This is a genomic window from Pseudomonas sp. GL_103, from assembly GCF_057835175.1.
This window is the reverse complement of sequence record NZ_CM174420.1, coordinates 3249191-3306861: the sequence shown is the minus strand read 5'-3', so window position 1 is coordinate 3306861 and position 57671 is coordinate 3249191. Positions and strand designations below refer to the sequence as shown.

Annotated in this window: 39 protein-coding genes and 1 pseudogene (2 of these 40 running past the window's edge); 19 read left to right on the top strand and 21 right to left on the bottom strand. The window is 57.7% G+C overall.

Going from position 1 to position 57671, the window contains the following annotated elements; all coding sequences use genetic code 11:
- Positions 1 to 600 carry the 5' portion of a DNA-binding protein gene (locus AC3IP0_RS14910; RefSeq protein WP_489315930.1) on the bottom strand. It extends 411 nt beyond the left edge of the window, so 600 of the gene's 1011 nt are visible here — the first part of the coding sequence; it begins with the start codon at positions 598 to 600; its stop codon lies off the left edge, out of view.
- A 178-nt stretch (positions 601 to 778) separates the two neighbouring features.
- Here AC3IP0_RS14910 and AC3IP0_RS14905 point away from each other — a divergent pair, with 178 nt between their 5' ends.
- From AC3IP0_RS14905 to ahpF, 3 genes are all read left to right on the top strand, one after another.
- Positions 779 to 1717 (top strand): site-specific integrase, encoded by a 939-nt coding sequence (locus AC3IP0_RS14905; RefSeq protein WP_489325118.1) that lies wholly within the window; start codon positions 779 to 781, stop codon positions 1715 to 1717.
- 138 nt (positions 1718 to 1855) lie between these two features.
- Complete coding sequence (gene ahpC, locus AC3IP0_RS14900) at positions 1856 to 2419, top strand: alkyl hydroperoxide reductase subunit C (protein WP_007975937.1); 564 nt, start codon at positions 1856 to 1858, stop codon at positions 2417 to 2419.
- 127 nt (positions 2420 to 2546) lie between these two features.
- Positions 2547 to 4109 carry an alkyl hydroperoxide reductase subunit F gene (gene ahpF / locus AC3IP0_RS14895; protein ID WP_489325116.1) on the top strand — a complete coding sequence of 521 codons (1563 nt, stop codon included), beginning with the start codon at positions 2547 to 2549 and terminating at the stop codon, positions 4107 to 4109.
- Between the two features lie 133 nt (positions 4110 to 4242).
- Here ahpF and gloA read toward each other — a convergent pair whose 3' ends face one another.
- The gene (gloA, locus tag AC3IP0_RS14890) at positions 4243 to 4764 is read right to left on the bottom strand and encodes a lactoylglutathione lyase (RefSeq protein ID WP_489325114.1); all 522 of its coding nucleotides are present in this window, start codon (positions 4762 to 4764) and stop codon (positions 4243 to 4245) included.
- 144 nt (positions 4765 to 4908) lie between these two features.
- On the opposite strand from gloA, the gene AC3IP0_RS14885 reads away from it, so the two are divergent.
- Positions 4909 to 5427, top strand: a complete 519-nt coding sequence (locus AC3IP0_RS14885) for a DUF4946 domain-containing protein (protein ID WP_489315926.1) — start codon at positions 4909 to 4911, stop codon at positions 5425 to 5427.
- A gap of 162 nt (positions 5428 to 5589) precedes the next feature.
- Here AC3IP0_RS14885 and AC3IP0_RS14880 read toward each other — a convergent pair whose 3' ends face one another.
- From AC3IP0_RS14880 to AC3IP0_RS14870, 3 genes are all read right to left on the bottom strand, one after another.
- Positions 5590 to 5952 carry a histone-like nucleoid-structuring protein, MvaT/MvaU family gene (locus AC3IP0_RS14880; protein ID WP_008065377.1) on the bottom strand — a complete coding sequence of 121 codons (363 nt, stop codon included), beginning with the start codon at positions 5950 to 5952 and terminating at the stop codon, positions 5590 to 5592.
- A 234-nt stretch (positions 5953 to 6186) separates the two neighbouring features.
- Complete coding sequence (locus AC3IP0_RS14875; protein WP_489315925.1) at positions 6187 to 7719, bottom strand: EAL domain-containing protein; 1533 nt, start codon at positions 7717 to 7719, stop codon at positions 6187 to 6189.
- Positions 7720 to 7831: 112 nt separating this feature from the next.
- Positions 7832 to 8704 (bottom strand): LysR family transcriptional regulator, encoded by an 873-nt coding sequence (locus tag AC3IP0_RS14870; RefSeq protein ID WP_489315924.1) that lies wholly within the window; start codon positions 8702 to 8704, stop codon positions 7832 to 7834.
- Positions 8705 to 8782: 78 nt separating this feature from the next.
- On the opposite strand from AC3IP0_RS14870, the gene AC3IP0_RS14865 reads away from it, so the two are divergent.
- Together AC3IP0_RS14865 and hppD are read left to right on the top strand one after the other, a co-directional pair.
- A complete protein-coding gene (locus AC3IP0_RS14865) occupies positions 8783 to 9727 on the top strand; it encodes a DMT family transporter (protein WP_489315923.1) in 945 nt (314 codons plus the stop codon).
- Positions 9728 to 9978: 251 nt separating this feature from the next.
- Positions 9979 to 11055 (top strand): 4-hydroxyphenylpyruvate dioxygenase, encoded by a 1077-nt coding sequence (gene hppD / locus AC3IP0_RS14860; protein WP_489315922.1) that lies wholly within the window; start codon positions 9979 to 9981, stop codon positions 11053 to 11055.
- A gap of 118 nt (positions 11056 to 11173) precedes the next feature.
- Here hppD and rarD read toward each other — a convergent pair whose 3' ends face one another.
- The 3 genes from rarD to AC3IP0_RS14845 form a co-directional block, all read right to left on the bottom strand.
- Positions 11174 to 12055: an EamA family transporter RarD gene (rarD, locus tag AC3IP0_RS14855; protein WP_489315921.1), complete on the bottom strand. Its 882-nt coding sequence runs from the start codon at positions 12053 to 12055 to the stop codon at positions 11174 to 11176.
- Positions 12056 to 12254: 199 nt separating this feature from the next.
- The gene (locus AC3IP0_RS14850; RefSeq protein ID WP_489315920.1) at positions 12255 to 13268 is read right to left on the bottom strand and encodes an aldo/keto reductase; all 1014 of its coding nucleotides are present in this window, start codon (positions 13266 to 13268) and stop codon (positions 12255 to 12257) included.
- Between the two features lie 195 nt (positions 13269 to 13463).
- Positions 13464 to 14774, bottom strand: coding sequence for an MFS transporter (locus AC3IP0_RS14845; RefSeq protein WP_489315919.1), 1311 nt, complete (start codon positions 14772 to 14774; stop codon positions 13464 to 13466).
- A gap of 170 nt (positions 14775 to 14944) precedes the next feature.
- Here AC3IP0_RS14845 and AC3IP0_RS14840 point away from each other — a divergent pair, with 170 nt between their 5' ends.
- Both AC3IP0_RS14840 and AC3IP0_RS14835 read left to right on the top strand, forming a co-directional pair.
- Positions 14945 to 16066 carry a sugar diacid recognition domain-containing protein gene (locus tag AC3IP0_RS14840; RefSeq protein ID WP_489315918.1) on the top strand — a complete coding sequence of 374 codons (1122 nt, stop codon included), beginning with the start codon at positions 14945 to 14947 and terminating at the stop codon, positions 16064 to 16066.
- A 228-nt stretch (positions 16067 to 16294) separates the two neighbouring features.
- On the top strand, positions 16295 to 17431 hold the full coding sequence (locus AC3IP0_RS14835; protein ID WP_489325113.1) for a glycerate kinase: 1137 nt from the start codon (positions 16295 to 16297) through the stop codon (positions 17429 to 17431).
- 44 nt (positions 17432 to 17475) lie between these two features.
- Here AC3IP0_RS14835 and AC3IP0_RS14830 read toward each other — a convergent pair.
- Positions 17476 to 17556 (bottom strand): annotated as a pseudogene (locus AC3IP0_RS14830) (DUF6124 family protein); the annotation flags it as partial.
- 76 nt (positions 17557 to 17632) lie between these two features.
- Here AC3IP0_RS14830 and AC3IP0_RS14825 point away from each other — a divergent pair.
- The 4 genes from AC3IP0_RS14825 to AC3IP0_RS14810 all read left to right on the top strand — a co-directional run bounded on the left by AC3IP0_RS14825 (position 17633) and on the right by AC3IP0_RS14810 (position 25173).
- Complete coding sequence (locus AC3IP0_RS14825) at positions 17633 to 18820, top strand: pyridoxal phosphate-dependent aminotransferase (RefSeq protein ID WP_489315916.1); 1188 nt, start codon at positions 17633 to 17635, stop codon at positions 18818 to 18820.
- Between the two features lie 259 nt (positions 18821 to 19079).
- Positions 19080 to 21107: a hypothetical protein gene (locus AC3IP0_RS14820; protein WP_489325111.1), complete on the top strand. Its 2028-nt coding sequence runs from the start codon at positions 19080 to 19082 to the stop codon at positions 21105 to 21107.
- Positions 21108 to 21346: 239 nt separating this feature from the next.
- Positions 21347 to 23554, top strand: a complete 2208-nt coding sequence (locus AC3IP0_RS14815; protein WP_489325109.1) for an autotransporter outer membrane beta-barrel domain-containing protein — start codon at positions 21347 to 21349, stop codon at positions 23552 to 23554.
- 125 nt (positions 23555 to 23679) lie between these two features.
- Entirely contained in the window at positions 23680 to 25173 is a 1494-nt protein-coding gene (locus tag AC3IP0_RS14810) for a hypothetical protein (protein ID WP_489325107.1), read from the top strand.
- Between the two features lie 43 nt (positions 25174 to 25216).
- On the opposite strand, the gene AC3IP0_RS14805 is transcribed toward AC3IP0_RS14810, so the two are convergent.
- From AC3IP0_RS14805 to AC3IP0_RS14780, 6 genes are all read right to left on the bottom strand, one after another.
- Positions 25217 to 26194 (bottom strand): fimbrial protein, encoded by a 978-nt coding sequence (locus tag AC3IP0_RS14805; RefSeq protein WP_489325106.1) that lies wholly within the window; start codon positions 26192 to 26194, stop codon positions 25217 to 25219.
- Between the two features lie 190 nt (positions 26195 to 26384).
- Positions 26385 to 28898: a fimbria/pilus outer membrane usher protein gene (locus AC3IP0_RS14800; RefSeq protein WP_489325104.1), complete on the bottom strand. Its 2514-nt coding sequence runs from the start codon at positions 28896 to 28898 to the stop codon at positions 26385 to 26387.
- A gap of 18 nt (positions 28899 to 28916) precedes the next feature.
- Positions 28917 to 29672 (bottom strand): fimbrial biogenesis chaperone, encoded by a 756-nt coding sequence (locus AC3IP0_RS14795; protein WP_489325102.1) that lies wholly within the window; start codon positions 29670 to 29672, stop codon positions 28917 to 28919.
- A gap of 99 nt (positions 29673 to 29771) precedes the next feature.
- Positions 29772 to 30320, bottom strand: a complete 549-nt coding sequence (locus AC3IP0_RS14790) for a fimbrial protein (RefSeq protein WP_489325100.1) — start codon at positions 30318 to 30320, stop codon at positions 29772 to 29774.
- Between the two features lie 316 nt (positions 30321 to 30636).
- Positions 30637 to 35628, bottom strand: a complete 4992-nt coding sequence (locus AC3IP0_RS14785; protein ID WP_489325098.1) for an RHS repeat-associated core domain-containing protein — start codon at positions 35626 to 35628, stop codon at positions 30637 to 30639.
- A gap of 35 nt (positions 35629 to 35663) precedes the next feature.
- Complete coding sequence (locus AC3IP0_RS14780) at positions 35664 to 36158, bottom strand: hypothetical protein (RefSeq protein ID WP_489325096.1); 495 nt, start codon at positions 36156 to 36158, stop codon at positions 35664 to 35666.
- A gap of 375 nt (positions 36159 to 36533) precedes the next feature.
- Between AC3IP0_RS14780 and AC3IP0_RS14775 the strand changes: the two genes are divergently transcribed.
- The 6 genes from AC3IP0_RS14775 to AC3IP0_RS14750 all read left to right on the top strand — a co-directional run bounded on the left by AC3IP0_RS14775 (position 36534) and on the right by AC3IP0_RS14750 (position 51037).
- Positions 36534 to 38351: a hypothetical protein gene (locus tag AC3IP0_RS14775; protein WP_489325095.1), complete on the top strand. Its 1818-nt coding sequence runs from the start codon at positions 36534 to 36536 to the stop codon at positions 38349 to 38351.
- 51 nt (positions 38352 to 38402) lie between these two features.
- Positions 38403 to 40754 (top strand): hypothetical protein, encoded by a 2352-nt coding sequence (locus AC3IP0_RS14770; protein ID WP_489325094.1) that lies wholly within the window; start codon positions 38403 to 38405, stop codon positions 40752 to 40754.
- Positions 40755 to 40825: 71 nt separating this feature from the next.
- On the top strand, positions 40826 to 43258 hold the full coding sequence (locus AC3IP0_RS14765; protein ID WP_489325092.1) for a hypothetical protein: 2433 nt from the start codon (positions 40826 to 40828) through the stop codon (positions 43256 to 43258).
- 32 nt (positions 43259 to 43290) lie between these two features.
- Complete coding sequence (locus AC3IP0_RS14760) at positions 43291 to 46191, top strand: hypothetical protein (protein WP_489325090.1); 2901 nt, start codon at positions 43291 to 43293, stop codon at positions 46189 to 46191.
- 146 nt (positions 46192 to 46337) lie between these two features.
- Positions 46338 to 50417: an RHS repeat domain-containing protein gene (locus AC3IP0_RS14755; RefSeq protein ID WP_489325089.1), complete on the top strand. Its 4080-nt coding sequence runs from the start codon at positions 46338 to 46340 to the stop codon at positions 50415 to 50417.
- 32 nt (positions 50418 to 50449) lie between these two features.
- Positions 50450 to 51037, top strand: a complete 588-nt coding sequence (locus tag AC3IP0_RS14750) for a hypothetical protein (RefSeq protein WP_489325087.1) — start codon at positions 50450 to 50452, stop codon at positions 51035 to 51037.
- Between the two features lie 126 nt (positions 51038 to 51163).
- Here AC3IP0_RS14750 and AC3IP0_RS14745 read toward each other — a convergent pair whose 3' ends face one another.
- Both AC3IP0_RS14745 and AC3IP0_RS14740 read right to left on the bottom strand, forming a co-directional pair.
- The gene (locus tag AC3IP0_RS14745; protein ID WP_489315906.1) at positions 51164 to 51910 is read right to left on the bottom strand and encodes a response regulator; all 747 of its coding nucleotides are present in this window, start codon (positions 51908 to 51910) and stop codon (positions 51164 to 51166) included.
- Positions 51911 to 51962: 52 nt separating this feature from the next.
- The gene (locus AC3IP0_RS14740) at positions 51963 to 52247 is read right to left on the bottom strand and encodes a helix-turn-helix transcriptional regulator (protein WP_489315905.1); all 285 of its coding nucleotides are present in this window, start codon (positions 52245 to 52247) and stop codon (positions 51963 to 51965) included.
- 547 nt (positions 52248 to 52794) lie between these two features.
- Here AC3IP0_RS14740 and AC3IP0_RS14735 point away from each other — a divergent pair.
- A complete protein-coding gene (locus tag AC3IP0_RS14735) occupies positions 52795 to 54978 on the top strand; it encodes a fibronectin type III domain-containing protein (RefSeq protein ID WP_489325085.1) in 2184 nt (727 codons plus the stop codon).
- Positions 54979 to 54999: 21 nt separating this feature from the next.
- Here the strand turns inward: AC3IP0_RS14735 and AC3IP0_RS14730 are convergent, their stop codons facing one another.
- From AC3IP0_RS14730 to AC3IP0_RS14715, 4 genes are all read right to left on the bottom strand, one after another.
- A complete protein-coding gene (locus tag AC3IP0_RS14730; protein WP_489315903.1) occupies positions 55000 to 55608 on the bottom strand; it encodes a LysE family translocator in 609 nt (202 codons plus the stop codon).
- Between the two features lie 52 nt (positions 55609 to 55660).
- A complete protein-coding gene (locus AC3IP0_RS14725; RefSeq protein WP_489315902.1) occupies positions 55661 to 56500 on the bottom strand; it encodes an AraC family transcriptional regulator in 840 nt (279 codons plus the stop codon).
- Positions 56501 to 56576: 76 nt separating this feature from the next.
- Positions 56577 to 57218, bottom strand: coding sequence for a DUF1345 domain-containing protein (locus AC3IP0_RS14720; protein ID WP_489325084.1), 642 nt, complete (start codon positions 57216 to 57218; stop codon positions 56577 to 56579).
- Between the two features lie 179 nt (positions 57219 to 57397).
- Positions 57398 to 57671, bottom strand: partial view of a multidrug efflux RND transporter permease subunit gene (locus tag AC3IP0_RS14715; protein WP_489325082.1) — the 3' end only. Its footprint extends 2825 nt past the window's final position; 274 of the gene's 3099 nt are visible here — the last part of the coding sequence; its start codon lies off the right edge, out of view; it ends in the stop codon at positions 57398 to 57400.

The following is a 57671-nucleotide window of genomic DNA, read 5'->3' as shown; positions in this document are numbered from 1 at the left end:
ATGGCGACTCATTTCCTGTTCGCGCTGTTCCTTGACCGCATTGCGGTAGTGCTCCAGCGCGTCGCGGGTGTGCAGGTGTTTTTCCTCAAGGGAGCGGATCTGCTCGTCCTTGTCTTTCAAGCGCAATTCGAAATCGGCCAGCGCCTGGTTCAAGCCGGCGTTGCGGGTTTGCTCCGTTTGCAATATGGCGCGGGTTTCTTGCAGGGCCTCGGATTCCTGAGTCAGCGCCAGGCTTTGAAATTCGTATTGCTGGTTCAGTTCGCTGTTGGCCTCTTGCGCTTCGCCGAGTTGATTATCCAGCGCCTTGCGTTGTTCCTCGTACTGCGTACGCGCCTGGTCGATGGGTTCTTGCGCCTGCTCCTTGAGTCTTTGTGCGAGCCGTGTCACCAGCGCCATCAGTTCGTCGTCAATCGGTTCCGTCGGCGCTTCGACAGGTTCGACCCTGTCATCGAGTTCCTTGAGGTAGCGATGGATCGTGGTTTTCGAGCCGGTATTGCCCATCTCGATGCGTACTGCATCGATGCTGGGGTTTTCGCCGCGGGCGAGGATCGCCAACCGAGCGGCTTGAACCACCGCTTTATTTACACCGCCGCGTGCCATGAGATCTCCCGGGTTTTAATGATGTGGTACGTACCACGTAAATACACATTGTACCATTCAATCCATAAAGTTAAATACTGAATGCTATTAACACGGGATATACTGGTATTACCCCGTGTGATACACCCAATACCGGTTTTTGACCCGTCAAAGCGGTATGAATTCAAGAGTTGACCCCATGACCGAGCTGGATCGTTACCTGCAAGCCGCGACTCGCGACAACACCCGTCGCAGCTATCGCGCAGCGATCGAACACTTCGAAGTCACATGGGGCGGTTTTCTGCCGGCCACCGGCGACAGCGTGGCACGCTACCTGGTGGCCCATGCCGGTGTGTTGTCGATCAATACGCTGAAACTGCGTTTGTCGGCATTGGCGCAGTGGCACAACAGCCAGGGTTTTGCCGATCCCACCAAGGCGCCAGTGGTGCGCAAGGTGTTCAAGGGCATTCGTGCGCTGCACCCGGCCCAGGAAAAACAAGCCGAACCCTTGCAGCTTCAACATCTGGAGCAGGTAGTCAGTTGTCTGGAGCAAGAAGTGCAAGTCGCCAGGGCCACAGGCGACCGACCGGGTTTGCTGCGGGCCAGGCGCGACATGGCCTTGATCCTGTTGGGCTTCTGGCGCGGCTTTCGCAGTGATGAGTTGTGCCGGCTTCAGGTGGAACATGTGCAAGCCAGCGCCGGTTCCGGCATCAGCCTCTATCTGCCGCGCAGCAAGAGTGATCGCGACAACCTCGGCAAGACCTATCAGACACCGGCTTTGCAACGCTTATGTCCAGTGCAGGCTTATATCGACTGGATTACCGAGGCGGCATTGGTGCGTGGGCCGGTGTTCCGTGGCATCGACCGCTGGGGGCATCTGGGCGAGGAGGGATTGCACGCCAACAGCGTGATTCCGTTATTGCGTCAGGCGTTGGCGCGGGCAGGTATCGCCGGCGAGCTTTACACCAGTCACTCCTTGCGTCGCGGTTTTGCCACCTGGGCGCATCAGAGTGGCTGGGATTTGAAGTCGTTGATGAGCTATGTGGGCTGGAAGGACATGAAGTCGGCCATGCGTTACATCGAAGCCAGTCCGTTCCTCGGCATGGCGCGCATCACCGAAAAGCCGGTGTCACCCTAGATACCGTTTTCTTCTATTAATACCGCTGGCTAATAGCCAAAGCCAATCAGCAGCATCAGGTTTGCCAATGAGCCAACCGTCCGTCGAGTGGGTAAAGTTCTCTCCATCAACTTCTTAACCCCTGACGGAGAGTCAACGATGCCTATCATCAACAGCCAAGTTAAACCGTTCAAAGCTGATGCATTCAAAAATGGCGACTTCGTAAAAGTCTCGGACGCTGACCTGAAAGGCAAGTGGTCTGTGGTGTTCTTCTACCCGGCCGACTTCACCTTCGTCTGCCCGACCGAGCTGGAAGACCTGGCTGACAACTACGACGCATTCCAGAAACTGGGCGTCGAGATCTACAGCGTTTCCACCGACACTCACTTCGCCCACGCTGCCTGGCACAACACTTCGCCAGCCATCGGCAAGATCCAGTACACCATGATCGGCGACCCGACCCACGCCATCTCCCGCAACTTCGACGTGCTGATCGAAGAAGCTGGCCTGGCTGACCGTGGCACCTTCGTGATCAACCCGGAAGGCCAGATCAAGATCGTAGAACTGAACGACGGCGGTGTAGGCCGTGATGCTTCCGAGCTGCTGCGCAAGATCAAGGCTGCCCAGTACGTCGCTGCTCACCCAGGCCAGGTTTGCCCGGCCAAGTGGAAAGAAGGCGAGGCCACTCTGGCGCCGTCCCTGGACCTGGTCGGCAAGATCTAAGTCTGTGACGCGCTTCATCAGGGCGGACTTCCGCACCTTCTAAGCAAGCTGCACCGCCCAATAAAAACGCCCGGGCGAGATTCGCTCGGGCGTTTTTTTGTCTCAAGAATTCAAGGAAATCGCCCGTATGTTGGACACCAATCTTAAAGCCCAGTTGAAATCGTACCTGGAACGGGTCACCCAGCCGATCGAGATCGTTGCTTCCCTCGACGACGGTGCGAAATCCCGGGAAATGCTCGAACTGCTGAAAGATGTTGCCAGTCTTTCCAGCCAGATTACTTTGCTCGATAACGGCGACGATGCACGCAAACCGTCGTTCTCGATCAACCGCCCGGGCGCCGATATCAGCCTGCGTTTCGCCGGCATCCCGATGGGCCACGAATTCACGTCCTTGGTGCTGGCCTTGCTGCAAGTCGGCGGCCACCCTTCGAAAGCCAGCGCTGAAGTGATCGAACAGATCCGCTCGCTCAAGGGCGAGTTCAGCTTCGAGACTTACTTCTCGCTGTCCTGCCAGAACTGCCCGGACGTAGTCCAGGCGCTGAACCTGATGGCGGTACTGAACCCGAACATTCGCCACGTCGCCATCGACGGCGCGCTGTTCCAGGCCGAAGTCGATGAGCGCCAGATCATGGCGGTCCCAAGCATTTACCTCAACGGTGTGAACTTCGGCCAGGGCCGCATGGGCCTGGAAGAAATCCTCGCCAAAATCGACACCAGCGGCATCGAACGCCAGGCCGAGAAGATCAGCGCCAAGGATGCCTTTGACGTGCTGGTGGTCGGCGGTGGCCCGGCCGGTGCTTCGGCGGCAATCTATGCAGCGCGTAAAGGTATCCGCACCGGTGTCGCGGCCGAACGTTTTGGTGGGCAGGTGCTGGACACTATGGCCATCGAGAACTTTATCTCGGTGCAGGAAACCGAAGGGCCGAAGCTGGCCGTGGCCCTGGAAGAGCACGTCAAGCAGTACGACGTGGATATCATGAATCTGCAACGCGCAGACAAATTGATCACTGGCAAAGAAGGTCAGTTGCACGAAGTCCACTTCGCCAGCGGCGCGAAGCTCAAGGCCAGGACCGTGATCCTCGCAACCGGTGCGCGGTGGCGTGAAATGAACGTGCCGGGCGAACAGCAATACCGCAACAAGGGCGTGGCGTACTGCCCGCACTGCGACGGCCCGCTGTTCAAGGGCAAGCGTGTGGCGGTGATTGGTGGCGGCAACTCCGGCGTCGAAGCGGCCATCGACCTGGCCGGTATCGTGTCCCATGTTACGCTGCTGGAGTTCGATGTGCAGTTGCGAGCCGATGCGGTGTTGCAACGCAAGTTGCACAGCCTGCCGAACGTCACCGTGATCACCAGTGCGCAAACCACTGAAGTCACCGGCGACGGCCAGAAGGTCAACGGCCTGCGCTACAAGGATCGTCAGAGCAACGAGTTGCACAGTGTGGAACTGGAAGGGATCTTTGTGCAGATCGGTCTGCTGCCCAACACCGATTGGCTCAAAGGCACCATCGAGTTGTCGCCCCGTGGCGAGATCATCGTCGACGCTCGCGGTGAAACGTCGGTGCCGGGTGTTTTTGCCGCCGGTGACGTGACGACCGTGCCGTACAAGCAGATCGTGATCGCCGTGGGCGAGGGCGCGAAGGCTTCCCTCAGTGCTTTCGATCACTTGATCCGGTCTTCCGCTCCGGCATAAACCCTGGCGCTGAAAACACAAAACCCCATGAGTGATCATGGGGTTTTTTATGGATCAAAAGATCGCAGCCTGCGGCAGCTCCTACACCAATCTCTGTAGGAGCTGCCGCAGGCTGCGATCTTTTGATTTTGCTTTATAGCGGAGCCGGCTGAATGATCTCGACCCAGTAGGCGTCCGGGTCCTTGATGAACGCCAGGCTCTTCATGCGGCCATCGCTCAAGCGTTTCTGGAAATCGCAGCCCAGTGCTTCAAAGCGCTCGCAGGCGGCGACGATGTCCGGCACCGAGATGCAGATGTGGCCGAAACCGCGGGGGTCGGTGTTGCCGTTGTGGTAGGCGAAATCCGCATCGTGCTCGGTGCCGTGGTTGTGGGTCAGCTCCAGGATGCCGGGGATCGATTTCATCCACTCGGTGCGCGCCGCGGCGTCGGCCGGGATCTGGTTCTTGTCTACCAGCGCCAGGAAATACAGGCTGAACTCGGCTTCCGGGAAATCGCGTTTTTCCACCAGGGTAAAACCCAGGATGCGTGTGTAGAAGTCCAGGGACTTGGTGATGTCCTTGACCCGCAGCATGGTGTGGTTGAAGACGAATTTCTGTGTAGCGGCGTCCGGTTGAGCGGTGACGCCGGGGAAGGTGTTCAATTCGTGCAGGCTCATGGGCCCTCCGGGAAATATGTGGGCTAACGAATGACGACAATGATACGCAAGGGTTCGGACATCACCAAACCCAAACAGTCGGCTATTGCCTGACAGCCGGCATGGGCCCAGACTTTATGGCTTGATCCTTGAGTGCCCATTGCAATGATTCGATTTCGTAACCTGCTGTTCATCCTGCTAAGCGTGTTTTCGCTGGCTGGCGTTGCTCGCGCCGATGCGCCAGTAGTGACCTGGCCACAAGGCTGGCAGGTCGAAGAAGTGCCTGAATCGGCGCCGGGGGTCAGCCGCCAGCGGGCGGTGAAAAATGATCAGGATGGATCGCCGCTCATGGTGATGGAACTGACCATGAGCCCGGTGCAAAGTGATCACCAGGTAAACCTCGAGGGCGTATTGCTGGAGATGCGCAAGTCGGTTCAAAAAGACTTCTTTCAGGGCGGGTATCAAAGTGTCTGCACGCGCATTCATTCGACTACGTTGAGTCGATTGGTCGCGCTGGAAACAACCTGCACCATCACGCAAAACGGCAGGCATGTGCTTTCGCAAACATTGGTGGCCGCGGTGGATGCCGATAAGGCCTATGTTCTTTCCTACGCAGGGCAGGCCGAGGCTTATAAGGCGAGCCAGGATGAAATAGACGCTGCCCGTAACAGCTTGAAACTTTAGTAAGCGACAGTGCTTTTCGATGCATGAAGAAAATTTTAGATATCCAAATGGATTAAGCAGAAAGTTGGTGGCAGTCAGGTAATTGTGCGGTGTCCGCCTTCGGGTTTTAGATGGCCCATGAAAAAGCCCTGCATGAGCAGGGCTTTTTTGTCGCCGCGAGAGTTAGCCGCGCAGCCAGGAATCAACGGTGGCTGCACCGTACTGTTCTTTCCAGGCTTTCAGGCCGCGGTGGTTGCCGCCCTTGGTTTCAATCAGCTCGCCGGTGTGCGGGTTCTGATAAACCTTGACCACGCGGGCGCGGCGGGTTTTAGGTGCTGCCTGCTGCAGGCCGGATTTTGCCGGGTTAGGGTCGAGAATGGCGATGATGTCGCGCAGGCTCTTGCCATAGGTTTTCATCAAACCCTGGAGCTTCTCTTCGAATTCGATTTCTTTCTTGAGCCCGGCATCGTTCTTCAGGGATTCCAACTGCTTGAGCTGTTCTTGAAGGGCCTTTTCGGCTGCACGAAATTCAGCGAGTCTGGACAATATCTTTACTCCAATAGTGTGTTTGGCTGATACCAACCGCAAACAAAGCTATAAGCCAAGAGCCTTGAAGCGACTCGGTGATAGTGGCTCACCTGCCAATTTAGCGCAGGCATGAAAAATTGTAGTAGTTAATTGACCAAGAGTAAATCCTGTCTTTTTCTTCATGTAACGTCAGTAGTGTTTTGATTCAAATTGGTGCGGCTAATCGTTTGTTTTGGCGATTAAATTTGCGAGTTAATGGTCTCTTAATGCACTAATGAATTCCGCGCCGGGCATGGGTTTGCCGAACAGATAACCTTGCAGGAAGTTGACCTGGTGAGCGCTCAGGTAATCACTCTGCTCGCGGGTTTCGACACCTTCGGCCACCAGTGCAAGGTCGAGTTTGACCGCCAGTTCGATGATGCTGTCGAGGATGTGGCTCGACAGTGTGTCGACGCCGATCATGGCGACAAAACTCTGGTCGATTTTCAGAAAATCGACATTGAATTGCCGCAGGTAGCCAAGGCTTGAGTGGCCCGTGCCGAAGTCGTCGATGGCGATTTTCACGTCCAGTTCGCGAAGTTGCTCGAACAGTTGCAGGGTAATGGCCGTGGGCTCGATCAGTTCACGCTCGGTCAGTTCCAGTACCAGATGGATCGACCCCGGCTCGAACGCATCGAGAAACTCGCGGCAATCCTTGACCAGTTCCAGGTCCTGGCAATGGCTGGCGGTGATGTTGATGCCAATGTGAAGCGGCTTGTTGAAGCTGGCCGATTGCGGTGCGAGCAGGGCGGCGGTTTGTCGCATCAGCGAGCGGGTCATCGGTACGATCAGCCCGGAGTGCTCGGCAAACGGAATGAACAGATCCGGACGCACCAGGCCTTCCTTCGGATGTTGCCAGCGCATCAGCACTTCAGCGCCGGACCAGCTTTTGTTGTCGCCATGCACCACGGGCTGGAAATACGGAATGAACTCTTTAGCCTCCAGTGCCCGCTGCATTTCAAAGGTGGGTGACGATGAGCGCTTTTGCAGGAAGTGACCAATTGCCCCGGCAATCACACCGAAGAAAATCAGCAGGCTGAACAGCGGCGGATATTCGCTGCTCATGTATCGCCAGGTTTCGCCTTTGGGGAAACCCGCTTCCACGGCAAAAGCATAGTGCCCGGAGGTCAAGCGACTTTGCGCAACGGGCAACTCAGGCGCGGCGCCGGTATGAAACTTGCCGTCGGCGGACAACCAGTCCGGGCCAACTTGCAGCAACAGCAAGGTCTTGCGACCGATCAGGCGCAGGATATTGCTCAAGTGATAACCATCGAGGGTCGTCAGCGCGCCTTTTTTTCCTTCGCTCAGGCGGTACACCAGCAAGGCGGTGTTGGGCGTTACCGGATTGCCGTTCATGAGCCATAAGGCGCCCTGGGTGTAGTCACCGGGGTTGACCGTCTCCTGGTAGTCGCCAAACAGAGAGCTGCAATAGAGGTTGTTGTCCCACACCAGATTGGTGGAACGCACGAAGGGGCGGCGGGTGACCTGCTCGCGCAGCGCCAGTTTGACGTCAGCGCAACTTTGGCCCGCCAGCGGCAGCAATTCACGGGCGGCCTGGGCGGTGTTGTCGAGCATCAGGTCGAACTGGCGAATCGCTTCTTCGGCGGTTTGTTCGGTCTCTTGTTTAAGCGCACGCCCAGCTTGCATGTAAAGAATGGCGGCCCCCAGCAGCACCGGGAGCAAGCCACTGATCAGGGTGACGGCAATTCTTGTGCGGCGACTGCGGGTTTTGGCTTTCAGTGGCATTCGCGAGTCCTGTCACGAAGAAGTAAGGCTCTCGGATACTGGCAGGGCAATACGCCTCCCAAAAAGAGTTCGGGTATGGGCCATGATAGTTGGCCGTTGGCGGTTATGCCGCTCAACGCAAGTCAAGGCTTTCGGCCAGCTTGATAAAGGCCAGTGTCGCAGGTGATGCCTGGCGTCGATCGAGCACCGCCAGGCCGACCTGGCGCAACACCACCGGCGACAGCGGTTTTTTCACCCAGCGGCGGTCAATCTGATCGGGCAATGAACCTTCGGCAACCACCGTCACTGCATCGCCACGAGCGACGACATCCAGGGTGCTGATCAACTGCGAGCAGCGATAACGGATATTGGGCGTCAGTCGGGCCACCGTGAACAGGCGTGAAACCAGATCCGAAGAACCGGCCTCGGTCAGCACGAACGGGAAATCGCACAGGTCCTTCAGGCTCAGGCTGTCGTGAACTGCCAGCGGGTGGGCGGCGGGCAGCAGTGCGACCATCTGGTCTTCGATCAGCGCGACCGTGTCGAAACGTTCCTCGGGTAACACCACAAAGCCGATGTCGATCCGTCGTTCCTCCAGCCACTGGAGCACCTGGCGGTCGGGGCCTTCGTCGATATGCACCTCGATGCCGGGATGGGCGGCGCGGTACTGTTGCAGAATCAACGGCAGTAATTTGATCGATGAGGTCGGGCCGAAGGAGCCGATGCGCAGCGTGCCGCGTTTCATGCCCCTTGCATCGGCCGCTTCCTGGCGCAGCGTGTTGGCCAGGCCTAGCATCGCCCGGGCGCGCAGCAACAACTGCTGGCCAATGTCGCTCAGTTCGACCCGGGATTGATGGCGGCGCAACAGTTCGACACCCAACTCCAGTTCCAGGGACTTCAACGCATGGGACACCGCCGATTGGGAAATGCCCAGGCGATTGGCTGCCGCGGTGAAACCGTGGAGTTCGGCCACCAGGGAGAAAATCTCCAGTTGAGTGAGGGTCATGAGTGTTTACTCATTTTACGATGACTGGGTATTAGCTGAATGATACGGCATCTCTCCAACATCCGGCCCTGGAATCTCATGACGATCTGCGAGCAAAGCCTGTCAAAACCCTCGGATCTGCCGGTGTATCTGAAGCTGGCGGCGGTCACCATGGTGTGGGGTGGCACCTTCGTCGCCGGGCGCTATCTGGCCGGCGACCTCAGCCCGCTGCTGGCTGCCAGCCTGCGGTTTCTGCTGGCCAGCGTGGCGTTGCTGCTGTTTATACGCATGGCGCGGACGCCGCTGGCCAGGCCCAGCCCCCGGCAATGGTTGCAACTGTCATTGCTTGGCTTCTTCGGGATCTTCTTTTACAACCTGTGCTTCTTTTATGGTCTGCATTACATCAGCGCTTCACGGGCGTCCTTGATCGTGGCGCTGAATCCGGCGGTGATCGGCCTGGCTTCCTGGCTGCTGTTCAAGGAGCGTTTGAACCGGGCCAAAGTCGTCGGCATTGCGATCTGCATGGCGGGTGCGAGCATGGTGATCGTCAGTCGCGACCCGCAACTACTGGCCGGCGATGCCGACGCCTGGCTTGGCGACTTGTTGATTTTCGGCTGCGTCCTCGGCTGGGGTGTCTACTCGCTGTGCTCCAAAGAGCTGAACCACAGCCTGGGACCGGTGCAAACCGTGACCTGGTCGATCCTGCTGGGCACCGTCATGCTCTGGATCACCTGCATCGTGCGCGGTGAGGTCAGTGTCGCCGCGATCGCCCAGCTCGGTGCGCAGCAATGGTTGAGCCTTTTGTACCTGGGCGTGCTGGGATCGGCGCTGGCGTACATCGGCTACTACGACGGCATTCGCAAAATCGGCGCGACCCGTTCCGGGGTGTTCATTGCCTTGAACCCGTTGACGGCGGTGATCCTTGGCGCGCTGCTGCTGGATGAGCCGCTGACGCTGGCCATGTGCCTGGGTGGCGGGCTGATACTGGCGGGGATTTTCCTCTGCAACAAACCCCTTGCGCGGGCATGGAAAAAGGGGATTTGATACAGAAGGCGGACAAACTGATTTACGCTGTGTAGAATCGGGTTACGCATACAATAATAATCGTCTTCTGGCAGCAGAAGCCTCGCCCGCAAGAGCCTTGGGTCGATAATGAAGATATTCGGGTTTCAACTGATCTACGGTGACTTTCTCGCCCGCAGTGTGCGGGGCATCTCCTGTGCGCCACCCACCGGTCTCAGCATTGCTTACAACTAACCTTTGTTAATTGATAAAAAAATGATGAGGCGCCGACCATGGCAGATTTATACGAAAACCCAATGGGCCTGATGGGCTTTGAATTCATCGAACTCGCATCGCCGACCCCGAACACCCTGGAGCCGATCTTCGAGATCATGGGCTTCACCAAGGTGGCGACCCACCGTTCCAAGGACGTGCACCTGTATCGCCAGGGCGCGATCAACCTGATCCTCAACAACGAACCTCACAGCGTGGCCTCGTACTTCGCGGCTGAGCACGGTCCGTCGGTGTGCGGCATGGCGTTTCGCGTCAAGGATTCGCAAAAAGCCTACAAGCGTGCCCTGGAACTCGGCGCCCAGCCGATCCACATCGAAACCGGCCCGATGGAACTGAACCTGCCGGCGATCAAAGGCATCGGTGGCGCGCCGCTGTACCTGATCGACCGTTTCGGCGAAGGCAGCTCGATCTATGACATCGACTTCGTGTTCATCGAAGGCGTCGACCGCCATCCGGTCGGTGCCGGCCTGAAGATCATCGATCACCTGACCCACAACGTGTATCGCGGTCGCATGGCCTACTGGGCCAACTTCTACGAGAAGCTGTTCAACTTCCGCGAAATCCGCTACTTCGACATCAAGGGCGAATACACCGGCCTGACCTCCAAGGCGATGACCGCGCCGGACGGCATGATCCGTATCCCGTTGAACGAAGAATCGTCCAAGGGCGCCGGGCAGATCGAAGAGTTCCTGATGCAGTTCAACGGCGAGGGCATCCAGCACGTTGCGTTCCTGTCCGAAGACCTGATCAAGACCTGGGATCACCTGAAAAAAATCGGCATGCGCTTCATGACCGCGCCGCCGGAGACCTACTACGAAATGCTCGAAGGCCGTTTGCCGAACCACGGCGAGCCGGTGGACCAACTGCAGGCGCGGGGCATTTTGCTGGACGGATCGTCCGAGTCGGGCGACAAGCGTCTGCTGCTGCAGATCTTCTCGGAAACCCTGATGGGGCCGGTGTTCTTCGAGTTCATCCAGCGCAAGGGCGACGACGGTTTCGGCGAAGGCAACTTCAAGGCGCTGTTCGAATCCATTGAGCGTGACCAGGTTCGTCGTGGTGTGTTGTCCACGGACTGATCCAATGTAAAAAACCGGTCGTTGGCCGGTTTTTTTTGATCAAAAGATCGCAGCCTTCGGCAGCTCCTACATGGTTTGCATTCCCTGTAGGAGCTGCCGAAGGCTGCGATCTTTTGCATTAACGTCTGCGCTGGCGTACCAGATGCTTGAACCCTTCAAACACCAGCACCAGCACAGCCATCCAGATCGGGATATATGTCAGCCACTCACCGGACTTGATGCTTTCCCCCAACAGCAACGCCACGCCCAGCAGCAACACCGGTTCGACGTAGCTCAACAAGCCGAACAGGCTGAACGGCAGCAGGCGACTGGCAATGATGTAGATCACCAATGCCGACGCACTGATCACGCCGAGCATCGGGATCAACAGCGACAACCATGGATGCTGTTCAAACACACCGAACCCCTGCGCGCCGCTTTGAACAAACCAGAACGCCACCGGCAGGGTCAATGCCATGTCCAGCCACAAGCCGCCGAGGTTGTCCGCCGCCAGCCGTTTGCGCAGGATGAAGTAGGTTGGATAGCCAATGCAGACCAGCAAGGTCGCCCAGGAAAAACCACCGACCTGATACACCTCGTTGACCACCCCGAGGCAGGCGAACACCACGGCAACTTTTTGCAGGTAGGACAGGCGTTCGCCGTAGGCCAGGCGGCCGGTCAGGACCATGGTCAGCGGCAACAGGAAATAGCCGAGGGATACGTCGAGGCTGTAGCCGTTCAACGGCGCCCACATGAACAGCCACAACTGCACGCCGAGCAGGGCAGAGGAGGCGACCAGCGCGCCCATCAGTTTCGGATTGGCCTTGGCGCGCCGAACGATCTCCAGCACTCGCTTCCATTCCCCGGACACCACCATGAACACGGTCATGCACGGGACGGTCAGCAGCATGCGCCAACCGAAGATTTCCACGCCGCTCAAGGGGGTGAGCAGCGACGTGTAGTAATACATGACGGCAAACAGCACCGAGGCTGAAACCGATAGAGCGATACCTTTAGACAAGCTGTCCTCGCGTGATTTTGAGTGAGAGTGAAACGGGCGCAGAGGATACGTGGTTTTTCAGACGAATATTGACCGATCAATCAACACGGACCCTGTGGGAGCGGGCTTGCTCGCGAAAGCGATTTTCCAGCCAACATCAACGTTGAATGTTAAGCCGCCTTCGCGAGCAAGCCCGCTCCCACATTGGTTTGCTGTTTCTTCAGTTATTGCGCGGTGTACGCCCCGACACAAAATGGCTCACATCATTGAACCCCTGTGTCGACGCATGCCCCGGCGTCACCAGCGAATCGATGAATGCCTCGTCCTCGGCCGTGATCTTCACCGCCTGCGCCTTAGTGTAGGCGTCCCACTGCGCTTCGGTGCGCGGCCCGACAATGGCCGAGGTCACGGCGCTGTTGTTCAGCACCCAGGCAATCGCGAACTCGACGATGCCGACGCCGCGCTGCCGGGTGTACTGCTGGATCTGCTGGGCGATGCGCAAGGACTCGACGCGCCATTCGGTTTCCAGGATGCGTTTGTCCTGGCGCCCGGCCCGGCTGTTGGCGTCCGGTTTCACATCCGGCGCGTACTTGCCGCTGAGCACTCCGCGCGCCAGCGGGCTGTAGGGCACCACGCCAAGGCCGTAGTTTTGTGCCGCGGTGATTTGCTCGGTTTCAGCCTGGCGGTTGACGATGTTGTACAGCGGCTGGCTGATCACCGGCCGGTCAACACCCAGCTTGTCGGCCACGCGGATGACTTCGGCGATGCGCCAGCCACGGTAGTTGGACAGGCCCCAGTAACGGATTTTGCCTTGGCGGATCAAGTCGCCGATGGCCGATACCGTGACCTCCAGCGGCGTGTTGTGGTCTTCGCGGTGCAGGTAATAGATGTCGAGGTAGTCGGTGCCCAGGCGCGTCAGGCTGGCATCGATGCCGTTGAACAGATGCTTGCGGCTCAGGCCGCTGCGGTTGGGGACGCCGTCCACGGGACCGAAGCCGACCTTGGTGGCCAGCACCCATTCATGGCGGCGGCTGGCGATGGCCTCGCCGACGATTTCCTCGGAATGGCCGTTGGTGTAGACGTCGGCGGTGTCGATGAAGTTGATGCCCTGGTCCCAGGCCTTGTCGATGATTCGCAGGGAATCTTCGGCGCTGGTCTGTTCGCCGAACATCATGGTGCCCAGGGTCAGGGTGGATACCTGCAGACCCGAATGACCCAGCATGCGGTAGCTCATGAGCAAATCCTTTTACCAGTGGGAAAGGCTCAATCAGATACCAGAACAACTGCAGGGATCAAACTGAAATATCGAACACCGCAGATCAAACTGTGGGAGCGAGCTTGCTCGCGATGGCTGAGTGTCAGTCAACAAAGATGTTGAATGTTAAACCGCAATCGCGAGCAAGCTCGCTCCCACAGGGATTTGTGTTGATCAGGCGCGCAGCGTGCGGGTCATGCGCAACGCCAGCAAACTGCCGCAGACAATCACACCCGCCAGCAGGTACAGCGCCGCATCGGTCGAGCCGGTGCTGTCCTTGACCCAACCCACCAGGTACGGGCTGAGGAAGCCGGCCATCTGCCCCATGGAGTTGATCAGCGCCAGGCCGCCGGCCGCGGCACCCGCACTGAGCAGGGCGGTCGGCATCGGCCAGAACATCGGCAGGCCGGTGAGGGCGCCCATGGTGGCGATGGTCAGGCCGAGAATCGCGATGGCCGGGTTGGCGGCGAAGTTCACCGCGATCAGCAGCCCCAACGCCCCCATCAGCATCGGCACCACCAAATGCCAGCGACGTTCCTGGCGCAGGTCCGCCGAACGGCCCACCATCAGCATGAACACCGCAGCCAGCAGGTACGGAATCGCGCTGAGCCAGCCGATCACCAGGTTATCGCTGAAGCCCAGGTTCTTGATGATCGACGGCAGCCAGAAGTTGATCGCATACACGCCACTCTGGATGCAGAAATAGATCAGGCCGAAGGCCCAGATCGCCGGGTTCTTGAACACCGCCAGCAGCGAATCGGTCGTGGTCTTCGGCTTGTTCGCCAGATCTTCGGCGTGGTCGGCTTCCAGCACCGAACGCTCGAACGGGGTCAGCCACTTGGCGTTGGCATAGCTGTCGCTGAGCAGGAAGTAAGCCAGCGCACCGAGGATCACGGTGGGAATGCCTTGCAGCAGGAACATCCACTGCCAGCCCGCCAAACCACCTTGGCCGGCGGCGAAGTGGTTGAGAATCCAGCCGGAGAACGGGCTGCCGAGCAGGCCGGATACCGGGATCGCCGACATGAACAGCGCCATGATGCGGCCACGGCGGAAGGTCGGGAACCACTGCGAGAGGTACAACACCACGCCCGGGAAGAACCCGGCTTCGGCCGCGCCGGTGAACAGGCGCAGGGTATAGAACTCGGTCGGCGTGGTGACGAACAGCAGGCAGGTCGACAGGGTGCCCCAGGCAATCATCATCAGCGCTATCCAGCGCCGCGGGCCGAATTTGGTCAGGGCCAGGTTGCTTGGTACGCCGCACAGCACGTAACCGATAAAGAAGATGCCGGCGCCGAGGCCGTATACGGTTTCGCTGAACTTCAGCGCGTCGAGCATCTGCAGTTTGGCAAACCCAACGTTTACCCGGTCGAGGTAGTTGAACAGGTAGCAGATGAAAATGAAGGGGATCAAACGCAGGGTAATGCGCTTGTAGACGGCGTTTTTGTCGTCAGCGATGGCGTCGGACGCTACGGCGCTCTGTGTCATGGCGGCTCTCTCTTTATTATGATTTTTTGCGATGCAAAGGGTAACGTTGATCGCCCCCAGAGTCTCGACCACCCTCAGGGTGGCTGTCTTTGTGCCTGAGCACAGGGTTTGCAACCAAGGCCTGTGCGGGTGAACAACCCGTTTCATCACTGTCTTCAAGGATCACTTGCATGTTCGAACTCGATCACGACCTGGCCCAGGACATCGTCGACCGGGCGATGGCTATCCTGCCGTACAACGTCAACGTCATGGACAGCCAGGGCTTGATCCTGGGCAGCGGCGAGCCGGAGCGGGTCAACACCCGGCATGAAGGCGCGCAACTGGTCCTGGCCAATGGCCGGGTGGTGGAGATCGATGCGCAGACGGCGATTCATCTCAAGGGCGTGCAGCCGGGCATCAACCTGCCGCTGATGCTGGACCAGCGCCTGATCGGCGTACTGGGCATCACCGGCGAACCCGAGCAACTGCGCACCTACGCCGAGCTGGTGCGCATGACCGCCGAAATGCTGGTAGGCCAGCGCAACCAGCAGGCCGAACAGCAATGGCGGCGCCAGCGCTGTGATGATCTGCTGGCGTTGTTGCTCAGCGAAGCCGGGGATGCTCCGCGCCTGGTCGATGAAGCGCAGCAGTTGGGCCTCAAGCCTCAAATGACCCGGGTGCCGTACCTGTTCGAACTGGGCCTTGAGCACGCGCCAGGGCAAACCGTCGAGGCCCTCAGCGCCTGGTTGACGAGCCGTCACCCCGACAGTTGGTGCGTGAGCTCGGCCAAGACCTCGTTACTCTGGTGCCGGCCGGCCAATCAGTCGGTCGAGAATGAGCGCTTGCTGGACAAACTCGACGGTCTGGGCTGGAACATCCTGCGCATTGCCGTGGGAGGGCAGGCCGATGGTCTTTCGGGCTTGCGGCGCTGCTATCGCCGGGTCGGTGACTTGCTGGCCTACGGGCGCGAGGTGTTGCCACGCTCTCGATTGCTGACGCTCAACCGCTATCGGCTGCCGGTGATGCTCTGGCGCCACCGCAACGACGACGCCCTCGACGAATTGCTCAATCCGTTGCGCAAGGTCATTGCCAAGGACAACAACGGCCAGTTGCTGGCAACCCTGCGCAGCTGGTGCGAACACGACGGCCAGAGCCAGGCCTGCGCCGATGCACTGGGCATCCATCGCAACAGCCTGCGCTATCGCATGGAGCGGATTGCCGAGCTGAGCGGGGTTGATCCGTTGCGACTGGACGGCATGCTGGCATTGTATCTGGGGGTGCAACTGCTGCCCCAGACAGACGCGAACCCCTGAACCACACACATTCCCTGTGGGAGCGAGCTTGCTCGCGATAGCGGTGTGTCAGTCCGCATTGATGTCGCTGACACGCCGCCTTCGCGAGCAAGCCCGCTCCCACAGGTATCGCGTCTGCCACGTGGTTTGTGGAAATGAACAATAATCCTCAACACCGCTTGTGCAGTGGCCCGGCGTTATTGTTCATGGCGGCTGGCAGCATGTGGGCATTGGAACTGGAGAATTCCCATGAAAATCGTGATCGCCCCCGACTCGTTCAAGGACAGCCTCAGCGCCCAAGGCGTGGCCGATGCCATTGCATTGGGATTGGCGCAGGTCTGGCCTGATGCCCAACTGATCAAATGCCCGATGGCCGACGGCGGGGAAGGGACTGTCGAGTCGATCCTGGCCGCGTGCGAAGGCCAGCAGCGCCGCACCCTGGTTCGCGGGCCGCTGGGGGCCACAGTGGAAGCTGCCTGGGGCTGGTTGCCCCAGAGCCACACCGCGATCATCGAAATGGCCGAGGCCAGCGGTTTGCAATTGGTGCCGGTGGCGCAACGGGATGCGTGCATCAGCAGCACCTTCGGGACCGGGCAATTGATCCGCGCCGCGCTGGATGCCGGTGCACAACGGGTGATCCTGGCGATTGGCGGCAGTGCAACCAATGACGGCGGTGCCGGTGCCTTGCAGGCGTTGGGTGTGAAATTGCTCGACGCCCAGGGGCAGGCCCTTTCACCGGGTGGCCTTGCCCTTGCGCAGGTGGCCCGCGTCGACCTGAGCGACATCGATCCGCGTCTGGCCCAAGTGCGCTTCGACATCGCCGCCGACGTCAACAACCCGCTGTGCGGCCCCCACGGTGCCTCGGCGATTTTCGGCCCGCAAAAAGGCGCCTCGCCCGTGCAGGTCGAGCTACTGGACCGCGCCCTGGGGCACTTTGCCGACCATTGCGCGCAAGCCTTGAACAACGACGTGCGCGACGAGCCGGGCAGTGGCGCGGCGGGTGGCCTGGGGTTTGCCGCCAAGGCGTTCCTCGGTGCGCAATTCAAGGCCGGGGTCGAGGTGGTTGCCGAACTCGTGGGCCTGGCCGACGCCGTTGCAGGGGCCGATCTGGTGATCACCGGTGAAGGGCGTTTCGATGCGCAAACCCTGCGCGGCAAGACGCCCTTTGGTGTGGCGCGGGTCGCCCGGGAACACGGCGTGCCGGTCATCGTCATCGCCGGCACGTTGGGCGACGGTTATCAGGCGCTTTATGAGCATGGCGTCGACGCTGCGTTTGCCCTGGCGAGCGGGCCGATGACCCTGGAACAGGCCTGTGCCGAGGCGCCGCGTTTGTTGCGCGAGCGGGCGACCGATGTGGCGCGGGTCTGGCGGGTGGCCAGCCGCTGATCTTTTGAACACCTCCAATCCCACAGGTTTTGAGTTTTGGCGGACTACTCAGGCGGGTCAATCTGATCCAGCACCCGGTTCGCCGTGATCTCCGCCAGCATCACGCTGTTCTTAAACGCCTTTAAACGGGCACCCACGGCTGGCGTGTTTCGCGATTTGAGATAGGGTTGAGGCAAGGAATACGCGCCACAGGAGAACGCCATGCGCTACTCAGCCTTGACCCAACGAATCGCCGGTGACGGAGCGGCGGCCTGGCAGATTCACGATCGAGCGCTGGCGCTGCGCGAGCAGGGTGTCGATGTCTTACTGTTGTCGATCGGCGACCCGGATTTCGACACCCCACAACCCATCGTGGATGCGGCCATCGACAGCTTGCTGGCCGGCGACACCCACTACCCGGCGGTACGCGGCAGCCAGGGCTTGCGCGACAGCATCGCCCGGCATCATCGCCAGCGCAGTGGCCAGGCAGTGGATGCGCAGCATGTGATCGTATTCCCCGGGGCGCAGTGCGCGGTGTATTCGGTCGTGCAATGCCTGCTCGACCCGGGGGACGAAGTGCTCGTCGCCGAACCGATGTACGTGACCTACGAAGGCGTGTTCGGCGCCTGCGGGGCGAAAGTGGTGCCGGTGCCGGTGCGTTCGCAGAACGGCTTTCGGGTCGATCCGGCGGATGTCGCGGCACTGATCACGCCGAACACCCGCGCGATGTTGCTCAACAGCCCGAACAACCCCTCCGGCGCCAGCCTGCCAATGAAGAGCTGGAAAGAGCTGGCCGAATTATGCGTTCGTCATGACCTGTGGTTGATCAGCGACGAGGTGTACAGCGAACTGCTGTTCGAGGGCGAACACATCAGCCCCGCGAGTTTGCCGGGCATGGCCGAACGCACGGCAACCATCAACAGCCTGTCGAAATCCCACGCCATGAGTGGCTGGCGAGTGGGTTGGGTGATCGGGCCGCAATCCCTGTGTGAACATTTGGTGAATCTGTCGTTGTGCATGCTGTTCGGCATTCCGGATTTCATCCAGAACGCCGCGCAATTGGCGCTGGATGAAAACCTGCCGCACGTGGCGCAGATGCGTGAGGAATATCGCCAGCGTCGCGACCTGGTGTGCGCCAGTCTGGATCTGTGCCCTGGCATCCGGGCGATTCGCCCCGATGGCGGTATGTTCGTGATGGTCGACGTGCGCCAGACCGGGTTGTCGGCCCAGCATTTCGCCGAGCGGCTGCTGGACGGTTATGGCGTGTCGGTGCTGGCCGGCGAAGCCTTCGGGCCGAGTGCGGCGGGGCACATTCGCATCGGCCTGGTGGTGGACCGGCCGAAGCTGGCGGACGCCTGTCGACGTATTTCCCTGTGTGTGACGGACTTGCTCGAGGGGCGGCGAGCCTGAAGTTTTTGGCACGGTCTTGAGGCCTTCTTCACCGATTTTAACCCTGCGCCACCCATCCTTCCTGCGCAGGGAATCGCCCCCCACCTGTCAACTTTGACAGTATCGCTTTTTTTTTCATGAGCGTTTAATCCGCCCAAGGTCAGTTTGGCTTGCTGCGCTGAAGCATTGTTATGGCTTGCCCGCAACGCCCACGCTGTTGACCGACGGATCAGCCGTAGCACTGCCTATGGCTCAAATGGCGTGACAGGAGGGTAAGAGCATGTCGATCGATCAGAAAATCCGGGCGCAACAGGAAGCGAACAGCGCCTATCTGAAAATGCGCTCCGAGTATCGGGCAAAGCTTGCCGACATGGAGTTGATTATTGACGCGGACGCTTATGCGGACCCCGCAACCAAGCTCCTCCACGGGCCAAGACTGAAGGACAATAATGGGCTCAAGGTCAAGGTCCCGGAGTGGGTAAACAAGGCGCCAATCGCTGGTATGGAAGAAACAGTCGAACTGCAGATCGACCCTGGTTCAGGCACCTATTTAACAGCGGCAACTAAGGTGTTCACGATGCCAATCGATGGTGGCACCTACCCCGAGATCTTTCCGTTTGAAATGCTCATCCCGACCAATACGCTGCCGGATGACGCAACATGCCGCCTGCGCTACAAACTGACTGATTTTGCGGGGGACGAATTTGACTCCTTGGACACCACGGTCATTTGCGATCGGCTGCCGCCTTATAAACACGATGCACCCAAGGCGCCGGAATTTGCCGGGGACTACCTGGACGATACGTCGCTACCGGCCGGTGGCAAGTTGCCCATGACCATCCCTGGCTACGCGGATTGGCAAGCCACTGATCAAATTGCCGTGTACCTGGTTGATGAAGACAACATCCCGGACGACCCTACCACTACTCCCCCGATATATACAGGGCAGGCGCCCGCACCGGGCATCACCGACAGTACAGTCGAAATTGACGCAGACAAGATCCGCGCGTTTGGCGATGCCAAAGCGCTGGTTACCTATGCCTTGCGCGATAAAGCGCTCAACGACAGCCCGCCGGCGCTTTACAAAAAAGTCGGCCTCACGTTCGGCCCGTTGCCCACCAACCTGACCGCACCGCGTGTGCCGCAAGCCAACCCCGGTCCCTTGAACATGCGTCATGTTGCTGACGGTGTGAGTGCATGGATCTTGAAGTATGACAACGCCAAAGGCGGGGACCGCATTCGCTTGCAGTGGGGAGCCCAGGTCCTGGCCGATCACGCGCTGGGTAGTAATCCGCCCGCCGATATTGAAATACAAGTGCTGCCCAAGAAACTGATGCTTGAGGACTATGGACGGAACACGACAGGGGTGAAATCAACGCCGGTGAGCTACCACGTTGTTCGCCAGGGACGCTTGTTCGGTCCTGTGAGTGACAATTTTAACGTCAACTTCGAGGTGGCTCCGCCATGGCCCGATCCCTGGCCGCCGGTAGACTGGCCCAACCCGATCCACCCGGGCCTGCTCAAAGGTAACGTCAAGAACTTCGATGGAACCCGGACCGATGAACTGACCCGGGACGACAAGGACAAGGACGCCACCTTCCACTTCGATTGGTACAGCGAGGCGGTGAATGGCCACATCATCGACTTTTACTGGAACGGCGAGCGTGTGGTCGAGGCTCAGGTCACCTTTGACGATTCCGACCCGGAGCATGTACCGGGCGGCCCTTTCGATGTCGACATTCCCTGGTCGTACATCAAGAAAGGCGGCAACGGTGATCTGGTGCCCGTCCACTACCAGGTGAGCGCTGCGGGCCTGGTGAACGATCTGTACTCGCCAACAACGAATGTCTTGGTCAAGGCGATTAGATTGGAACTGCCCCCTGCGAGTTTTCCCACGATTCCCGATCCCGACGGCCTCCCGCGTTGTGACGCTCTGGAGAGCGATGGATCGCTCAAGGCCGATATACCGGACCTGACCGGTGTGCTTAAGGCGGGGGAAAAGATCAGTGTCGTCGTCACACCCATGAGAGGTAACCTGGGCACCCCCGAGGATCCGATTACCGACGCGGAGTTCAAGGCTGACTTTACGCTCAATACCACCACGTTCCCGGTGACGGGGTTCACGTTTCTGGTGCAGCCGTACGATAAACATATCCAGCCGCTTTACGACGAGAACCCCAATCGTCTAGGTCGCCTGAAGATTCAGTATTTCTTCAATGATGGCATCGAAGACATTGGGTCGGAGCCGTGGATCGTTCGTACAGCGTTCAGCGAACCAAATGGTCCATGCACGATCCCGCGCCCCTAGCTTGATTATGCCGGGTCGGCACGGACTGCTTCGGTTCGTATCGACCCGGACGCCAGGGGCAGGTTTATTCACGTTCAAACCAAACGGCCCGTTGAGCAGTGCCAGGCGTTTCAGGATTAATCCTACATACCGGAAGCAGGCATTTACTTAGGATCGCCGTCCCTAAACTGCCCGACCCGATTCAACGGCATCCTGTCGGCGCGAATTTACAGTCCGTTGGTGTATTCAGGAGCAACCCTATGCGACTCATTCATTCATTTCCCGTCACACCGCTTGCGTACTGGTTAAAACTGGCCATGTTGACGCCACTATTCCTGATTGCTCCAAGCGCGCTGGCGGACTTGATTGATGGCCGCAGCAGAACCATCGACGGCTCTGTTGCGCCTGATGAGTATCGACTGATCAACGCGGCCAGCCTGACGGCGAATGGCGCCACCACCCGGGAAATTAACGCACAAACCGGTTCGAAGGTGACGCTCAACGGCACGGCGGTCAATGCAACGGGTGCCGCCAATGGCGTCCGGTTGTCCGGGAGCGAGGCGACCATTGCCAATAAAAGCAGAGTGGTCAGCACCAGTACCGGGTTGAGTCTGATACGTACTGTAACGTCAGCCTCGAGTGCGACGGTCAGCGACAGTGAAATCATCGGTGGCAACCGTGGCGCCACTGTCAGCCCCGACAGCCAACTGACACTGCAATCCGGTGCACGCATCATCGGTACCAATGCGGGCAGCATCGGTATCGAAGCGTTTGGCAGCAGAATATCTGCCTCCGACAGCACCATCATGGGTGGGCTCAACGGGGTCAGGCTGTTCAGCAATGATTTGGTTACCGACGATGCGCTGGTTTTGAACAACAGCCATGTCGAAGGTGTCAGTGGCTCGGCGATCGTCATACAAGGCGTGGGCCAGACCAACACCGAGCAGGTCAATATTGAGGTCAACAATGGTTCCACGCTCAAAGGTGGCAACGGCATTTTGCTGGAGGTGCTCAATGGCGCGGCGGCCAACTTCGCGGTCAACAACAGCCACCTCGTCGGCGATATCGTCGTGGCCGACGGCAGCAGCGCCGAAGTGCTGCTGGACCGCGGCGCCACCCTGACCGGGCGCCTGGAAAACGTCGAGAACCTGACCGTCAACAACGATGCGCGTTGGGTGATGGTCGGTGACGGCAGTGTCGAAAACCTTTCGCTCAACGGCGGTGGCGTCCAGTTCGGCAACCCGGGGCAGTATTTCAATCTCTCCGTGGAAACCCTGTCGGGTACGGGGGGAACGTTCCATATGCACAACGACTTCACCACCGGGCAGGTGGATACCCTGACCGTGTCTGGCAATGCCACCGGCAACCATCTTGTCGCCCTCGACAGCCAGGGCACTGAACCGGTAGGGGCAGGCTCCAAGGCCGTGGTGCATATCGGCTCGGGTGACGCCACTTTCGCCCTGGCCGGTGGCGCCGTGGACCTCGGGGCGTTTTCCTACGACCTGATCAAGCAAGGCGGCAACGACTGGGTCCTGGACACGGCCACACGGGCGATCAGCCCCGGTACACAGTCGGTCATGGCGTTGTTCAACGCGGCCCCGACGGTCTGGTACGGCGAACTCAGCACGTTGCGCACCCGCATGGGCGAAGTGCGCATGGATCAGGGCAAGGCCGGTGGCTGGGTCCGTGCCTACGGCAATAAATACAACGTGAGCGACAGTGCCGGCGTGGCCTACAAGCAAACCCAGCAGGGCATTTCGTTCGGTGCCGATGCGCCGCTGCCCATGGGCGACGGGCAATGGCTGGTCGGTGTGTTGGGTGGTTACAGCCAGTCCGACCTGGACATGAGCCGTGGCACCACTGGTGAAGTCGACAGCTACTACCTGGGCGCCTACACCACCTGGCTGGATGCGCAGAGCGGTTATTACTTCGACGGTGTCGTCAAATACAACCGGTTCCAGAACGAATCCGACGTTCAACTCAGCGACGGCAAGAAAACCAAGGGCAATTACGACACTGACGGCATCGGTGCGTCGCTGGAGTTTGGGCGAAACATCAAGCTGGCGGATGACTACTTTGTCGAGCCCTACGCTCAACTGTCCGGTGTGATGATCGATGGCGCCGATTACGACCTCGACAACGGCCTCGCGGCCAAAGGTGATCGCGTGCATTCCTTGCTGGGTAAAGTCGGTACCACGGTGGGTCGCAACTTTACCTGGGCGCAAGGCAAAACGGTTCAGCCGTACCTGCGTGCCGCCTATGTGCACGAGTTTGCCAAGAACAGCGATGTCGAGGTCAATGACAACCGTTTCAGTACCGACCTTTCGGGTTCTCGTGGCGAGTTGGGAGCGGGCGTGGCCATGGCCGTGACTGACAAGGTGTCGATGCACGTCGATCTCGATTACAGCAACGGCGACAAGATAGAACAGCCTTGGGGCTTCAACATGGGCGCGCGCTATAGCTGGTAAACATTTGGCTTGATCTCGACCCGTCTGTAGGCCAATGCACTACCGGTTCAATGTTCTTTTCATGAGGCAAAGAAGGGAAACCTCTCGGGTTTTTTCTTCTTTGTTTTTTTCGAGGAGTTTTGTTCATGGTCAAGTCCAGAAGTGCCCGTGTTTCCCCCATTCCGGAAATGCCCAAGCCCGAGATCGACGGGCTACTGCCGGATGTACCGGGTGGTGAAACCAATCTGTTGCCGGAAGCATTGACCCATACCGATCTGAAAGTCTGGTTTACCGTACCGTTAAACTCCCATCCCGAGGTGGCAGAGGAAACCGTCGAGCTGTTCGTTGACGGCAGCCAGGATGCCTTGGTGACTCGTCGGTGGAATCAGCCGATCGAAGACTCGGATCGTTACCTCGAAGTGCCCCAGGCCTGGCTACGCAATAACGATGGGGAACACCTGTTTCATTACAGGGTGACGATTTTCAACGGCTCGACAGCGGATTCTTTCGAACTGCCGATGACACTTGATACACAGCCTCCCTTGCTTGTAACCGGCAGCACGTTGAATTTTCCCTCTGAAATCCTGCCCCCCAACACACTCACCGCCCGATACCTTGAGCAAAATAATGATGAGGTAAAGGCGGCCCTGCCTTTTTATACAACGCCACATCCTTGGGACTGCATCACCTGGTATTGGGGGGAAACCCGGGGCAACCTGAGTAAGGGGGGCGTCATTGAACTTGATGACAAAAACTACATGCAACCGGTGGTTCTCACGATTGAGGGGCAGTTGATCCGGGATCGAGGGGATGGCCCTCGTTATGTGTGGTATGAGGTGCACGACCGTGCAGGTAACGTGAGTCGACCGCCTTCCGATCCGGTTGAACTGGACGTTGCCGCGACTCCGATACCCCGTAATTTGCCTTGGCCTACCGTTGAGAAAGCATCGGGTGCGGGAGAGCAACAGACGCTGGATCCGTTGCTGGCCACGACAGGAGTTGTTGTGGAAATCCTGGAAGACGCAGTGATTTATCCGGGCGAACGAGTGTGGGTGCAGTGGGGGGAGCCCGGAACCCTGGGCGCTCGCCGGATTGAGCAGGCCATCTCTCCGGGACAGCGCCGCTATCAGGTCGACATGCAGGCAGTGGCCGCTCACATCGGCAAGACCTTATCAGTGCAATACGGCGTCATTGACGAACAGGGCGGGGAGCATTTCTCCAGCCGCCTCCAGCTTCAAGTTCAAACCATTCCGAGCAATCGCTTCGAGGCCGTTCGATGTGACGGGCTGACCGGTGGCAATCTTCGCTATAGCGCGGTTGCACCCGCGGGAGCCAGGTTGACGCTGGCTAAATGGGTTTTAATCACGAAGGATCAATGGATCTTGATCACCATGACGGGGGTCGGTACATCGGGGGATCTGGTGCACGAAACGGTCAGAAAACGTCAGCTCACGGATGACGAAGTCCGGGACGGGATTGGTTTCAGTACCGATATCAGGGTCCCCAAGACATTCCTGAATACGTTGCGGCGCAACACGCCTTTAACGGGCAAGGTCTATTTGAGCTTTGATGGCGGACAAACATGGCCGCCTTTGGCCGCGCCCAACTTCCCCCTGCTGCAATTGACCTTCGTTGACTAGCCGTCAGTAATCCCGGCCCCGTATCAACGGGGCCGGGTTCGCGCTATTTGTAGGTCAGCGTGAAGTTCAAGGCACCTTTGGCGTCGCCCGGCTTGACGTTCGCGCTTGACTCTATCTGGTAAAAGCGTGCGGCAAAGTCGAGCACGGTGTCACCGGTGGTGATCTGCTGTATCGGGACTTCCGTATTGAGCTCCACGGGTGTCGACCTGTCCCCTCTGAGCAGTTGAATACCGATGCCTTTGGCACTGGAGGCCGGCGTCAGGCTGAACACACCGGGAATTGCCGGGATGACAGGTGATGACCCGCCACTACCCTCGAAGCGGAGATTGGCGGTGGCGATGTTGGTGTCGGTGTCGTCGGCGACGCAGGCACTCAAGGTGATGTTGAACGCAACGGCGCTGGTGACATGACCAGGGCCGGTAAAGTCGGCAAGGTTCCAGTCACCCAGTTGTACCGGGTCGGCACTGACTTTGTTGCTGCCGCAATGAGCCTGGATGACCGTGCCGCTCAGCCCGACCCGAAAGCTCTTGCCCGGGATGCTCGAAAAGGCGCCGCTAAACAGTTCCTGTCCGTTCAGTGTTTGTGGGCCGGGGGCAATGGTCCCCGTCTTGATCAGCGTGATGTAGCTTTCAAGGTTGGAGAAGTTCAGCAGCGCTGATCCCATTGCACGCTGATGGTGGGCGCTGAAGGGAACCGTGGAATCTCCCGTGTCAGGGGTGAATGCGTTCGTTGCCAGGCCATCGAACGGGAAGCCCAGTACGAACCTGGCTCCGACGCCTGGAATGTTGGTGGGCAACAGCGTATGCACCGCTCCGAATGTACCGCTTCCGGAAGGCAGACCCTGAACAGGCGGCACGCTGGTTTGTGCGTTGAAGGTCAGGCGAACACTGCCATCGTTATCACAGATAATGTTGCGCCCTTCATTGTTGGCGGTGCGTTTGAACTGTCGGCTGCCGATAATGCTACCGACTGTGGCATCCCGGGGGACGTAAACGCTCCCAAGGTCCTGAACGAACGTCATTGTCCCGCTCCCGCTGGGGCCCCATTCGCAGGTATTGCTGGCCGCCGCGGCAAGATGCACTTGGCACCCGGCCGCGAGCCCCAGCAGCCCGGTCAAGCAGTGTAAGGAACGTTTCATATTGTTTCTCTCGAGTGGGGCAGGCAGGCAGTCAGGGGCTTTGCCCTTGGCGTATATTTCGATTTGGCAGTGGTCAGCGACATGTCAACTCCTGCATTCGGTAGCCTTGCGCCTGATCCATTTGTTGGGGGTCGATGTGCAACTGGCATTGAGGATCTACGTGCTCGCCCCAACTCACATTCACCACCTGGGGCTCGGCGCTGGTCGAGAGCAAGACCTGGCCGGCCTGACCCACCATGCCGATGACCGTGCCTTTTTCATCGGCCAGCTGTGCGCCGAACGGCAACGTTTGACCACTGGCGGTTCGCCCTGTGATGAGCAGGCGGGTGACGGTCCGCGCGGGGAAGGAGGCCTTGACCACGGCGCCGCGCCTTGGCACGACCTGGGCGGTTCCGTTATCGATTTCTACTTCGGGGCCCAACTGATCGGTTTGCAGCACCAGTTGATTGGTCCGATAGGGGCGCAGGTATGGCGCGAGGGCATAGCCGCGTTCATTGGTCTTGACGCCGACGGCATTCAATACGCCGACACCGGCAATGCCGGGTACCTCCACCAGCGCGGTAGTCTCGCCCAGGTAAGGTCCGGCCTCGACACCATCGGCATGCAGCAGTAACGCGCCGCTGGCATTGAGGGAAACGTTACGGTAGTCCTGGCCTTGGGTCAGGCCGGCGCCAAGGCTGCCGAAGGGGGCCTGATAACCGAGCGACAGCGCAGCCGATTGCCCACTGTCCTCATGGCTGACCGATGCCTGGTAATTGAGGCGGTTTTGATCGGTGCTGCCGCTGAGGGTAGCGCGCTGGGTAAAATACTCGCCATTTTTCTGGGCGTCGAACGTTGCATTGGCTGAGTGGCCGAAATCCAGCGGCATCGTGACGCTCAAGCCGACCTGCCGGTCGTTGCCTCTGGACGAGTTGAGCGATTGTGACGCGAACAGGTTCAAACCGACGCCTTGGAACTGGGTGCTGGCGTTGAGTTGGTATTGCCGCTGTGTATGGCTGCTTTGCCAATAGTCCTGCTGTGACAGCGTCAGGCTCAAGGCACTGCTGGTGCCGATGTTCTGGTAGATCGAGGCTTCCAGCCGGCTGCGGCGGCTGCCGTACCAATGGGAGTCATGGCTTCGCTGGCGGACGGCTTCATCGAAGTCTCGATAGCCTTCGGTAGAGTAGCGGTAGCCGGCAAAACGCAGATTGGTGTTGGAGGCGAATGACTTGCCGTATTTCAGCGCATAACTCATGCCTTGGACCTGTGACGAATCGAGCGTACCGATATCGGCACTGGAGTGCGTGAGGTCCAGGGACAGGGCGCCGAACCTGCCTAGATTCCGGGCTGCCCCAACAGTCCCGGCCCGGTAGAAATCGCTGGCCATCAGGCCGCCATACAACGTCGAGTGCCACCCCGTTCCCATGGCCAGGGTGCCTTGCCAGAGCAATGGCTGCTCGAGATTCTGCGCGCCGTTGTAACGACCCAGGGCGGCGCTATAACGCCATACGCCCTCGCGCAGCAGATTACCGACGCTGGCAAAGGATTGAGTAAAGCGCCTGACCTGACCATCGGCCTCCGTCAGTACGATCTCCAGTTCGCCACTTCCGCCGTTGGTGCTCAGGTCATCGATTTCATACGGGCCGGGGCTGACATAGGTGGTGTAGATGGGATATCCGTTCTGGAAAATTTCAAGTTTGGCACGTGTTTGCGCGACGCCGCGGATCACCGGTGCGTACCCTTGCAGGACATCTGGCAGCATGCCCATGTCCGAACCGATCAACGCGCCCTTGATGGGCAGGCTTCTGAATACGTCGCCGCTGGTGAAGGTTTCGCCCAGTGTCAGGTTGGCGTGGGTGCCGGGCAGGTCGCGTTGCGCATAGGCATAGGCACGGGCCCATTCACGCTTGCCGTCGTCGTTCTGGCGCAACGATTGGTTACTGCGCAAGCGCCAGGGTCCCAGATTGATGCCGCTGTTGAGATACAGATCATCGGTGTTTTGCCGGCCGCGATAACGGTTGGTGCCTTGCTGCGCCGTCGCCTGATAGTTGACAAATGCGGCATTGATGCCGTGGTCCCAACGTTCGGGGTCGATCTGACCGTGCACATCACGGCGCATGGCGATATGCGGGATGGAAATTGCCAGTAACAGCTGACTGCCATCAAAGTCGATTTCGGCGCCGGGGATCATTGCCTGTAGATCGACGCAACGGGTTGTCAGTCGCTCGGGTTCGGCGATGCTGTCGAGCCGTACACCCATCTGACCCAGCAGTTCGGCGCTCAGGCAGGGCGTCAGTTGATTGCCCTGGGGGCTGAGGATGAACTCGATTTCTCGTTGGTCGAAGTACGTCAGGTTGACTTGAATATCGACCAGATAGCGCCCCGGTCCCAGGTCGTGTGTTTGAGCCAGGGCCTGTAGCGCTTGCTGGCCCGCGCTGCTTGCATGATCCGGGCTCTGGCGCATGAAGCCTGATTGAAATTCAACAAGGGGGGCTGCCTGTGCGAGCCTCGGCTCAGCGAGCGTGGCGCCGCTGTAGCCCACCACAAGCACGTGAACAAGGTGCAGCCGCGGCGTGCGTCGGCACTCAAAGGATAGGGGGATGGTCATGGTCGGGGGCGCACTGTCTCAAGGGGTAATCTGAACGGGCAGGTTCAGCGGTGCGGAATTACCGCCGTAATCGTTGATGGCCGAGAACTCGACCTGCAGGCCCTTCGAAGGCACTGAGCCCGACAACACAAAGGTCTGCCGCGACAGTGGCGCCACCATTTCGGCTTTCTCGACTAGGTGGCTGTGGTCATTACCCTTGATGGCAATGCCGGCAAACGTCACGTGGAAAGGTGTCGGGTTGAACACCTCCAGTTGCGTTTTACCGTCGGCCCGGCGGATGGACCATTGCAGGTCCTTGAGCCGGGCCATGGGGTTGTCCTTGAGCTGGCTTGGGCGATAAAACAGCTTGATTCGGGTGCGCAGGGCGATGTTCAGGACATTGCCCGCCTCTGGATTGGCCTGCGGAATTTCCTGAACATTGAAGTAAAACAAGGATTCCCGATCTGTCGGCAGATCGTTCGGCAGGCCATTGATCTGGACTTGTTGCTCCTTGCCGGGGTTGAGCCGGAACAAGGGCGGGGAAGGCATGAACGGCACCGCCGTGGTTGCATCATCGGCGGCGGTGTTGACCCAGGTTTGCACGGCGTAAATCTGTTTGCTGGGGTTGGCGACTATCAATGATGTATTGCGTTTGTTGCTCTCGAACACCACACGCGTGCCGCTGAGTGTCAAGGCGGCCTGGGCGGCGGGAATGCTGGTCGCCAGCATGATTGCAGACATGCAGACGCCAAGGGCGGGCCGGGAAGCGGCCGCCTGCTTGATCAAACCGAACATGGTTCATTACCTTTTTTCAGGTGTAAGCGACTGCTGGACAGCGCTTGGTGCCCTCCCTGGCGATGTGGGTGGCAAAGGAGGGCTGGGGGAGGGTGGGGATTAGTTGATGTCGACGACGAACTGTATGTCTGCCGAGGCTACGCCAGCCAAAACAGCTAAAGCCGTGGAGCGGTAGTACGCGTCAAACCGCAGGTCGGTCGAGCCGGTGTCATTGAGGTCGTATTCGGCCGAGGCGCTACCCGGAGCGATTGGGGTGCCGGTTCTGTCCTTGAGCACGATAACGACGTTCTTGGCGCCGTCCTGGGTGGGGGTTATGGCAAAGTAACTGTTGGTAGGGTCGGGGGTGCCGTTGAACTTCACGCTAGCCTTGCTGGCCGCGGTGATGAGGCAGCCTGCATTGTCCGGCACGCGCAGCGCAAAGCTCTTGCCCCCGCGTTCCTGACCGGACTGGGTAAAACGGCTGGCTTCAATGCTGCCCATTTTTACCTGGTTGCCAATGGAGCCGTCCGCCGGGTTGACGATTTCAATCGGGCAGGAACCGGAAGTGATCTGGCCCTCGAAGTTGATGGTGCCGGTGTTGGCGAATGCCGAAGTGCCGGCCACGCCTGCAGCCAGGCCGAGGGAAAGTGCGAGTAGCGACTTTTTCAAAATATGAGTCCTTTTATTTACACAGTGCCGGCGTTCCAAAGGTCGAGACGCCGCCGTTATTGCACTGTTTAGCGTGGGGTAAGTTGGGGGAGTGCAGTGTGTCTCGATGGGGGGGATTCTAGGAGGCGGGAAGGGGGGAGGGATATGAGAGAACTCTCAGTTGAATTTGTGTTGAAATTGATTTGAGGGAGGTGTTTAAAGTTGTTTGTGGAGGGGGGAGTTAAGAGGGTGAAACTAAGGGAGCGTGCAACCTGTAAGTGGTTGCACGCTCGTGTGAGAGACTTGAGGTTAGTGGTGGGGGCTAAAAATAAGTAAATTATTTTCGAGTTGGACCATCTGTCGTAAAAATCTTATTCGGGAGATTTACAACCCATTTGCCATCTACCTTGTGGGATTTATTGAAAATATCCGGAACCGAGTTGTGTCGTGATATGGGGTGGGTGGGTGGGTTGTTGGAGTTTGTTGGTCTATTATCCTCAAAACTGTATACGCTGCTACCTATTGAATTACGGCGGACAATATTATTGGTGATATTTGGATCTGGAACTGGAGCGAGTTCGGGAATAGAAGGGTTGTATATGGAGCTTTGAGTGCTTCCCCCATGTTGGCTATTAAGTACGTTGTTATCTAATGAAGTTCTTCTTTCGTTTGTGGGAGGATTACGCGGGTCGTTTGAGTCAGAAGTGTTACTTCCCCGTCGAGTTGGTGAGGGGCTAGGTTCATCGGGGTTGTCCGGCTTGCCCCTGCTAAAAAACGCGGCCCCGCTAATTAACCCCCCAAGGATTGTAAGACCTGAGCCAATGTAAAAAGCTGTTTCATCGTCAGCAATAGTTCCGTACGTGGCGACACCGGCCCCTATCGATGTAATGATTGCACCGATCACCAATGCAGCGAAAACCCATCCGGCGGCGGGAACAAAGATGGCGGCGGCGATTGCAGCTGCGGCAATGGCAACAAAACCAAGAACACTGACTATTTTTCCAAGTAACGATGTCCCTTTAGGTTGTTCGATGGGATCGATGTATCCGGGGTTATCCGGGCGCTTGTAAGCTGCACGATGGCCGCTCGGATCACGGAAGGTAGTGGGGTTCCCCAGGCAATAGGCATAAGGGTTGAGCCCTCCCGAGCCAAACGGGCTGAACGAATCAGGACTGTGAAAGCGCATCAGGTTCGGGTTGTAGGCACGATAGCCGCGACCCAGCAAGTACCAGTCAATGACCTCCTCGCATACCTCGCTATTGAACGCCAGCAGACTGCGCATTTCGCCTTCGCTGCTGCTGCGTACACCGTAGGCGTTGTAGACCGCCGTGTTGACACCCGATTGCAAGCATTCGCCAATGACATTCGGACTGCCGTCCGTCATCAGCAGCATCGTCTGGGCGTGATCATCCACTTGCTGCTGACCCAGTGGGCGATTGCCTTCGAACAGGTAGTGTATGTACGTCGTATCCTGGCGTGTGTGGCTGAGGCTGTAGCCCTGGTAAAAACGCAGCGTTTCGCTTTCGTTGCCTCGACGCACACCCACCAGATGGTTGTGCCCGTCATAGCGGTAGGTCATCAGGGTCTGCTGCCCTGTCGAGTCCTTGACGGCAATCAGGCGGCCCTGGTTGTCGTAGACCATGCGCCTGTTGGCTTCGTCATTGAGCATATGGCCGTTGGCGTCGTACTCGAATGTCTGGCTGGGGGAATAGCCGCCGGCAGTGTAGGTGTGAGTGATTTTCTTCAGCTGACAAGGATCATTGGGGCGGTCGGGTAAGTCTTCATCGATATAGAAGAATCGCGCGACATCGCTGAGCCCGTTTTCGAATTGCGTGACCACGCGTTGAACATTGTCCAGCGCATCAAACGTGAACACCTGGCTGACGATCGAGTTGCCATAAGCATCCTGCGGCAGGTGTTTTTGGGCGCCCGAGCACTTGTGATGCACCAGTCGGTTGCGCTGGTCATACACGAACTCTTCGGTGAGCAGGCTGCGCCCGTCCGCACTGAGGTGGCGACTTTTGAGCTGGTTGTCGCCCTGCCAGGTCTGGGTGATGGTGCAGGGCGCTTGATGGCTGACATTCAGGATACGTTCAACTTCGCGGCCCTGAGTGTCGTATTGCACATCAGCGACCAGCGTGACTCCGGTGACATCGTTTCGGCTGGTGGTGCGTTGAACCTGCCCCAGCGCATTGTACTCGAAGTCGGCTTTCAACTTGCCCTGGGTGACCGAACTCACTCGTCCGCATTCGTCATAGGTGTGCACGGTATCCAGGCCATCGGTGACGCTGCGACTGAGCTGCCGCCCCAGGAGGGAGTTGACGTAGTGGGTCTCCATCGTATTGTCGTCTGTATCGGTCCAGCTTTCATGTTCCAGTTGGCCACCAGGGGTATAGCGGTAAGCACGAAGACCCTGGTTATTGGTGGCTTTGACGATGCCCCCGGTCCTGGGGTCATAGACGTATGTCGCCGGCTGATCTTCGCCTGCTTTGATGGTTGTCGGCTGCCGGGTCAGTTCGGGCTTGTATGTATAGTCGAACGTTTGCAGCGGAGTGATGCGCTGGCTTGGCTGCATTTGCGAACCGGTATAACGATATTGCTCGATTCGCGGTTTTTCCGGGTCGCCGACGCTCACTTCAGTCAGGCGCAGGAGACTGTCAAACTTTTGCTGGCCGACCGTCACTTCGGGGGCAGAATTGGGTTTGACGTTCAAGCGGGTGACCTGCTGATCAATACTTTGCTCTGCGAACTCTCGCTGGATTACGGTACCGTCGGCGAGTGTAGTTGCCTTTACACGATTCCACGCATCGTAGGCAAAGTGTGTCGAGCGCTCGATGTCATCGTACAGCTCGTCTTGTTGTACGCAATTGCTCTTGCCGTCGTAGTGAAAGCGAACGACTCCAACGGTGGGCAATCCGGCATCCTTCAGCAGTCGCTTGAGGTGCTCTTCCACCGAGCGCGCGGGCTCCTGGCGGCATAGATCGATCAATGGCTGCGCGTCCAGTTGTTCAAGACGGTCAAACTTGGCGAAATCGTTGTACTCGCCCCCTGTCAGGTTACTGATAGTGATTGTTGACTGAGGGCCCGCTGTTTCCAGCCAGCTGTATTCGATCGGCCCCTTCCTGCCAAAAGGCGACCACATGAGCTTGCTCACGCTACTGTCTGGATTAATGGTACGGCAGACAACGCCCCAGGCGTCGTACTCGAACTGTTGGCGCAACGGGATGGATTGTTCTTCGAGCCAGTCGTAGCGGGTTTCTCCGACACGGTTGTCCAGCGCATCGTAGTTGGCCGCAAAAACCTGCCGAGGTGTTTCTGTTTTCTCAGCGTAATCCTGGTAAATCACTCGCCCCTGACCGTCGAAACGGGTGCAGCTCGTCACGCCACTGATTTCCGTGACGCTTTGTGACGCCTGTTGGCCGTCTGCGGATGTCAGGCTGTAGGTGTAGATGCGCTCGCCTTTAACATCTGGAAAAGACGGTGAGACGATTTCCCTGGTCACCCGACCCAGCGCGTCAAACTGACGTTGCAGCTCTACGCCGTCGAGGTCAGTGGAGAGCACCGTTTCTCCAGTGATTAGCGAGTTTTGCTGCGACATCGCTTTCTCGATACCGTCAAAACCGACGAACAATTCAGTGGTTTTCAGCACGGTTTCTCCAGCCAGTGCGCTGGTCAGCCTTTCGTATTGATAGGAGGTCGTGCTGGTCTTGCCATTGAGGGTGGTTTGCTGAGTGACCGGGCGCCCGTGCAGGAACGCATCGCCGGGCAGTTCGTGGTAGCTGCGCCGGGTCTCTTGCAAGAGCGTTTCGTTGCTACCGTCGACCTGCACCAGGGTCTCGCTCTCGATCGCCAGCCAGTCTTGCAGGCCGCTGCCGGTCAACGGCTGGTGCGCGGCGTAGCGCAAGCGCGTGCGCAGTGTCGGGGCACCCGCCGCGCCGTCGGGCGAAGGCGTCACCACGGTGTCTTTGAGGTTGCGCACAAAGCGGTCTGGCGGGCAACCGTCCTCGCCTTCCTTGGGGTAGTAGGTGTAGGTGGTCTTGATGCCGTTGGGCTCGACCTGTTCGGTCTGGTTGCCATACACGTCGTAGGCGCTCAGGGCGGCCTCGTCGCGGTACTGGGTGGCGTCGTTGGCGATCTCCCAACTGGTGGTGACTTTCCTTGGCAACTGGAATTGCGCGACCTGCTGCTCGAACGGGATGTCCTGGGCGTAGTACTCGGTCTTGATCCGTTTGACGCACTGTTGCTGGGTGGTTTTTTCTTCGGTCAGCAAGTGGAAGCGGTTGAAGGTGCGCTCGACCTGGCGAACCACCGTGGTGCCATCCATCAGGCTGGCGATGCTGCCGTACTCATAGCTGGATGCCACCTTGTACAAGGGGTCCATGCCGTCTTCCCAACTGACGCTGGCCCCGGCCCCGAGGAAATTACGGGCCGTGTAGCTGTAGTCGACCTGGATCATCGGCTGGCCGAAGCCGGGGTAGCTGCGATGACGGGTGACCCGCGGCAGGTTGGGACGGCTGACACCGCCGGGATAAGGGTGCCCGGTGTCGGCATAGTCGATGGTTTCACGGCCGCCGACCGGCGTCTTGACTTCGTGCAGGCACAGAATGCCGCGGATCGGCCCGTTGCCATAAGCAAAGCGCCAGGACGCCTTGTCGGCGGTGGGCAAGACGATGCTGGTGACCCAGCCGCTGGCGTTGAGGTTCATCTCATAACGCGCCAGCGGACCGCCGCCGGGGCCGTCGTTGGGGCGGGCGAGCACCTCGACCAGGGTATCGTTGGGGCGGTTGATGCGCAGCAATTCGCCTTGGGCATCGCTGATGCTTTGCAGGCGCTGGCCGCCGCGGAAAGATGCATACACCAGTGTGATGCGATGGCCGGCCGCCGAGTAGATCTCGACGGGCAAGGCCACCCGGTCATCGCTGCTGCCGCCAACCTGCAGCACCTCGACCAGCCCGGACTTGTGCAGCACGCGGTAGCGGCCATTGCCCAGATTTTCGAAATGGAAACTGTCGAGTTTCTTTTCCTTGATGTCCGGGGTGGCACCGCTACCGGTGACCTTGTAAGTCTCCCCGGTGCTCAGGGCCAGGATGCTGTTGTGCGGGGTGAACTGCGTGAGATTGAGGTTCCAGCCCAGGCCATAGCCGGAGTCCAAGGTGTTGATCGGGTTGAAGCCAAGGCTCACGGGAAACGCCGGACCGCCCAGCCAGTTGCTCTTGACCTCGGGGAAGTCGATGGCGACGGTGTATTGCCCGGTGCGCGGGTCGACAGCGCCTTGCAAGCTGCTCATGAAGCCAAAGGCCTGGGAGTGCACGGCTTTGGAAGTGGTCATTTAATGATCCTCAAATATTTACTTGGTTAGAGTCTTCAAGGTGTTGTCGTTGAGGAAGGTGGTGCTGCTGAAGTGGTGATTCTGACGCAGGAAATTTTGTCCCTGTCGCCATCTGCGGATGTAGCTAAATCGACCATTTGCAAGCCGGGCTCAATAATCTGATTCTCTTTGAAGGTCCCGAGATACTCGATTTCTATAATTGAAGTGTTAGTTTGTTTTTTGATTGTTTTTAAACTAAACCATGGAGCTTCGCTGTCTAGGTTCCAGCAGTTCCTGTTATTGGTGATAAGAATTGTGGAGGCTGAAGGTACTTCCGCCAATTGGATTGTACGAGCTTTGTCGTTCCAGTCTTTACATGGTGCGGGGTCGTTAACAAAAGAATAAGATTTTGATTGGCCCGGCTCAGGCACAGGCAAACTGCAAATCGCATTATCCTTGTCTCTAAGTATGACCGTGCCTGTTGCTGATACGGCGGCACCAGAATATATAAGGCCGCTCGCCAGCAATAACCCGAAAGTAACTGCTTTCATATTTCTCATGAGGGAAATCTCGTCGTGGGTGATATTCCAGCCTGACGTTATCATCGAACGATCGACCTGGAACCTAGCAGTTCTGTTAGTTGTTTGTGTTTTCGAAGGTGGCGTACATTCGAGAGTTGGCTTGCCCGTCAGCCCATGAAGTTCTGGTTTCTGAGCAGGGTTAAACGCCGAACAGCAGCGATATCAGCAGGTTGCCTGCGCAAATTGAATGCTAAGTTAAAAGCAGTGCCGGCACGTAAAATATGCAAGTGTATCGCTAAAGATGGTAATAACAACCTAGCAGTTCTGTTAGTGGTCGGTTCGGTGGTTTTGGCGTTAATGTGAAGTTCAGGTTTTTATTGAATTCATATAACCAAGGAGCTGAAAATGGCGGACTTGAATCCCCGTCCTGTGATCAAGGATCTACAGCCTGGCGACTGGATTGATCTGGACCAGCTGGGCACCGACCCATTGCTGACCTATATCAAGTACCCCAATATAGCCATCAACGACGTGCTGTGGCCGAACTGGCGAGGGTGTGGTGCAAACGGTGAGGTGGCTGACCATTCCAACTCCCGTGTGAATGTAACGACTGAGGGAGGCTACACACCGCAACTCGGCATGCCCGTGCTGGTACCCAATGATCTGCTCAAGCAATTAAATCAAGGGTGGGCGTTTTATTCGTACGCCATCGGTTCGCCTGGAGATCCTAACGTTCGAGGTCCCGAGTCCCAGCGCCAGTTTTGCTATGTGGGCAAACGGGCGGGCCAAAGCAGTCGTTTGCCAGTTGCGCAGATAAAGGAGTCCCATGATCTGGCACTGGACCCCGACGCGGTAAGTTCAGTGGGTGCTACGGCCGTGGTACCACCTTATCGGGCCATGAGTGTCGGGGATAAGGTCATCTTTACGTGGCAAGGGTATTATCAAGACTCCCCGGAACCTGCCTATCGGGAAACCAAAGTACTGAAAGCCGAGGATCTTGGTCAGCCACTGACATTCACCGTCCCGTATACCGAGGTCATTGGTATTAAGGATGAACATGCCGACATCAGCTACCGCGTCGAGTATGTAGACGGAGCGGGTCTGTCGAGTGACTCCGATCAGCAAACCCTGCAAATAGTAGCGCCGATTTCTTCTCCACTCCCTGTTATTACGATCAAGAACTACGCAGGTGGCCCGATTAATCCTGGTCATTATCCTGACGGATTGGTGCTGCAGGTCAAACCTGTTTATGCCGACATTCATGAGGGTGACTGGGTGCTGGTGTACTGGAAGGGTAGCGACAAGAACAGGAGTGTCACCAAGGCGCAGCGAGTCGATCGTTCCACATTGGACAGCGGCCTCATCGAGTTTCTGATCGAACCCCGTTGGCTGACGGACAATAGCAACGCCCAGGTAACTGTTGGCTTCCAGTTTGCGCGCGAAGGCGCTGCACTATCGGCTGAGCCACTGCAAGTGGATATCAGCAAACCGTTGTACCTTCCTGCGCCCATTGTCGAGGGCGTCACACCCGAAGCGGGGGAAAACAACGGGCGCCTGGAAGCGAATACCAGTGGCATCTACGTCAGCGTTCCTGACCCGGCAGAGGTCGGTTCGGGCAAGGTGGAACTGCATTGGCAAGGCCACCCGAATGGGGGGCGCCATATCGCGCCGACGCCCGTGGGAGGTAGCGGAAAAAGGTATTTGATCCCAGCCTCCGCCATCGCCGCCAACATGTCGACGCTCGAGCAGGCACGTTTTCCAGTGTTTTACCATGTGTTCCCACCCGGTGATTCAGTGGGCGAAGATTCTGAATACTTTAATCTGCGCATCACGCCATTACCGGCGTCGCGCTATCCATTTACGACGTCTCCACATATTCTCGACAACAAAATGTCGTTGTTCTCCGTGCCTATCGGCGGTGCGGATCTGGAACTTCACTCTTCGCCACCCCAGGATGCCTGGCCATTCATGGCCAAAGGACAAATATTGACCATGGAGGTCACGGGTGTAACCCAGAGCGGTAGTACATCGCATTTTGTGCGCGAAGCACAGCCCGTTACTGAGGATGAACTCCGGAACAAAAAAATAACGGCGAAGTTGCCCAAGGCGTTTCTCAATACGCTCAAGCTCAATGAGCCTTTTACATTAAAGGCAAAAGTCAGTTTTGATGGTGGTGAGACCTATTTCCAATTCAGGGGTAGCACGCCGACGCTTGTCGCTTGACGAACGCTGTTGCCAATCGGCGAACGCAATGTAAGCCAAAGGATATTTATCGTGGAAACCAATAACGTTGAAAATTTGTTGAACTGGCTGAAAGTGCAACCCCGGACACTCGGCTGGGGTGCCGTCATGGCCTATGGGCGCAGCGAAACCAATAAAGTGTTACTGCAGGAGTACATCGAGCGCTTTAGTACCAGTAATTATTTGAGGCCGATTACCGAAGAGATTACGGATAATACAACGCCGACGCAGAAAGAGTTTTTGCACAATTATCAAATGGACGCGCCACGCCTGTCGTTCCAGGGTTCCACTCTGCAGAAGTCCGCTGCCAAGTTGACCATGCAAGTGGTCGGCGGCTCACACCTGACGTTCAGCAAGCCGGCAGGCTTCCCGCAGTGGAGTGTCACCAAAATTGCCCAGGAAGATGTGCTGGATGGACCACAATTGCTGTTTGATATCGACCTCCTGGCGGCAACTGGCTCGGTGACGTCTGCCGGGCGGGTGGAACTGGATATCTCGAAGGGTACCAATTATCGATTGACCTATGTGCAAACCGAACACTTGCGCAAGGTGGCTGGCCAGCGCATGCAGGAGATCTTCAGGCCCTTGCCGGACGACCAGAAGATCTTCGTGTTGAACGAACTGAAGTTCGAACCGGATCAATTCTTGAAACCCGATAAATTTGTTATTCGCACGCATAACAAAAAGGACTCGGGTGCCGCGTTGTTGGCGGGTGAGGATGAGGGGGAGGGCTCGGTACTGGTATTTGTTGCGATGCAGGGCGATGCCAACGGGACTTTGCCTGTTGATAATGCGGATTTGAAGTATTTGTTGCCGGATGGTTCCACCGCGACGATATTGCTGGGTCACGAGTTTACTTTCAAGAAACTATTTGATGTTGCACTACAAAAATTAGGTAATGCAACCGAGATAAAGTACGAAGTAGTGCGCTCGCCTGATGGTAAGAGAATTGTAAAAATAATTGGGCTAAGTGGTCAAAGAGTTAGACGCGTAGAGGAAGGACCTCTTGTGATAGGAGGGGTGGAGTATAGGTCCCCATTGACAAGTGCTGTTGTGCATACGGGTGATGCATCGGATTACTTTGAAATGAGTATTTCGCAGGATAAGTTCTTTACCTTGCATTGGAAGGAGTTTCTTCAGCCGCTGACTCTGAATTGGACGGGAGGAAATACTGGTAACGTGTACGGGAGATGGGATCTCACGTACGATTTTGAATATGGCATTGGGGAAAATCATGAGTTTATTATCAGTGGGAGTTCTAAAAATAGCAACCTTTTGGTACTTGACGCTTATAGTACAGTAACTCCAGGCCATAGACTTGCTGTAGAACAGGCCTACACTGGTTGGCTGCAAAAATTGTTCGACGAAGGAATTGATGACTTTCTCAGCGCTGTGGAAAATATCAATGTATTCACGCTTAACAGTCTCTTGTTCCGAAGTGCTAACGCGGTAAAATTTGAGGAAGTTCATTACCCCGCCGACCTGGCCCTCTTCGGCCACGTCGGCCCCACCCAAACCGCCTTCGCCATCACTCAGCTGGAACCCGTAATCGGCCACAGCGAAACCCTGCAGTTCGCCACCGAACCACCCCGCACCGGTTTGTCCTGGAAAGTCGAGAACATCCTCGGCGAAACCGTTCCCGTAGGTGCCATCAATGCCTCTTCGGGACGTTACACCGCCCCGACGGCCGCCCAACTTCAAGGCAGCTTCGTCCGGGTGAGGGTCACAGCCAGTGCAGGCGGCCATACCAGCTCGGCATTGGTCACCGTGATGCGCCGAGGCATTACCGTCAACCCGATGATCCAGATTGCAACCGCCGGCGACCCGATGGCCCTGGACGTCTCAGCCGGCGCCGTGGACGGCGGGGAGTTGACCTGGTCCATTGAAGATCCTTCGTCGGGTGCGGTGGTGAGGCCGAACCCGGCCGAGGGAGGGGACCACAGCTACGTGCCGGGCTCCCCGCAAGCCGGAAAGGCGCCCACGGTCGACACCCTCGTTGTTCATAACCCACGGACAAAACTGAGTGAGACCGCGCGCGTCATGGTCCTGCATCGACCGGCCCTCCTTAGCGTGGTGGTCGTTGACAAACCCGGGTTGCCGGAACACCAGATCCAACTGGCAATCATGGGAGAGAACGGCCCGATTGATCCAGGATCGTGGAAGGAGTCATGGCAGGTGCTGCTGGGTAGCGAATCGGCACAAATCAATGCCACAACCGGGCTGCTCACCGTAAACCCTGCGGGGCCGGACAAATTCGTGGCGATCACTGTTTTAGCGCCCCCTGCACGCCCCGGGGGAGCTGACGATGACGGTTACATCATCCTGCCATTGCCCTTGTTCAGTGTGCCGGAAACCCTCCGGATGTTGGGTGCAAATGGTCAGTAATCGGTTGTTCACTGATTTGACGAACGCTGTTGCCAATCGGCGAACGCAATGTAAGCCAAAGGATATTTATCGTGGAAACCAATAACGTTGAAAATTTGTTGGACTGGCTGAAAGTACAACCCCGGACACTCGGCTGGGGTGCCGTCATGGCCTATGGGCGCAGCGAAACCAATAAAGTGTTACTGCAGGAGTACATCGAGCGCTTTAGTACCAGTAATTATTTGAGGCCGATTACCAAAGAGATTACGGATAATACAACACCGACGCAGAAAGAGTTTTTGCACAATTATCAAATGGACGCGCCACGCCTGTCGTTCCAAGGTTCCACTCTGCAGAAGTCCGCTGCCAAGTTGACCATGCAAGTGGTCGGCGGCTCACACCTGACGTTCAGCAAGCCGGCAGGCTTCCCGCAGTGGAGTGTCACCAAAATTGCCCAGGAAGATGTGCTGGATGGACCACAATTGCTGTTTGATATCGACCTCCTGGCGGCAACCGGCTCGGTGACGTCTGCCGGGCGGGTGGAACTGGATATCTCGAAGGGTACCAATTATCGATTGACCTATGTGCAGACCGAACACTTGCGCAAGGTGGCTGGCCAGCGCATGCAGGAGATCTTCAGGCCCTTGCCGGACGACCAGAAGATCTTCGTGTTGAACGAACTGAAGTTCGAGCCGGATCAATTCTTGAAACCCGATAAATTTGTTATTCGCACGCATAACAAAAAGGACTCGGGTGCCGCGTTGTTGGCGGGTGAGGATGAGGGGGAGGGCTCGGTACTGGTATTTGTTGCGATGCAGGGTGATGCCAACGGGACTTTGCCTGTTGATAATGCGGATTTGAAGTATTTGTTGCCGGATGGTCATTCGGCGACTGTGATTTTGAAGGATGAAATTGTAAAGCAGAAAGTAATGATTGAGGGTATGCAAGGGGTTAATCAGTATCCGGAAGAGTTTAAGTTTACAGATATAATTCAGGATGAAATTTTTTACGGAATTCGTGGTCGGTCAGGAGGGCTAAAAGTGCCTCTTGGGGTGGTTTCAACGCCAAGATTTGACATCGACATCCCCTTTGTGTACATGGACTTTTACAATCCGGGTATTCCTGATTTCCCTTTTCCGTTCGATGCTCACTTCTCTTTTGTAACGCCTGGTTACAGGTATACATTTACCGACCCAGATTTTTACATTAAATATTGTTGCTTATTAGTGGTGGGGGTAAAGAATATCCAGTCGACTGTGACTAAGTTAAACGGCCAGGCAGTCTCGATGGCTGGTGTGTTTGGATTGGGGTACAGTACAAGCCTTGGTTTTGATCTTGTGATTGAAAACGGGCAGTTAATTTTTAGACCGCGCCCTGTTGATCCTGAGTTGGACGAAGCATATGAAGTCCATCCTGGAGAAGTTTTTTCAGAAATTGAAGCTGTCCGTGAAGATTTATCTCTGATTGTGCCTGAAATCAAGATTGCACTGAGATCCGCTGTTCATGCCGCTTATGAGAAATTTAGTTCATCGTTACCGGTGTTTGACATATTTACACTCAATAGCCTCTTGTTTCGCGGTGGGAACTCGATAAACCTTGAAGTCGCTCATATTCCCCGGGATATGGCCCTCTTCGGCCACGTCGGCCCCACCCAAACCGCGTTCGCCATCACTCAGCTGGAACCCGTAATCGGCCACAGCGAAACCCTGCAGTTCGCCATCGAACCGCCGCGCACCGGTTTGACCTGGAAAGTCGAGAACATCCTCGGCGAAACCGTTCCCGTAGGTGCCATCAATGCCTCTTCGGGACGTTACACCGCCCCGACGGCCGCCCAACTTCAAGGCAGCTTCGTCCGGGTGAGGGTCACAGCCAGTGCAGGCGGCCATACCAGCTCGGCATTGGTCACCGTGATGCGCCGAGGCATTACCGTCAACCCGATGATCCAGATTGCAACCGCCGGCGACCCGATGGCCCTGGACGTCTCAGCCGGTGCCGTGGACGGCGGGGAGTTGACCTGGTCCATTGAAGATCCTTCGTCGGGTGCGGTGGTGAGGCCGAACCCGGCCGAGGGAGGGGACCACAGCTACGTGCCGGGCTCCCCGCAAGCCGGAAAGGCGCCCACGGTCGACACCCTCGTTGTTCATAACCCACGGACAAAACTGAGTGAGACCGCGCGGGTCATGGTCCTGCATCGACCGGCCCTCCTTAGCGTGGTGGTCGTTGACAAACCCGGGTTGCCGGAACACCAGATCCAACTGGCAATCATGGGCGAGGATGGCCCGATTGATCCAGGATCGTGGAAGGAGTCATGGCAGGTGCTGTTGGGAAGCGAATCAGCACAAATCAATGCCACAACCGGGCTGCTCACCGTAAACCCTGCGGGGCCGGACAAGTTCGTGGCGATCACTGTTTTAGCGCCCCCTGCACGCCCCGGGGGAGCTGACGATGACGGTTACATCATCCTGCCATTGCCCTTGTTCAGTGTGCCGGAAACCCTCCGGATGCTGGGTGCAAATGGTCAGTAATCGCTTGTTCACTGATAGTAAGGAGATTGGTCATGTCTGTTAATCCACTGGAAGGTTTGTTGACCCGGATGAGAAGGGGAACAATCACACACGGCTGGGGAGCGGTGGTGGCGTTCGGCCGGGCTCAGCTTAACCGCCTGCTGCAAGAACAATACCTTGGCTGGTTGCACGAGGGTCGTTTTATTCCGCCCATCAGCGGTGAGGTATTCACGGACGACCGGACCGAGTCCATGAAGCTGGACAATTTGATCCTGGGCATGCCTGTCCTGTCATTTGCTTCGGCATCGCTCAATCAGTCCTTCGTGACATTGACCATGAACATTGTCGCAGGGGCTTACACGGCCATCAGTCGTCCAGTGGGTGGTGCTGCGCAACGGTTGTTGTCCGGCTTCAGTATCACCGAAGACATGGGCTACAAGATCCAGATGAAGGTAAGCCTGAACCAGATCGTAGGAGAAGTGGATAAACGAGGTCGGGTGACGATTGATGTGGCAAGCGACCCTGCAATGACCTGCAACCTGGGAGGGTTGCCAGGCGTCCAGAAAGTTGTGGCGGCTTTCATTCAAAGCCGCTTGACGGTGTTGCCAGAAGACCAGCGAATTTTCGAGCTGGGGCTATTTGATCTCAGTGGAAACAACCCGTTGAGCCCGACCCATTTCCATATTCGGACACAGAAAGCACCGGGTAGCGACAATCCAGACGATGGTGCCGTGCTGGTGTTCGTTCGCCTGAAAATCAATGATGAAAACGGCACTATGCCTATTGAGGGCAGTGACTTCCCTTACTTGGTCCCGGACGATCAGGCCGCTGGGAGCGCTTTGTACTCGGCTTCACTGGTGTTGAGCAAAGACTGGATCGAGTTGCTCGACGATGTGCAACTCGATGTGCTCAAGAACCTGTTGTTGCCCGGCGAAAATCTTTTTGTAGAAAGCACCAACGGGCGGCATACCCCGCATGATCTGTTGGTACTGGGTAATATCAAGCCAAGCCCCGAGAGCGTGACCATCGAACCGTCTTTCATCAATCTCAAAGCCGGCAAGACCCAGGCATTTACCGCGCACAAGAGTGATGGAGGGACGGTCAGTGCCCAGTGGCGCGTCAGCAACCCCGTCAGTCCGCTCTCCGTTGGCAGCGTTACGCCAACCGGCGGTGTCTATACGTCGCCGGCTCCCTCACGGATCGGCAAGGAACAACAGCCCGTTGTCGTGACTGCGCAGTATGTAATGGGGGGCGTGCAACAGACGAGTTCGGCATTTGTGCTTGGCGTGTTCGAAAGCATGAGCATTTCTCCGCGTATTTGCACCAGCGCAGTAGGGACCAGCGCAGCACCTATTGAACTGGTTGCAAACACGCTGGGTGGGGGGACGTTGCAGTGGCCCACACTGATGCCGGAGGAAGGTACGCTCAGGGTGGTCGATAACAACCACGCCATTTACACACCACCCGAAGGCCTCACCGAGCAGTTGGCACTGCAGACCATCAGAGTCACTGATTCGCTGACCAAGGAAACCATAGACGCGACAATTGTATTGATGAAGTCAGCCCACACGCTGCCGGTCGATCCACCCTATGTCGCGGCGATATCTGCTGCGACTCCGATCCAGCTCTACGCCGATCTGGACCCCATGGATGCGCGATGGACTGTTATCGGCGAAGGCGAAGTGGATGAAAACGGTCTGTTTATGCCGCCGGCGCAACCGACTTCCCGAGTCAGCGTGGTGAGGTGCTCCTATCTGGTTAACGGTTCGGTCAGGGCCAGCGGCCTGAGCATCATCCAGCTCTCCGAACAAGTCATGCCTGAACCCACCTGGTTGGAACTTCAGGAGTTTTCAATCGTTACCCCCGAGAATGGGGTTGATCGATGCTTCAGCAATGGTCTTCAACAGATCCCTGTGATCATCAAGATCGAGACCAAGCCTGTGACGATCGACGGTCAGCAGGTTTATATACCGGTCAGCGACGCTAACCTGTCGACCCTGCGGCTGGTGGACAAATTATCCAACGCTCCCGTTCCCTTTGTTCATGTTGCCCAAGAGGGCATTGAGTACGGTAGTGGTGTTTCATGGGCTGCCAGTAAAAAAAGAAATCGTTTCAAGCTGTATTCCGCGACGGCGGCGGCACCGGTCAACTCACCGGCATTACCTACACCCCAGAATAATGGCGTGCGTTACCGTGAACTCTGGATTCATCTTGCCGCTGAAAGCAGTCGGACTTTTTATGCGCAGTTCACTTCAGATCATGGTATTCAGAATTCTACTGATGAGAAAACCGAGGGTTTTGAAGTCACGGTTCAGGGCATGAGGCCACCAATACCGGCGACCGATCATTATAAGGTAGTGCGCGAGCGTGCATGGAATGATCCGGATGGCCACGATCATCCGCCAACAGATATGTACCCTGAAATGGATTATTTCAGCTATTACCGTCAGTCCATTGACTATTGGCGATTAAGTTATCAGCGGTTGGGCGCTTATCCGGTGCTATTTTCGACCTCGGTTTTCGAAAATAATGTTTCGACAATTCAGTGGGAAAGTGAGTTGATCGATGAAACATACTTCAGTTATACCGGTAGCGCCTTTAATCCGGCCAATTTTGAAAATAGTGATAGCCCCGCTCCGGAAGGGTTGTCTTTTGATTCTTATCTCTGGGGGATGATGAGACATTACAATAAAAAGCTGACAGCGTCTTTCTCAGGTGACAAGCAGCCTTCCCCTGGCGAGTTGATTGTCAGTTTGCATCGAACGGATGATGTGAAATATTGGTATGACGGATTGGCAAATGGCGATAAGCGAAAGTTATACCGTAAGCACTTGGATCCTGGGCTGAAAGTTGTATTGATAGATGAAGAGGGTAATCGTCATTCGCTATCGATTGCTTTTGAGTCAGCCTCTCAAGAAAACAGCCGTAATAAATTGATTATCAATCGTGTTTAACTGATCTTCTTTATCTTTAAAAAGCGTTAGTCAACTTTGAATGACTTTTATGGGTGTCGGGTCTACCAAATAAGTAGGCCCGACGACTGCTTGTTGTCGAAGCATTAACGGTTTTAATTTCAGTTTATTTATAAGGTAGGTATGAAATGACCACTTCCAGTGCCGTGCATTCCCAAGCCTTTGGCTTCATGAGTTACTTGCAAGGCGGTGTCGACCCGCGCACCGGGCAATACACCGTCGCCATCGACTTCCCCGAGGTCAAGAGCAACTGGCTGGGCGGTCCGGCGTTTCCCGTGAGCCTTGGCTTCAACCCGATCAACACCCTGGACTCCGGCTATGGCCTGGGCTGGAACCTCAACCTCACGCAATTTACCCCGCATGACAGTATCCTGGCCCTGAGCACCGGGGAGACTTACAAGGTCACCGGTAGCGGCGCCACCCCGGACATCAAGGAAAAGAAACTCGACAGTTTCCATTTCGAAAACCTGGGCAATGGCCGCTACCGTTTGCTGCACAAGTCCGGGCTGGTCGAGGTGCTGCAGGTTGGCGGCAGCAGCAATGAGCAGGTGGCCTTGCCCGTCGAGATCTACTCGGCGGCCGGCCATCGCATCACACTGGTGTATGCGTCTTTCCGCGGCGGCCAGCGCCTGCAAAGCATCAGCGATGCCCAAGGCGAATTGCTGCGCATCAACCGCCCCAACGATACCCTGGTCGAGGTGCTCGCCCGCCCCAACGACGGCCCCGGCGGCGGTCCGCTGGCGCGTTATGAGATGAACCTCAACGCCAGTGGCTGGGTCACCAGCATCGTCTTGCCCACCGCCGACAAGGCGTCCTGGCGCTTTGCTTATGGCAACGGGCCGATCCGCGGCATTCTGTGCCTGCACGAAGTCAAGACGCCGGTCGGCGGCCGTGAAACCATCGACTATGCCGACACCGGGCACCCTTATCCCGGCGGTGTCAGCCGTCCCAACCTGCCGCGGGTCACCCGTCATCGCAGCTACCCCGGCTTCGGCCAGCCGATGATCCAGGTCGACTACAGCTACACGGCCCGTAATTTCCTCGGGGCCGGGGCCAGCGTCAGTTGGGAAGACGGCATGGACCCCTTGTACAAGGTGGCATCCAGCTATGAGTACGGCAGCATCGCCAGCCTGATGGATGGCACCACGGTGGTTCGCCAGGTCGAGCGCACCTTCAACCGCTTCCACTTGCTGACCGAAGAAAAAACCACCCAGCAACAGTGCGTCAAACGGATCAAGACCGAGTACTACGCCCAGGACATCCCGTTCGAGCAGCAGGTCGCGCAATTCCAGTTGCCAAGGAAAGTCACCACCAGTTGGGAGGTCGCCAACGACGCCACCCAGTACCGCGACGAGGCCGCCCTGAGCGCCTACGACGTGTATGGCAACCAGACCGAACAGGTCGAGCCCAACGGCATCAAGACCACCTACACCTATTACCCCAAGGCCGGCGAGGACGGTTGCCCGCCAGACCGCTTTGTGCGCAACCTCAAAGACACCGTGGTGACGCCTTCGCCCGACGGCGCGGCGGGTGCCCCGACACTGCGCACGCGCTTGCGCTACGCCGCGCACCAGCCATTGACCGGCAGCGGCCTGCAAGACTGGCTGGCGATCGAGAGCGAAACCCTGGTGCACATCGACGGCAGCAACGAAACCCTCCTGCAAGAGACCCGGCGCAGCTACCACGAACTGCCCGGCGATGCGTTCCTGCACGGCCGCCCGGTCACTCAGCAAACCACCCTCAATGGCAAGACCAACACGACCGCCTACGCATACGAAAGGCTGACCAGTGCGCTGGCTGGAGAAGCCGTGCTGCAAACCACTGAAACCTTCAGAGGCTTTGATGATGTACCCGGCACAATGGAAGTCCGAAAAACCATCATCAGTGAAGACTCATTGCTTCACGGGCAGCCATTGCTGAGCCGAGACGACAATGAAGTGCGAATTCGCTACACCTACGACTCACTGATTCGGGTAGTCAGTGAAACCGTCGCCCCAGGCGAAGCGGAATTCGAAGCCACGCGCCAGTACGAGTACTTCCTGACATCCCTGGATGGACAGCAGGCCAGTCAGGTGGTGACCGATGTCAAAGGGGTGAAGACCCGCAGTCTTGTCGATGGCCTCAGCCGCCCGGTGTACGAAGAACGCCAGGATGCGGACAATCCGCTGCGCGCAGCGGAGTATCGGCAAACATGGGCGGCACGTTACGACCTGTTCGAGAATATGATCGAGGAAACTCAATACGACTGGAGGGGAGCACAACAGGTCGCACTGTCCAGCAAGCTGGAATATGACGCGTGGGGCATGCAGTGCAGTGTCACGGGTCCGGACGGCGTGAAGGTCCATGAGCGCATCAACCCGATTGGTAGCGCTCAGTGGAAGGGGCCGATCCAGAGCAGTTGGAGCGAGGGAGCAGACAAGATCAGCGGCAAGACGCTGACGTACCTGAATTTGTTCGAAAAGCCGGATCGTGTCGAGCGGTTCGAGACTGACGAAACGCTGGTCAGCAAGCACCAATATGGCTATGACGGGCTGGGACGCACCGTCGAGGAAACCGATGCCCGCGATGCCACCACGCAATACGGGTACGATGCGTTTGACCGGATGATCACCAATATTCTGCCCGGCGGCGCTGTTGTACAACGTCGCTACGCCGAACACAGTTCTGAAGATTTGCCGACGCAAATCAGCGTTGACGGTATCGTACTTGGCGAGCAAGCGTTCGATGGCCTGGATCGCATGAGCGAGTCAGTCACAGGGGGGCGCCGGCAACGCTTTACCTATAAACCGGGGCAGTCTCGTCCGGCGACAGTCATCACTCCCGGCAATCAGGAGATTACCTACGATTATCAACCGCAACTGGGCGAGGAACCCAGCATGCGACGCCTGCCTGATAAAGAGCCTGCTGAATACGTGCGCGACGGTAAAAATGCGCGGCTGGTCAGTTGCAAGGAAGAAGGGCTGGAGTTGACGCGCCAATACTTCACCACCGGTGAGGTGAAAAGCGAGTCACGGATTCAGAATGGCAATGTCGACATCATGCACTACGACTACAGTCGCCAGGGCCTGTTGCTGAACTACACCGACGTACTTGAGCAGACCCAGTCCTATATCTATGACGTGGCAGGGCGCCTGGAACAGACCCGGCTGGGCACCACCTCTTCAAACTTTACGTATGACAGCCTGGGGCAACCGAGCACGATCAGTACTCAGGACAGCGCCAGTGGGCAACATGTGACCATCAGCCTGGAGCACGATGGATTGGGGCGCGAGACAACACGCACCTTCGATCTCAACGGCATCGAGCAACAACTGACGCAGGTCTATAACGAAGTCGACCTGTTGATGCGCAGAACGCTGCGCGAAGGCCCGACGCTGCTGCGTGATGAAACCTATGAATATGATCCGCGCGGGCGCCTGGTGTTTTATCAGTGCGAGGGCAGCCAGCCGCCAGTGGATCCATACGGGAAAGCCATTATCAGTCAGCTGTTCAGGTTCGACGCCATGGATAACCTGACTCGTGTAACCACAACCTATCAGGGCCCCGGTGGCACCAGAAGTACCAACGTCGCCGTTTACAGTTACACGGGTGTCGACCCGGCCCAACTGTCAAAAGTGACCAACTCGGCCTCGGAAGACGGGTATCCCGCGGTCATCGAACTTGAGTATGACGAGAAGGGCAATTTGATTCGTGATGAACAAGGTCGAGCGCTGGAATACGATGCGCTGAGCCGCTTGATCAGTGTCAGCGCCTTGCCGGGCGAAACGCCGAGTGGCTATCGCTACGATCCGTTGGACACCTTGTCCGGGGTCGACAGTGGCAATGGGGAGCAGCAGCGTTTTTATCAGGGCGGCGAACTGACCAGTCTTAAACAGGGTGGCAACAGCACAAGCTTCCTGCGCGGCGATGGAGTTGTGCTCGCCGAGCACCAGGCAGGTGCAAACCCAAAGTCGTTGATGCTGGTCGCTGATCAGAAAAATACGTTACTGAGTGAACTCGCCAGCGGCAGGGCCAGTCACGTTGCGTTTACGCCCTATGGTCATCCCAGTGCGCAACCGCCGGTGAGCGCGGGTTTGGGTTACAACGGCGAGTTCAGCGAGCCGCAAACGGGTTGGCAACTGCTGGGTAATGGGTACCGCGCCTACAACCCTCGGTTGAAGAAGTTTCATAGCCCGGACAGTTTAAGTCCCTTTGGGGAGGGGGGGTGAATGCGTATGCGTATTGTGAGGGGGAGCCGGTTTTGAGTGCGGATCCGGATGGGCATTCGATTGTGAGCTATTTTCAGGGGTATAGAACAAGCAGTGCGAAGGCTTTCAACAAAGGTGTGCCAACAGCTTTTTTGAAAAACTCTAAAGCTGGTGCAGCATCGGTTCGCCCGCTCCGCAGCAAAGATGTTGTTCGGTTGAAAAAAATGGTCAGGTTGCGTGTACGGCAGCAAGAAATAGTTAAAAAGGATGTGCAGCGGTGGTCCGAAGATCCAGAGTATGTAGCGAATTACAATAAAAAACATATTAATAGTAACTTTGCAGCTGATATGGGCACGCATTTAGCAAGTGCGGAGACTGATGTGAGTAATGCTCTGAGTTTGCATAAGTTCGCGCAAAATAATGTCGGGAAACTAGGCATTAGCAAAGAGTCGTCATTGGATTTAAAAAATGAAGCGCTCGAGTACGACAAGATTGTTGACGCTATCCGGAGGGAAAAGGCTGAACTGTATCTTCAATATCAACAAGATAAGGCGTATCTAGCTAATCGGACGAATGCTCTTGGCGGAGGCAAATCAAAATCTATTAAGCGAAAACATCAAAAACCTATCTATGGGAGATAAGCAACAGCGCGTATTTATCTGACCGACCAAATTGGATGGCGTCGAAAGTGCTAGCCGCCATCCAGTTTTTTGCCAGCCATTACATGTTAACCATGGCGAATTGTCAGGCTGATTAATAACAAACCCTCACCCCAACCCACTCACCCGCGCAAACTCAACCAACCCACCGTCATGGTCAAGTCCCAACTTGTCCATGGCGGTTCTTTTTTGGCGGCTGATGGTTTTTTCGCTGCGGTTCAACTGCGCGGCAATCTGCCGGCCGGAGAATCCCTGGACAAACAGCCTCACCACCTCCAGTTCGCGCTCGGAAAGGCTGGCCAGCGGCAGGCGTGTGCCACTGGCGGGCAAGGCGTGGGTTTCCAAAAGGGTGGCAAAGGTTGGACACACGTACAGACGCCCTTTAGCCACCACTTGTACGGCCCGCTTCAGTTCGCTCAAGGGGCTGCGCTTGTCGAACAAACCACCCACGCCGGTGTTGAGCAGCGCTTGCAGCAGCGAAGGGTTACGCAGCGTGGTCATCACGATCATCGGGATATGGCCGAAGTGGCGCTTGAGGTAACCCATCAAGGCCAGTCCATCGGGCAAGCCCGCGTAGGGCATTGAGTAGTCGCTGATCAGCAGGTCGCAGGGGGTGTGCTGCAAAAGCCCGATCAGCTCTTTGGCGTTATGGGCTTTGGCCACGATCGTGAGCGCCGGTGGCGTCGGCGTGGACAGGGCGAGTTCGGCTCCCGCCAGCACTACCGGGTGATCGTCCGCGAGGATGATGCGTAGCGGGCTGCCAGGGCGGTGCCCGTACGATACGGGCGTATCGTCACAGGCACTGTCGCTGGAGGTTGAAGACGTTGAGCAATGAGGCGTTTGATGCGGGTTCATGAAATGTCTCAACAGAGGGCGATGACACGCGGACCGCTGTGGAGACACTGGCTCAAGGCATATGAATCAAACCCTGTTCCAGCGCCATGGCCATGGCGATCCAGCGTGACCTCACACCAAATTTTCGGCGGATGTTGCAAAAGTGATAATTCACACCGGCCTCGGTGCAACTGACGATCTGGCCGATCTCCCAGGACGACTTGCCGGCGGCGCTCCACTGCAGGATTTCCTTTTCCCGGGTGGTGAGTTTGATCGCTTGCGGTGGCTTGCTCTCCCGGGGCACGAAGTTGACAGCAGTTGGCGATGATCGAACTGACACGGAATTGGTGCGATACATAATTGAATCTCCCATTCATCATCATTGACGGCGTGGGCTCGGCGGAATCCTCCTACTGCATGAAGGTGTGGTTCGCGCGGCCGTCCTACAGACACCGATATAGAGCTGTAGGCACGACTCCCTTATAGCGCGATAAAACCCTCATGGAACCTGTCAGAAATTACAGGTGGCCGACTTTAGTCGAGAATCGGCGAAAACACTGTCGGCTAATGCAGCCTGATTTGTAGGAGACATCGCCGTGTTCATGAAGCCTACGTACCTGGTGGTAATTTTTTGATTGGACGGGCTTTTTTGTCGCGGACACCGGCGGGTGTGCGGAAAAAAGCACGGGCAAAAAAAGCCGATAGGCACTGTCCTATCCAGCGTGCGGCGTATTGCCCGTCCGTCGAATTGAACGCCTGGCAGCTGCCTGCCAGTGATCTGGAATGGCTTTGGGTTACCTGTAGCAGAAAAAGCCAGGCGTTCCACTAACAGTTCTGTCAGCGGTGCCGTGACGGCAAGCAATATCTAATGGCAGGCATAAAAACCATTGCCTGAGGACTGTGCTGTGGACGACCGTGAACTGCCGCAACTGGCATATGTTGCTCTTCCGGTCGCGATTTCTGCGACCCCGCAATCAGAGTCGTCCATCAGTGTCATTTGGGGTTACATGGCCGGCGGCGGGCACACCGGTACTCGATTGCAGTGGGAGACAGAAGGGGGGATGGTCGGCGGGTTCGATGTCCCGATCAGTTCATTAAGCTATGTCATCACCGGCCTCAATCCTGATACTCGATACACGATAAAAGCCTTCGGGCTCAAGGGTAGCGAGGTCTCTCCCGGCAGCAAGGATGCGCAGGCCACCACCAAACCCGCATCCTCGTTGCCGGCCAGCCCGACGAATCTCGCCGCAGTGCCTACGAAGGACACCATCTCATTGACCTGGTCCGGCCCCGCGAACGCCTCCATCTACAAGCTCAGCTATGGCCGGGCACCCAGTGGACCGGTGATTCGCAACCAAACAACCATGAGCATGGCGTACACGTTCAATGGATTGAGCGCGGGCACCTTGTATTACTTTGAAGTTCGTTCATCCAACAATGTCGGCGACTCGGCTCCGGCGCGCATAACCCAACAGACGTTGCAGGTGCCCGCAGTGCCTGGGGGGCTGCGAGCGACTCCCTCTATTTCAGCGATGGCCGTGGAGTGGTCTGCCTCCATCGGTGCGGTCTACTATGTGATCCGTTTTGGCGTAGAGCCCGGTGGTCCCGTGACGTCGCTGACCACGCAGCTATTGCGGCATCCGCTGGAAAACCTGATCAAAAATACGCTTTATTTTATCGAGGTCAGCGCTCGTAACCACAACGGTGAGTCATCCCCGGCACGCATCACCCAGAAGACCCTTGATGGCCCGCCACTGCCTCCCAAACCTGGCAGCCTGCACGTCGTTACCACCCATGATGCTGTCAGTATCGTTTGGGGCCCGCCGCAATCAGCCGGTTACCTGGTCAGCATCGGAATCGAAACTGCGCAACGCGAGATCTTCGCGAGAGAAGCCACGCCGTACATGAACCATCGCTTTCAAGGCCTGCGTCCCGACACTCGATATTTCATTGAGGTGCGTGCAACCAATGCCAGTGGTGAATCCGAACCCTTCCTGGCCAGTGCGTCGACCTCCACTTTTCAGGCCCCTCAAGACCTGTCCGTCGATGGACTCACTGATGATTCAGCGCGCTTGAGCTGGCGTGCGAATGCGGATTACACGACACAGACGCAATATGAGATTTATCTGGGCAATCAGCTTCTGACGACGCAAACCGAAAGCACCTGCCGGATCACCGGGCTGATCGAGGCGAGCGGGTATGAAGCCAAGGTGCGGGCCAAAGGCATCGGGAAATACGGCTTGGGCGACTATTTCTCCGGGTTCGTGTCGAAGCGATTCAACACGCCGGCCTACGATGGCGTCCGCATCTGCGCGCCCGGAAACTTGAGGGGCACTCGCAACACCGCCACAACCGTGTTGCTCAGTTGGGACGATTCCTACGCAATGTGCGATTTGTGTCCCAATGCCGTGGGCTATGAGGTATCCGGTGCCGGCATCGAGACCATCAACGTGGCGCGACCGCCGTACGAAATATCCGGCTTGAGCGCCGATCGCCAGTACCGGTTTTCGGTTCGGGCGCGTGCAGGCGGGAACAACGTTTCGTCGCCAGCCGATTGTTTGATCGGTGCGTGTCCCGACACGCCATCCTCTTTGCAAGTTACCGGCATTACTGGCACCGGCGCAACGCTGGCATGGTCGATTCCGGCCGGCAACGTGGCCGTGGACGATTACCTGGTTGCCTGCGATGGTTCGTTCGTTGGTGCAACCCGTGAAATGGCATACACCTTCTCGCTGTTGGAACCCACAAAGACTTACCGCGTGGAGGTCCGGGCGCGCAGTGGAACAGGAGGACTGTCTGCCCCGGCGACCGCGACATTCGCCACAGGCGATACATCAAATTCACCGCGCAATCTGCACGTCACGGCTAATGAAAGCCGCCGGGTCTCCATTGCCTGGGACGCGCCATTGGGTCCTTCGCCGATTGGCTACCGGGTGAGCGTGCTGTTGATATCAACCGACGTTACCCAGCCAGAACACACCCTGTTCAACCTGATCCCCGGATTTCCACTTAACGTCGCCGTGTGCAGTCGTTTTGCAGCAGACGTTGTGTCGGATTGGGTGTATGTCCAGGTCTTGCCGAAACCCTAGTGTGAGGCCTGGCTTTTAAGATCACGCCAATACGCTCAACCACGCCGAACCCAGTAGCAACAGCGCCATGAGGCCATTGAAGCGTTGCATCGCGCGGGGTGAGCGCAACCAACGGCTGGAACCCGCACCGAGCAACGCCCAAACCCCGAGACAGGGCAGCGAGACCAGGAAAAACGTCAGGGACAGGTACAGCACATGCACAAACCGGTCTTCACCCACCCCGGCAAACACACTGACCACCGCCAGCGCCATCATCCAGGTTTTCGGGTTGATCCATTGCAGGCCGGCCGCACCCAGCAAACCGAGGCGCTGCCCGGCCTGCGCAGTGGCAATGGCAACGGCAGGGGCGCGATAGATTTGCCAGGCCAGATAACTCAGCCATGCCACGCCAGCCCACTGCATGAGCGTTTGCAGCAGCGGCCATTGAGTCAATGAAGAGCCGGCACCTGTACCCACCAAAAGCACAAGCATCGCGGCGCTGGCACAAGCGCCAAGGATGATCGGAACCGCAGCGGCCAGACCGAATCGGGCGCTGTTGCTCAACACCAGGATATTGGTCGGGCCGGGGGTGATCGAGGCGACAAAGGCGAACAGCAGAAAGGGCAGCAAGGTAGGGAAAGTGGAAAGCATCGCAGGCAGACTCCGGTGAAGATCAGTACGTTGATCTTCACAATCGCCGGTATTACCTGTCTGGAAGATTTGAGCAGCGCTTGCGGTACAACGCCGGCGTCAGGCCGTAGGCGCGCATGAACCAACGGCCCAGATGGCTCTGATCGGCAAAGCCCAATGTCATCGCCACAGCCGCCGGTTGCTCACCACGGGCCAGCATCCGCCGCGCCGTGGCCAGGCGCAATTGCACCAGATACGCGTGAGGCGCCATGCCATAGGCAGCCTTGAACGCGCGGGTCAGGCGGAAGCGGTCGACGCCGGTGATGGCCGCCAGTTGATCGAGGCCGATGTCGTATTGCGCGTTGGCATGCAGGTATTCCCGGGCTTTCTGCGCCACCCGTGGCAGACGCGGATCCTGGCCGTCACGGGCGCGCCAGTGCAAGTGGCTGGTGAGGCGTTCGAGCAATCCGTCGAGGGCGGTCTGGCGGACGATCTTCAGTTCACCGCGATGCAGGGTTTCAAACGCCAGGCTGGTGGCCTGGGCCAGACGCGCATCGCTGGCCAGGGTGGCGGCGAAGCTCAGCTGGCTGTTGTCGGGGGCGTGATCGAATACGGCGCCGAGTTCGCGCTGCAACCACTGCGGGTCGAGGTACAGCATGCGGTAGGTAAAGCCGTCGGCGGTCGGCGCTTCGCCGTCATGGATGTCACCGGGTTCCAGCAGAAATACCTTGCCCGGCGTGCTCTGGTGCCTGGCCCGTCGGCAATTGAATTGCTGCACCCCTTGCTCGGTGACGCCCACCAGATAGCTGTCATGCCAGTGCGGGTCATAGGCGTGGCCTTCGAAATGCGCGCGCAGGGTCTCGATGCCGGTGTCGGCATCCTGGGCCAGGTCGATCCAGTTGTGAGCGCTCATGGGGCACCTGCGAAACGGTTTGCCGGGCTATTTAACGCCTTGACCGAGGGCCATGCCTAGAACGTTTGTGCAGTCATCAGCCGAACAGGCCGGCGGCGATGTTGATCGAGAACCCGAGAATGGCAGTGTTGAACACAAAACCGATCAACGACTGCGCCAGCACGATCTTGCGCATGTCCCGGGTGGCGACGCCGACATCCGAGGTTTGCACCGCCACGCCGATGGTGAACGAGAAGTACAGGAAGTCCCAGTAGTTGGGCGTCGTCAGACCTTCGGCAAAGCGCAGCGCCGGCTCCTTGCCGTCCCAGATGTAATAGAGGCGGGCGTAATGCAGGCTGAAGATCACCCCGATCAGCAGCCATGAACCGATGACGGTCAGCGCGGTGAAGCCGTAATGCAAAAGCTTGCGTGTGGTTTCCAGGTCTTTGCTGCCGGCCAGTTCGAAGGTGATCGTCGCCAGGCTGGCCAGTGCCGCAATGCACACCAGCGCCAGCACCAGCCCGGCGTTTTCGTCTTCGATTTCGGCGATGCGTTTCACGTCAGGCGCTTTCGAACGCACGGTGAGCCAGAGCATCCGCAGCAGGTAGATCCAGACGCCGGCATTCCAGCCGATGAGGACCTTGCTGATGGGCGAATCGGCCGGAACCAGAATGCCCACCGCGATGCCCAGGAGGATGGCGGCGGACAGGCGAGGGTGGGTGCGGGGGAGGAGGGACATGGAGACTCGACGGGTTGGGGCTGTGCAATCACCTTAGCCCAGGTGACCACAATCTTGAAATCACTGAGGCCTCCTGTGGGAGCGAGCTTGCTCGCGATGGCTGTGTGTCAGTCGACGATGATGTTGACTGATAGTCCGCTATCGCGAGCAAGCTCGCTCCCACAGGGATTGGTGTTTGGTCAGGTAGTTTTGTGGCGCTTGCGCACCAGCCTCATCACCACCACAAAAAACACCGGTACGAACACCACGGCCAGCGTCGCCGTGATCATCCCGCCGATCACCCCGGTGCCGATGGCCTGCTGGCTCGCCGAACTGGCTCCGGTCGCGATCGCCAGCGGCACCACGCCAAGGATGAACGCCAGGGAGGTCATGACAATCGGCCGCAACCGCAGGCGTGCCGCTTGCAGGGTGGCGTCGATCAGGTCGTGGCCTTCGTCGTACAGGCTCTTGGCG

Excerpts from the sequence above, each read along its gene's own strand:
- AC3IP0_RS14720 (WP_489325084.1), bottom strand. The coding sequence starts at position 57,218 with ATGTCCCTCCTCCCCCGCACCCACCCTCGCCTGTCCGCCGCCATCCTC.
- AC3IP0_RS14810 (WP_489325107.1), top strand. The coding sequence starts at position 23,680 with ATGGTCAAGTCCAGAAGTGCCCGTGTTTCCCCCATTCCGGAAATGCCC.
- AC3IP0_RS14780 (WP_489325096.1), bottom strand. The coding sequence starts at position 36,158 with ATGAAAGCAGTTACTTTCGGGTTATTGCTGGCGAGCGGCCTTATATAT.
- AC3IP0_RS14795 (WP_489325102.1), bottom strand. The coding sequence starts at position 29,672 with ATGTTCGGTTTGATCAAGCAGGCGGCCGCTTCCCGGCCCGCCCTTGGC.
- AC3IP0_RS14725 (WP_489315902.1), bottom strand. The coding sequence starts at position 56,500 with ATGAGCGCTCACAACTGGATCGACCTGGCCCAGGATGCCGACACCGGC.
- ahpF (WP_489325116.1), top strand. The coding sequence starts at position 2,547 with ATGTTGGACACCAATCTTAAAGCCCAGTTGAAATCGTACCTGGAACGG.
- ahpC (WP_007975937.1), top strand. The coding sequence starts at position 1,856 with ATGCCTATCATCAACAGCCAAGTTAAACCGTTCAAAGCTGATGCATTC.
- AC3IP0_RS14845 (WP_489315919.1), bottom strand. The coding sequence starts at position 14,774 with ATGACACAGAGCGCCGTAGCGTCCGACGCCATCGCTGACGACAAAAAC.
- AC3IP0_RS14840 (WP_489315918.1), top strand. The coding sequence starts at position 14,945 with ATGTTCGAACTCGATCACGACCTGGCCCAGGACATCGTCGACCGGGCG.
- AC3IP0_RS14865 (WP_489315923.1), top strand. The coding sequence starts at position 8,783 with ATGACGATCTGCGAGCAAAGCCTGTCAAAACCCTCGGATCTGCCGGTG.
- AC3IP0_RS14820 (WP_489325111.1), top strand. The coding sequence starts at position 19,080 with ATGTCGATCGATCAGAAAATCCGGGCGCAACAGGAAGCGAACAGCGCC.
- AC3IP0_RS14800 (WP_489325104.1), bottom strand. The coding sequence starts at position 28,898 with ATGACCATCCCCCTATCCTTTGAGTGCCGACGCACGCCGCGGCTGCAC.
- AC3IP0_RS14785 (WP_489325098.1), bottom strand. The coding sequence starts at position 35,628 with ATGACCACTTCCAAAGCCGTGCACTCCCAGGCCTTTGGCTTCATGAGC.
- AC3IP0_RS14870 (WP_489315924.1), bottom strand. The coding sequence starts at position 8,704 with ATGACCCTCACTCAACTGGAGATTTTCTCCCTGGTGGCCGAACTCCAC.
- AC3IP0_RS14730 (WP_489315903.1), bottom strand. The coding sequence starts at position 55,608 with ATGCTTTCCACTTTCCCTACCTTGCTGCCCTTTCTGCTGTTCGCCTTT.
- AC3IP0_RS14905 (WP_489325118.1), top strand. The coding sequence starts at position 779 with ATGACCGAGCTGGATCGTTACCTGCAAGCCGCGACTCGCGACAACACC.
- AC3IP0_RS14825 (WP_489315916.1), top strand. The coding sequence starts at position 17,633 with ATGCGCTACTCAGCCTTGACCCAACGAATCGCCGGTGACGGAGCGGCG.
- AC3IP0_RS14775 (WP_489325095.1), top strand. The coding sequence starts at position 36,534 with ATGGCGGACTTGAATCCCCGTCCTGTGATCAAGGATCTACAGCCTGGC.
- AC3IP0_RS14835 (WP_489325113.1), top strand. The coding sequence starts at position 16,295 with ATGAAAATCGTGATCGCCCCCGACTCGTTCAAGGACAGCCTCAGCGCC.
- AC3IP0_RS14875 (WP_489315925.1), bottom strand. The coding sequence starts at position 7,719 with ATGCCACTGAAAGCCAAAACCCGCAGTCGCCGCACAAGAATTGCCGTC.
- hppD (WP_489315922.1), top strand. The coding sequence starts at position 9,979 with ATGGCAGATTTATACGAAAACCCAATGGGCCTGATGGGCTTTGAATTC.
- AC3IP0_RS14760 (WP_489325090.1), top strand. The coding sequence starts at position 43,291 with ATGTCTGTTAATCCACTGGAAGGTTTGTTGACCCGGATGAGAAGGGGA.
- AC3IP0_RS14755 (WP_489325089.1), top strand. The coding sequence starts at position 46,338 with ATGACCACTTCCAGTGCCGTGCATTCCCAAGCCTTTGGCTTCATGAGT.
- AC3IP0_RS14805 (WP_489325106.1), bottom strand. The coding sequence starts at position 26,194 with ATGACGTTCGTTCAGGACCTTGGGAGCGTTTACGTCCCCCGGGATGCC.
- AC3IP0_RS14740 (WP_489315905.1), bottom strand. The coding sequence starts at position 52,247 with ATGTATCGCACCAATTCCGTGTCAGTTCGATCATCGCCAACTGCTGTC.
- AC3IP0_RS14745 (WP_489315906.1), bottom strand. The coding sequence starts at position 51,910 with ATGAACCCGCATCAAACGCCTCATTGCTCAACGTCTTCAACCTCCAGC.
- AC3IP0_RS14815 (WP_489325109.1), top strand. The coding sequence starts at position 21,347 with ATGCGACTCATTCATTCATTTCCCGTCACACCGCTTGCGTACTGGTTA.
- AC3IP0_RS14885 (WP_489315926.1), top strand. The coding sequence starts at position 4,909 with ATGATTCGATTTCGTAACCTGCTGTTCATCCTGCTAAGCGTGTTTTCG.
- gloA (WP_489325114.1), bottom strand. The coding sequence starts at position 4,764 with ATGAGCCTGCACGAATTGAACACCTTCCCCGGCGTCACCGCTCAACCG.
- AC3IP0_RS14850 (WP_489315920.1), bottom strand. The coding sequence starts at position 13,268 with ATGAGCTACCGCATGCTGGGTCATTCGGGTCTGCAGGTATCCACCCTG.